Below are 56,767 nucleotides of genomic sequence, written 5' to 3' on the forward strand. Positions count from 1 at the left end.
CCGCCGAGCGCATTGATTATCCCTCCCGGCACACTCGGCTGACGCCACGTCAGCGCTCGTCCCACAAGGGCTCCCACGGCAAGGTGCTGCTGGTGGGGGGCAATGCGGGGATGCAGGGGGCCATCGTGCTGGCCGCTCGCGCCTGCCTGCGGGCCGGTGCCGGTCTGGTGCGGGTGTGCCAGCATCCTGACCAGCTGCCCGCCAGCCTCTACCAGGCCGAATTGATGGGCAGTCAGGGCGGGGATGAGGAAAGCTGGGCCTCGGTGCGGGTGGTGGGACCCGGCCTGGGTCAGGATGAGTGGGGTCGGCGCCATTTTGAGTCTTTTGTTAACGAGCAGGTGCCACTGGTATTGGATGCCGATGGATTGAATTGGCTGGCGCAATGTCCCCGTCATCAGGATAATTGGGTGCTCACGCCCCATCCGGGCGAGGCAGCCCGCCTGCTGGGCTGCACCATTGCCGAGATTGCCGCGGATCGTTTTGCCGCGGTGCAGCGTCTGCAGCAGCGTTTCGGCGGTGTGGTGCTGCTCAAGGGGGCGGGGACGCTGATCCACGATGGCAAGGGGATGGCGCTTTGCGACGAGGGCAATCCCGGCATGGCCAGTGGCGGCATGGGCGACCTGTTATCTGGTATAATCGCCGCCCTTTTGGCCCAGGGCTGGTCTGCCGCCGAGGCAACCCGACTGGGCGCCGTGATCCACGGGGAAGCGGCCGATCTGGCCGCTGCAGACGGAGAGCGGGGCATGCTGGCATCAGACCTGCTGCCCTTTATCCGTCGACTGGTAAATCCCGACACCATAACAAGCTAAAGAAGAACATGGCAAAACAGTTGATGATGACACTGCCGGACGAGGCAGCAACAGTGGCACTGGGTGGCCGACTGGCCCACGCCTGCCAGCAGGCAACCACGGTGTTCTTGCACGGCTCTCTCGGGGCCGGCAAAACCACCCTGACCCGGGGCTGGGTACAGGGGCTGGGGCATGAGGGCAAGGTCAAGAGCCCGACCTATACCCTGGTCGAGCCCTATGAACTGGCCGACTGGCAGCTCTACCACTTCGATCTCTATCGATTGGCCGACCCGGAGGAGCTGGAGTTCATGGGGATCCGTGACTACTTCGGCGCCAATACCCTCTGTCTGGTGGAGTGGCCGGAGAAAGGGGAAGGCTGGCTGCCCGCCCCCGATCTCGACATTACCCTGAGTTATGCAAACGAGCAGCGCGAGGTCCTGATAGAGGCTCGCACTGCTATTGGCGAAGCCATTCTGGAACGGTTGTCATCTACGTGCGCTTGATCCTTGTTATTGCCCTCTCCCTGCTGGCCTTACCCTCCTGGGCGAATCAGCTCAAGAGCGTGCGGGTGTGGCCGTCGCCGGACAACACCCGGGTGGTGCTCGACATGAGCAGCGCCCCCAATTATAACTATTTCACCCTGACCGGCCCCGACCGGCTGGTGATCGACCTGAAAGGGGCGAGCAACGTCACCAATCTGGCCCGCATCGAGAACAAGAGCGAGCTGGTGCGCAAGATCCGTGAGAGCTCGCCGCTGGAGAAGGGCGGTCTGCGGCTGGTGCTTGATCTTAGCTCCACCATCAAGCCGGTGGTGTTCCCGCTGGCGCCGGCGGGGCCCTACGGTCACCGCCTGGTGATCGACCTGCCGTACGAAGAGAAGGCCTCCGCCGCGGTGCAAGCCACGCCGGTGGGTGGCAAGGGCAAGGGGGTGGTGATCGCCATCGACCCGGGCCACGGCGGCGAAGACCCGGGTTCCATCGGCCCGCGTCGTACCTACGAAAAGCGGGTGACCCTGGCGGTCTCCCAGAAGCTGGCCGCCCTCATCGACCGCGAGCCCGGCATGCGTGCCGTGCTGACCCGGCGCGGCGACTATTTCGTCGATCTGAACAAGCGCTCCGAGATTGCCCGCAAGGCCAAGGCCGATCTGCTGGTGTCGGTGCACGCCGACAGCTTCCACAACTCGACCCCGCGCGGCGCCTCCGTCTGGGTGCTGTCGACCAACCGCGCCAACCGCGAGATGGGCAGCTGGCTGGAGAAACAGGAGAAGCAGGGCGAGCTGCTGGGGGGGTCGGCAAGGTGTTGGCCGAATCGGACCCGAACCCCTATCTGGCGCAGACCTTCCTCGACCTCTCCATGGACAAGTCCCGTGCCGAGGGTTATGACGTCAGCCGCCAGATCCTGCGTTCGCTGGGTCGGGTTGCTCGGTTGCACAAGAAGGCACCGGAGCACGCCAGCCTGGCGGTGCTGAAGGCGCCCGATATCCCCTCCGTGCTGGTGGAGACGGGCTTTATCTCCAACCACGCCGAAGAGCAGTTGCTGGCCACCGCCAGCTATCAGGATCAGTTGGCCCGCGCCATCTTCGAGGGGATCCGCAACTATTACCGGGCCCATCCGACCAAGGGAGCCATGCTCACCGGCAAGGGGCAGGGCAGCAACAAGCAGGCGGCGGTCAGCCGACCCGCCCCCGCCAGCAAGCCGGTCGCCGTCAGCAAGCCGGCGGCGCAACCGGTGCAGCAGGTGGTGACCAACCGGATGCCGGCCACCGAGCCGAACCGCAGCAGCGATGGCGGGGCGCCGGTCAGCAGCGTCGGCGGATCCTCGTCCGGCGCCGGCGTGATCAAGCCCTACGTGGTGGCGGCCAAGGAGCCGAGTGCCCCGGTCGCCAGCGTGCAGAGCAACGACAAGGCCAACATGCTCCGTCATGTGGTCACCCGAGGGCAGAGTCTCTCCCGGCTCGCCGAGAAATACGGGGTCAGCCAGGCGCGGCTGGTGGAGATCAACAAGCTCAAGTCGCGGGACATCCAGATAGGGCAGGTGCTCTATATTCCGCAAAAATAGCGCTGGATGAGGCGCCGGGCTCGCCCCTGCCAGTGGCAGGGGCGAGCCCGGCGAGCCGTCATCGACCCCCGCCAATTACTCGCGCCTTCAGCCATCAGGAGTAAGCGATGCCGATCCGTTCTTTGTCCCATGTTCTGGCCAGCCAGACGAGCGCGGGCTGTGATACGGCGGTGTGGCTCCCAGTCGGGGCGGTTGCCACAGCCATCCCGTTCAACCAGCAGGAGTAAGCGATGCCAATCCGTATATTGCCGCCGATTCTGGCCAACCAGATTGCTGCCGGTGAGGTGGTGGAGCGGCCCTCCTCCGTGGTCAAGGAGCTGGTGGAAAACAGCCTGGATGCGGGCGCCGATCGGGTCGAGATCGACATCGACAAGGGCGGTGCCAAGCTCATTCGTATTCGCGACAACGGCGGTGGTGTCGCCAAGGATGAGCTGGTGCTGGCACTGTCGCGCCACGCCACCTCCAAGGTGGCGACCCTCGACGATCTGGAAGGGATCAACAGCCTAGGCTTTCGCGGTGAGGCGCTCGCCTCCATCAGCTCGGTCTCCCGGCTCACCTTCACCTCCCGCACGGTGGAGCAGTCCGAAGCTTGGCAGGCGCAGGCCGAGGGGCGCGAGATGAGCGTCACCGTCAAGCCGGCAGCTCACCCGGTGGGCACCACGGTGGAGGTGGTGGATCTCTTCTTCAACACCCCGGCGCGGCGCAAGTTCATGCGCAGCGAAAAGACCGAATTCGCCCACATCGACGAGCTGGTGCGCCGCATCGCGCTCTCCCGCTTCGATGTCACCCTGATCCTGCGCCACAACGGCAAGGTGGTGCGCCAGTACAAGGCCGCCAACACGGTGGCGGAGCAGGAGCGCCGACTTGCTGCGGTGTGCGGCTCTCCCTTCATGCACCACGCGCTGGCGGTGGAGAGCGAGCACAGCGACGTGCGGCTGTGGGGCTGGCTGGCGACCCCGGAGGGCGCCAGGCCGCAGAACGATCTGCAATACACCTATGTCAATGGCCGCATGATGCGCGACAAGCTCATCAATCATGCCATTCGTCAGGCCTATGACGAGCTGCTACCGGCCGACCGGTTCGCGGCTTACGTGCTCTATATCGAGCTGGATCCCCGTCAGGTGGACGTCAACGTCCATCCGGCCAAGCACGAGGTGCGCTTTCATCAGGCACGCCTCATTCACGACTTCATCTTCCAGGCGCTGTTTACTGCCCTGCGCCAGCAAGAGGCGGCCAGCGATGAGCCCCTGGCCGAGACCCTGGTCGAGCTGCCGGTCAGTGCCCCCATCGAGTATCCGGGTCAGGCCCCCAGAGCCGAGTGGTATGGTGCCGAGCACAACTACCGGGCGCCGGCCCGGGAAGTGCGGGAAGGGGGCAGTGCCGGGCGAGCCAGCAACTACCAGCCGCCCGAGCCCCCCAGCCGGGAGGCGATGCGCGCCATGGGATCGCTGCTCACCACCCTGCCGGCGGTGCAGGGCACGCCGCTGGCAGAGGCTGAAACCGTGCCTGTTGCCGCTGCCGTGCCCGCCAAAGCGGGGACGTGGCGGGCATTGACCCTGGTGGAACAGGCCTATCTGCTGCTGGAGCGAGACAACCGGCTGGCCCTGCTGTCGCTGGTGCGGGCCGAGCGCCTGCTGCTGCGCCACTGGCTGTTGGAAACCTGGGGCCAGGGGCTGGCGGCCCAGCCATTGCTGCTGCCGGTCTCCTTCAAGCTGCCGAAAAACCTGGTCGCGCTGGTCGAGCAGCAGGATCGTTTGCTCAAACGGATGGGGCTGGAGTTGAAAAGCGGCGGGCGCGACACCATGATCCTGACTCGGGTGCCAGCGTTGCTGCGCCAGACCGATCTGGTGCGCTTATTACCCGAATTGCTGCAACTGATCGAGAGCGGATCTGACAGTGATGCCGGCCAGCAGGCTGAAGTACTATGCCAATGGCTGGTGGAGCAGGGGATAAGTCGCGAAAAAGTATACGATTTTGCCACGGCCAACCGCCTGCTGACGGAACTTGTTGCCGATTTCAGTGACCAACTGGCAGACGTTCGCATGGTGCGCCCGCTGGCGCTGGCGAGCGTGCTGGCCGAGTTCGCCGATGGCCATTGAGGGGGAATGCCCCTCTTGAACCCATAAACCAGTTTTTTGCAGGTGCGCCGCACGGGCGGCGACCATGCAAGGGGAGTTTTTCACGTGGCTGACTTGCCGACTGCAATTTTTCTGATGGGGCCGACGGCCTCCGGCAAGACGGATCTCGCCATCGAACTGTGTCAGGCGCTGCCCTGCGACATCATCAGCGTGGATTCTGCGCTCATCTATCGCGGCATGGATATCGGCACGGCCAAGCCGACAGCCGATGAACTGGCACGAGCCCCGCACCGGCTGATCGACATCCTGGACCCCGCCATGAGCTATTCGGCGGCCGACTTTTGCAAGGATGCGCTGCGGGAGATGAAAGAGATTGCCGATCGCGGCCGCATTCCGCTGCTGGTGGGCGGCACCATGCTCTATTTCAAGGCGCTGCTGGAGGGGCTCTCTCCGCTGCCTTCCGCCGACCCCGTCATTCGGGCCGGCATCGAGGAAGAGGCGGCCCGTCTTGGCTGGCAGGCACTGCACGATGAACTGGTGCGCATCGACCCGGTGGCCGGTGCCCGCATCCATCCCAATGATCCACAGCGGCTCAGCCGGGCGCTCGAGGTCTACCGTATCAGCGGCAAGACCCTCACCGAGCTGACCCAGGTGCAGGGGGAGGGGTTGCCCTATCGGGTGTTGCAGTTTGCCATCGCACCAAGCGATCGCGCCGTGCTGCACCAGCGCATCGAGCTGCGCTTTGACAAGATGCTGCAGGGGGGCTTTGAACAGGAAGTCAGGGCACTCTACCAACGGGGCGATCTCACCCCGGATCTTCCCTCCATCCGCTGCGTGGGATACCGCCAAATGTGGGACTACCTGGCGGGGGAAGTGGAGTATGATGAGATGCGCTATCGCGGAATTGTTGCCACCCGCCAGTTGGCCAAGCGTCAAATGACCTGGTTGCGCGGTTGGTCTGATGTGACCTGGTTGGAATCTGGTGAGTCTGGCAATCTGGCAAGGGTCGTCGCCCGTGCCGGAGTGGCTTGACACTCCTGTATAATCAGGTTGTTATATTGATATCCGGTGTTTAAAAACAACAAACTATAAGGAAAAGAAGATGGCTAAGGGGCAATCTCTCCAAGACCCGTTTTTGAATGCGCTGCGCCGTGAGCGGATTCCTGTTTCTATCTATTTGGTGAACGGCATCAAACTGCAGGGTCAGATCGAATCGTTTGACCAGTTTGTCATTTTGCTGAAGAACACCGTGAGCCAGATGGTCTACAAGCACGCCATCTCTACCGTGGTGCCGGCCCGTGCCGTCAACCACCACCAGCATGCGCCGGGCGCGGCTGGCGAAGAGCAGGGTGAAGCCGAGGCGTGATATCCCGGGACGAGGCGACTCGTCAACCCAGATTCATCATGATTCCTGTCAAGGAGCAAGCGCTTGTTTGACCGTTATGAAGCCGGCGAACAGGCCGTTCTGGTACATGTCAACTTCAGTGATGAGGGTGAGCGGGAGGATCTGGAAGAGCTCAAGATGCTGGTGAGCTCGGCCGGGGTCAATGCGCTGGGGGTGATCACCACCAGCCGCAGTGCGCCCAGCGCCAAATTTTTTGTCGGCAGCGGCAAGGCTGAAGAGATAGCGTCCCAGGTCCAGATGCTGGATGCCGACGTCGTCATCTTCAACCATGCCCTGACCCCTGCCCAGGAGCGCAACCTGGAGCGTCTGTTCCAGTGCCGGGTAGTGGACAGGACCGGCCTGATCCTCGATATCTTTGCCCAGCGCGCCCGTACCCACGAAGGCAAGTTGCAGGTCGAACTGGCCCAGTTACGCCATCTTTCTACTCGCCTGGTGCGAGGCTGGACCCACCTTGAACGTCAGAAGGGCGGGATCGGCCTGCGCGGCCCGGGTGAAACTCAGCTGGAAACCGACCGTCGCCTGTTGCGTGAGCGCATCAAGGCGATTTTGCGTCGGCTCGACAAGGTGGCCAAGCAGCGGGAGCAGGGGCGTCGTGCCCGCAACCGCAACGAGGTGCCGACCGTTTCTCTGGTGGGTTACACCAACGCCGGAAAGTCCACTTTGTTCAACCAACTTACAGCTGCCAGCGTGTATGCTGCCGACCAATTGTTCGCAACCTTGGATCCGACCCTGCGCAAATTAGTGATCCAGGATGTGGGTGATGTGATTCTGGCGGATACAGTTGGATTTATTCGACACTTGCCCCATGATCTGGTCGCGGCCTTCAAGGCGACGCTGCAGGAGACCCGCGAAGCGGACCTGCTGCTGCACGTGGTGGACTGTGCCGATGAGCAGATGCAGGAAAATATCGAGTCGGTGCAGCAGGTGCTGGCCGAGATCGAAGCCGATGACCGACCCCAGCTGATGATCTGCAACAAGATCGACAAGCTGGGTGAACATCCGGTCGGGCTGGAGCGTGACGAAGAGGGGCGCCCGGTGCGGGTCTGGCTGTCAGCCCAGACCGGGGAAGGATGTGCAGACCTGTTTACGGCCCTGACTGAATTGCTGGCCGGATCCATGGTGCACCACACCCTGCAGTTGCCGCCTTCGGCCGCCAGATTGCGCAGTGCGCTCTATCGCCTCAAGGGCATCGAGCAGGAAGGTTTCAGCGAGGAGGGGGATTTTGTGTTGGAAGTCCGCCTGCAACTGGCTGACTGGAACCGCCTCATGAAACAAGAAGGTGAGAGTTTACAACGCTTTATCAGGCATTGATTCGTCGATGAGATGAATGTTTGCTGGCTTCATCAACGGTTGATGGCCCGATAGAGATGATATCCATCCGCATGTATTAATGGAGACGCTGATGGCTTGGAATGAGCCTGGTAACAACGGCAAAGACCGTGACCCCTGGGGGAACAACGGCAAGAATCAGGGACCCCCTGATTTGGACGAGATGCTGCGCAAGGTGAGCCGCCGTTTTGGTGGTCTGCTCGGTGGCGGCAAGTCTGGTGGTGGCGATGTAGGCAAGTTTGGCCTCTCCATCGCCTTGGTGGTGGCGGTAGTGGTGTGGGTCGTCAGCGGCTTCTATACCATTCGTGAAGCCGAGCGGGGCGTGGTGCTGCGCTTTGGCGAATACTCCCACAACGTGGATCCCGGCCTGCGCTGGAAACCGACCTTCATCGACCGGGTGATCCCAGTGGACGTGGAATCGGTCCGCTCCCTGCCGGCTTCCGGTTTCATGCTGACCCAGGACGAGAACGTGGTGCGGGTCGAGATGGACGTGCAGTATCGCGTGGTCGACCCGGAGCAGTATCTGTTCAGCGTCACCAACGCCGACGAGAGTCTGAGCCAGGCCACCGACAGCGCCCTGCGTTACGTGGTGGGCCACACCCGGATGGATGACGTGCTGACCACTGGTCGTGAGAAGGTGCGCCAGGAGACTTGGCAGGTGATCGACAGCATCATCGAGCCGTATCACATGGGTCTGCAGATCGTCGACGTCAACTTCCTGCCGGCACGTCCGCCGGAAGAGGTGAAAGACGCCTTCGATGACGCCATCTCCGCCCAGGAAGATGAACAGCGCTTCATTCGTGAAGCCGAAGCCTATGCCCGTGAAGTGGAGCCGAAGGCCCGCGGCCAGGTCAAGCGTCTGGAGCAGGAGGCCGAAGCCTACAAGTCCCAGATCGTGCTGAAGGCCAAGGGTGAAGTCGCTCGCTTCAACGAGTTGTTGCCCCAGTATCAGGCTGCGCCCGAGCTGACCCGCGATCGTATCTACCTGGAGACCATGGAAGAGCTGTATCAGCAGGCCAACAAGGTGGTGGTCGACATGCCGGCTGGCAACAACAGCATGATCTATCTGCCGCTCGACAAGCTTTCCGGCAAGGCGAACGCAGTGCAACCGGCCCGTCCGGCGGGTGCGCCGGTGGTGGAACAGACCCCGCCGTCCAACGAAGGGGCCAACTCCACTCCGACTCCGCTGCGTAGCGGCGACCGTTTCAGCTCAGGGAGAAACTAATAGATGAAAAAGATAGCTATTGGTGTCATCGCTGTGGCCGCCATGGTCTGCTTCTCGTCGGTCTTCATCGTCGATGAAGGTCAGAAGGGCATCGTCGTGCAGTTCGGCAAGGTGAAGCGGGTCGACTCCGGTGAACCGCGCCTGTACGAACCGGGCCTGCACTTCAAAGTGCCGCTCATCGACCAGGTACGCAAGATGGATGCCCGCATCCAGACCCTGGAAGGCCAGGCGGATCGCTTCGTTACATCCGAGAAGAAGGACCTCATCATCGACTCCTACGTGAAGTGGAAGATCGAGGACTTCTCCAAGTACTACCTGGCGACCGGTGGTGGCAACAAGATCCAGGCCGAAGACCTGCTCAAGCGCAAGATCAACAACGGTCTGCGTTCCGAGATCGGTAACCGCACCATCAAGGACATCGTCTCCGGTGAGCGCAGTACCGTGATGGAAGATGCCCTGATGAAGATGGCGCGCTCCTCCGAGCTCGGCATCAAGGTGGTGGATGTGCGCATCAAGCAGATCAACCTGCCAGTGGAAGTCTCCAGCTCCATCTATCAGCGGATGCGTGCCGAGCGGACTGCGGTAGCCCGTGAGCATCGCTCCCAGGGCCGCGAGCAGGCCGAGATCCTGCGTGCCGACATCGACCGCAAGGTGACCGTGATGATCGCCGACGCCGAGAGTAACGCCCGTCAGCTGCGTGGTGAAGGGGATGCCGAGGCCGCCAAGATCTATGCCGACAGCTACAAGAAAGACCCCGAGTTTTTCAGCTTCGTGCGCAGCATGGAGGCCTATCGCAAGAGCTTCGCCGGTGGCAATGACCTGATGGTCCTCAAGCCGGACAGCGAGTTCTTCCGCTATCTCAAGTCGCCGCACGGCAGCAAGCAGTAAGCGAGTCGCAATGATACCCAAGGGCCTGATGATTCAGGCCCTTTTGTTTGGCTGTCATGGGCTTGCCGGTGTTCCGGCAGCTTGTGGACATGGTGGTTGAGAGGATAGGTGATGCTGACATCCATCTTGATGGGACTGGGCTTGCTGTTGCTGTTCGAGGGGTTGGGACCGCTGCTGATGCCGCGCGCCTGGCAACAGATGCTGCGGCTGCTGAGCGAGCAGCCCACCGAGCAGCTGCGCAGCATCGGCGGCTGTCTAGTGGTGGCCGGGGCCGTTATTCTGTGGGCGCTGGCGCGATAGAGGATGGTGATGAGTGAGCCAGACTGTGTTTCCCGGAAATAAAAAAGAGGCCAAAGGGCCTCTTTTTTATTGTGCACCGAGTGGTATCAGGCGCTACGCTGCACAGCCATGTGGGCCAGTGTTGCCAATGCCTGCTTGTGCTGGGAGTCCGGCAGGATGGCGAGGGCCGCGATAGCCTTGTCGGCCTCTTCCCGGGCCCGCATGCGGGAGTATTCCAGCGCGCCGGTACGGTCGAGGATGGCCAGGATCCGGTCGAGGTGCTCCATGCCGTTGCGGTGCTCGATGGCATCGCGCACCAGCTGGCGCTCTTCCGGGCTACCTACTTCCATGGCCCGCAGCAGCGGCAGGGTCGGTTTGCCTTCGGCCAGGTCATCGCCGACGTTCTTGCCCATCTCGTCGCTCTGGGAGCAGTAGTCCATCACGTCGTCGATGATCTGGAAGGCAGTGCCCAGATACTTGCCATAGTCGGTCATCGCCTGCTCGACGGGATCTGGCTGATGAGTCAGTACGGCGGCGAGGCGGGTGGCGGCTTCGAACAGCTTGGCGGTCTTGCAGTAGATGACCGTCATGTAGCTCTCTTCGGTGGTATCCGGATCGTTGCAGTTCATCAGCTGCAACACTTCCCCTTCGGCGATGGTGTTGGTGGCATCGGAGAGGATCTCCATCACCCGCAGGTTGGAGAGCTCGCTCATCATCTGGAAGGAGCGGCTGTAGAGATAGTCACCCACCAGCACGCTGGCGGCATTGCCGAACAGGGCATTGGCGGTTTCGCGGCGCGGCGCAGGTCGGATTCGTCGACCACGTCGTCGTGCAGCAGGGTGGAGGTATGAATGAATTCGATGATGGCTGCCAGTTTCAGGTGATCTTCACCTTCGTATCCCAGTGCGCGGGCGGCCATGACGGTCAGCATGGGGCGCATCCGTTTCCCGCCTGCACTGACAATATAGAAACCCAGCTGGTTGATCAGGCTGACATCGGACTGGAGTCTTGCCAGGATCAGTTCATTGACCGCCGTCATGTCGGCGGCACAGAGCGCACGGATAGTCTGTTGGTCCATAAGTCTCGTAACGTGACGGCAGTGATGACTGCGATTTTAGCAATGGCGGGGATTCTACACGATTTCACAATGGGTTACAGTTAAGCGTTTGTTCACGGCGGCAGATATGCGCACAAAATAAACTTTTTGCTAAATTGGCCTTGCCTGAGCAAATCGATTTGCGTAGAATGCCGGCCCATTGTTATAGGTTTTTGCGCGTGTCTGGCCTTGAGCAAAAGACACGCCTTTACGGAGTTAATCAAATGTACGCGGTATTCCAAAGCGGCGGAAAACAACACCGTGTGGCCGAAGGTCAAATCGTTCGTCTGGAAAAGCTGAACGTTGAGACTGGCGCTACCATCGACTTCAACGAAGTGCTGATGGTTGCTGCAGGCGACACTTTTAAAGTAGGTGCTCCTTTCGTTGAAGGTGGCAAGGTTGTAGCTGAAGTTGTGGCTCACGGCCGTGGCGAGAAAGTGACTATCGTCAAGTTCCGTCGTCGTAAGCACCACCGTAAGCAAGCGGGCCACCGTCAGTGGTTCACTGAAGTCAAAATCACTGGCATCAGCGCTTAATTAGAGGAGTACGATAGATGGCACACAAAAAAGCTGGCGGTTCATCCCGCAACGGCCGCGATTCAGAAGCTAAACGCCTGGGCGTGAAGCGTTTCGGCGGCGAAACAGTTCTGGCTGGCAGCATCATCGTTCGTCAGCGTGGCACCAAGTTCCACGCCGGTACCAACGTTGGTCTGGGCAAGGATCACACCCTGTTCGCTACTGCGACTGGTAAAATCCTGTTCGAAGTTAAAGGTCCGCTGAACCGTAAGTACGTTAGCATCGTTGCTGAGTAATTACGGACCGCAAGGATCCGAAGCCCCGCCAACAGGCGGGGCTTTTGTTTTTCTGCAGCAGTTTACGAAAAAACGGCACGCAGCTGACCCTGGCTCTGAAAGGGCATGCTTGGCAAGATGCGTATCGCCCGCAGGGGTCTGTACCACTATAATTGCGTATCGGTTTTTCGAATTAAGGTGACGGTTACCTATGAAGTTTGTTGATGAAGTCCAGATTCGAGTCGATGCCGGTGACGGTGGTAACGGTTGTGTGAGCTTTCGCCGTGAGAAGTACATTCCGAACGGCGGCCCGGACGGCGGTGACGGCGGTGACGGTGGCGACGTATATCTGGTTGCCGATGAAAACCTGAACACCCTGATCGACTACCGTTTCGAGCGTTTTCACGCCGCCGAACGTGGCGAGAATGGCCAGAGCGCCAACTGTACCGGCCGTCGTGGCAAGGACAGGATCCTGCGCGTACCGGTCGGCACCCGCGCCAGCGATGAAGACACCGGCGAACTGCTGGGTGACCTGACTCACCACGAGCAGAAGCTGCTGGTCGCCAAGGGCGGCTTCCACGGTCTTGGCAACACCCGTTTCAAGAGCTCCGTCAACCGGGCACCGCGCCAGAAGAGCAACGGTACCCCGGGTGAAGTGCGTACCCTGAAGCTGGAACTGTTGCTGCTGGCCGACGTCGGCATGCTGGGTCTGCCCAACGCCGGCAAGTCCACCTTCATCCGTGCCGTCTCCGCGGCCCGTCCGAAAGTGGCCGACTACCCCTTTACCACCCTGGTACCGAACCTGGGCGTGGTGCGTGGTGAGAACTCCCGCTCCTTCGTCATCGCCGACATTCCCGGTCTGATCGAAGGTGCCGCCGAAGGCGCTGGCCTCGGTATCCGCTTCCTCAAGCACCTCGAGCGCTGCCGCGTGCTGATCCATCTGGTGGACATCTGCCCGGTCGATGGTTCTGATCCGGCCGAAAATGCGGTGACCATTGTCCGGGAGCTGGAAAAGTACAGCCCGGAACTGGCGAGCAAGCCGCGCTGGCTGGTGTTCAACAAGATGGACCTGATCCTGGAAGAAGAGGCGCAGGAAGTGATGGATCGCGTCAAGACTGCCCTCAATCATGAAGGCCCTGTCTACGCCATCACTGCCATCAGCAAGGAAGGGACCAAGAAGGTCTGCTACGACATCCTGGACCTGCTGGATACCATGCCCCGTCAGCTGGCGGAAGATGCCAAAGACGCCATCGAGAAGGTGGAGTTCAAGTGGGACGACTACCACAAGAACCAGCTGGCCAAGGCTGAAGCCGATGCGCTGGCTGCCTCCAAGGCGTTTGATGAGTCGCTGGACGACGACGAGTGGGACGACGAAGACGATGATGGCGTAGAAGTCATCTACGTGCGTGACTGACCCACATCCCGTGCGCGGTCGTGATACCGCCACCCGGTGCTGAGAAACCGGAGCCTTCCCAGGCTCCGGTTTTTTTATGGGGATCGACCGGATCACCATATAGATATATTTCTTATGTCACTTATTGCCTGCCAACCGCAACTGATTATACTGCGCACCTGAATGTAACCTTGCTGAAACAATGTGCTAACCAATCGTAATGAATTGATATGCGTATCTGCTTGCGTGCATTCTTATGGAAGGTTTGCCTGTATAAATATTTATGCTTGAAATGATCCATTAAAAGCTTGTTTGTGCATTTTATTGGGGTATTCTTTCGCCCGTTTTGCCGGGTGAAAGCATGGATATGCAGGTTTGCCTGGCTAAGGAAAAGTAACATTAAGGCTGTAGACCATGCTGGAAAAGACTCTGCAAGCACCTGCGCTCAATACCCGCCGCAACGTGCTGATGTTCCTGGTCCCGTCACTTATCGGGATCCTGCTGTTCATGACCCCCGTCATCTATGACGGAAACGTCACCATCCCCGTGGCCGTGCTGGCGAAGCTGGTACAGACGGTGTTTGCCGATTATCTGGTGGCCATGGTCAGCGCCATCATCACCACCACCATGCTGATGACGCTGGTAGCCTGGCTGTTCAAGCCGGCGATCCTGGTCAGACGCCCCTTCCTCAACAGCCTTTTCAACGTTTCTCCCTTCTGGGCCTGCGTGCGGGTGCTGGGCGGGATCTTCGTGCTGTTGACCTTCTTTGAAGCCGGTCCTGAGGTGCTGCGCTCCGATGCGACCGGTGGCCTGGTGCTGCACGATCTGCTGCCGGTGCTGTTCTCCGTCTTCATCTTCGCCGGCCTGCTGCTGCCCTTGCTGCTCGATTTCGGTCTGCTGGAGTTTGTCGGCACCATGATGACTCGCATCATGCGCCCGGTGTTCCGTCTGCCCGGTCGCTCTGCGGTGGACTGTTTCGCCTCCTGGCTGGGGGATGGCAGCGTCGGCATCCTGCTGACCAGCAAACAGTACGAAGGCAAGTTCTACACCCAGCGGGAAGCGGCCGTCATCGGCACCACCTTCTCCGCCGTCTCCATCACCTTCTGCCTGGTGGTGATCTCTCAGGTTCGGCTGGAGCACATGTTCGTGCCCTTCTACCTGACCGTCTGTCTGGCCGGGGTGGTAGCCGCCATCGTGGTGCCGCGTTTGCCGCCGCTCTGCTGGAAGAAGGATGTCTACAGCGACGGTACTCCCCTGTGTCGCAAGCAGGAGTCGGTGCCGCATCAGCACAGCGTGCTGAGCTACGGCTATGAGCGGGCCCTGACCAAGGCCGAGGGCATGACCGACATGGGGGCAGTGGCACGGGAAGGTGTGAAGAATGCGCTGGACATGATCTTCGGCGTGCTGCCGGTGGTGATGGCCATCGGCACCTGCGCCCTGATGCTGGCCGAGCACACCTCCATCTTCAATTGGCTGGGGGCCCCCTTCGTACCCTTGCTGGAGCTGCTGCAACTGCCGGAGGCAGAAGCGGCCTCCAAGACCATCATGGTGGGCTTTGCCGACATGTTCATCCCGGCGGTGCTGGCTTCCACCATCGAGAGCGACATCACCCGCTTCGTGATCGCCGCCATGTCGGTCACCCAGCTCATCTACATGTCGGAAGTGGGCGCCCTGCTGCTGGGCAGCAAGATCCCGGTCAAGTTGTGGGAGCTGTTCGTGATCTTCCTGCTGCGTACCCTGATCACCCTGCCGGTCATCGCCGGGGTGGCGCACCTGCTGTTCTGATCCGGCTCGCCCCTTGTCACACGGTCAACCTCGGTTGGCCGTTTTTTTATGGCCGGCATTAGACCAAAGTGAGTCTTTTATAGGTCTTGTTTTTACATTAATGTAACAGGCTGCAAAAACACGCCAGCCGAGCAGTAGGCACGTCCAACCTATGTGGCCAGGAGTCACCCCATGACCTCACTGCTCAGCTACCGGGCCGGTCCCTGCGATCAGCCGCTGCTTCACCAGACCATAGGCGCCTACCTGCAACAGGTGGCGGAACGTTTCCCCGACCGGCCCGCAGTGGTGGTGCGCCACCAGCAGATCCGCTGGAACTACCGTGAATACCTGACCCAGATAGACAGATTGGCGCTGGGCCTGCTGGCGCTCGGGATCCGGCCGGGGGATCGGGTCGGCATCTGGTCGCCAAACAACATCGAGTGGTGCCTGGTGCAATTCGCCACGGCCCGCATCGGGGCCATCATGGTCTGCATCAATCCCGCCTACCGCAGCTACGAACTGGCCTTTGCCATCAACAACGTGGGCTGTCGTGCCCTCATCTGTGCCAGTGCGTTCAAGGGCTGCGACTATCTCGCCATGCTGGGGGAGCTGGCCCCCGAGCTGGCGCACTGCCCACCCGGCCGTCTCGCATCATCCCGGCTGCCGAGCCTGGAGATGGTGATCCGGCTCGGGGGGAACCAAGCGCCGGCATGCTCAACTTCCCCGATGTGCTCTCGTTGGGCGATCAGCAGGACCCAGCCTGGCTGGTACGGGTAGCGGCCATCCTCAACCCCGATGACGCCATCAACATCCAGTTCACCTCGGGCACCACGGGAAACCCCAAGGGGGCCACCCTCAGCCACAGCAACATCCTCAACAACGGCCGCCAGGTGGCGCAAGGCATGGCGTTCAGCGAGCAGGACAGGCTCTGCATCCCGGTGCCGCTCTACCACTGTTTTGGCATGGTGCTCGGCAACCTGGTCTGCATCAGCGTGGGGGCCTGCGCCCTGTTTCCGGCCGAAGCCTTCGATCCGGCGGCCACCTTGCGGATGGTGAGCGAGGAGCGCTGCACCGCCCTGCACGGCGTGCCGACCATGTTCATCGCCGAGCTGGAGCTGGCGGAGTTTGACCAGTTCGATCTCTCCTCCCTGCGCACCGGCATCATGGCCGGTGCCATCTGCCCCGAGCCCTTGATGCGCAAGGTACAGACCCTGATGCACATGACCGAGGTGACCATCGCCTACGGTCAGACCGAGTGCAGCCCCATCAATCACATGACCGCCATCGATGCGCCGCTGGACAAGCGGGTCACCACGGTCGGCCGCGCCATCGGCCACACTGAGATCAAGCTGGTCGACCCGAGTGGAGAGATAGTCACCATCGGCGAGCGGGGCGAGATCTGCTGTCGCAGCAACGGGGTGATGCAGGGTTACTGGCAAGACTCGGTCAAGACGGCGGAAACCATTGACCAGGAAGGGTGGCTGCACTCGGGGGACATCGGCATCATGGATGAAGAGGGCTATGTGCGGATCGTCGGGCGCAGCAAGGAGCTGATCATCCGTGGCGGCGAGAACATCTATCCGCGCGAGATCGAAGAGCGTCTTTACGATCATCCGGCGGTGCAGGATGCGGCGGTGTTCGGGGTCGACAGCGAGCGCTATGGCGAAGAGGTGTGCGCCTGGGTCAAGCTCAGACCCCGCCAGGAGGCCAGCGAGGAGGAGCTGAAACAGTTCCTGGCGGCCCGCATCGCCTATTTCAAGGTGCCCAGATACATCCGATTCGTGGAGGAGTACCCCATGACGGTGACCGGCAAGCTGCAAAAATTCAGGATGCGGGAGCTGATGAGCGACGAGTTGGCCCGCCAGCACGCCGAGGCGACGGGCTGAGTGATGGATATACCGGAAAAAGGGCCTGCAGGCCCTTTGTCGTCAGCGACCCAGCGGGTGGGGTTGTGCCGGTGTGCGGGGGCACTGCACCAGCAGAATGTGGGTAGTGAAGGTGCTGGACTGGGGGAAGCTAGGGCGAAATCCCGTCACCGGATCGGCGGCTCCCATGCTCATCTGGTGAGTGGTAACTGTGCGCTTGCTTCGGTCGACTTGCTGATAGCCGTGGGGGCAGCTCAGTGTCGCCTGCTGCTGGCACTCTTCCAGTCCAGCGCACTCGATCTGGAAGCGTTGCTGGGCGGGATTGACGGCGGGGAGTTCGGTGACGGTGGTGGGTGCCGGCAGCAGGGCGCAGCCGGACAGCAAGATGCTGCCCAGCAGGCATATTCTGGGTGACATAAGAGGCTCGTTCTCGGTGAGGCAAGAGAAGGGCCGGCCAGGATTTGGGTTTCCCGTGCCGGCCGCAAAGCGCAGATCAGCGCGGCGTGATGCCCATATCGACCGGACACTGGATGGTCAGAGAGTGAACCGTGTTGGCCATGCGATAGGGTTTGCCAGCCTTGTAGACCTTCTTCTCATCGTCATAACTGCCCGCCGTGTATTGGGTGCTGTAGAGGGTCTGCTGACGGCGGTCGGTCTCCTTGTAGCCCTGCGGGCAGGTCTGGTTGGCTTGCTTGAAGCAGGCCGTCATGCTGCTGCATTCGATGTAGAAGCCGCGCTGGCTGGCATCGGCCAGGTGCACCGGGGTGACGGTGGGAGCGGGGGGAGACAGCAAGGAGCAGCCGGACAGCGTCAGCGCGCCGAACAGAACGAGATGTTTTGACATAGATAACCTGAACAGTGTGGTGTGACAAAGAGTGAGGGGGGAGTCTATTGCTCCCCCTTCGCTATAGGGGCACCGTTATAACCAGCCGGGGGCGTTCAGGCCAGCCCGCAAATGTAAGAAAATATGACCCGGCCTAGGCCAGTGCGGCCAGCAGGGCGGTTTCATCCACGGGATCCAGCTGTTCGGGGGCGAGGAAGCGCACGGCATAGTCGCGCCAGATGCCGCTGCTGACAAACAGGGCGAACAGGGCGGGATCGATGTGCTGCTCGCGCACCATGCTCTGCATGATGGCCAGCGACTGGGAGACCGTCTTGCCCGATTTGTAGGGGCGATCGCTGGCGGTCAGCGCCTCGAAGATGTCGGCGATGGCCATGATGCGGGCGGGGATGCTCATCTGGCTGCCCAGCAGCTGGCGCGGATAGCCCTTGCCGTCCATTCGTTCGTGGTGGCCGCCGGCAATCTCGGGCACGCTGCGCAGATGGCGGGGGAAGGGGAGACGCTCGAGCATGCGGATGGTCTGGATGATGTGCTCGTTGATCTTGTAGCGCTCCTCCTCGGTGAGGGTGCCGCGACTGATGGCGAGGTTGTAGCGCTCGCCACGGTTGTAGAGGTGAGTGGGCACTCGCACCTTGAAGCCCCATGGGTTGCGCTCGTCCAGCTGATCGTGAGCGGGGCGGGGGATGAGGTGGGCTGCCTTGTCCGCCAGCAGGGGTTCGACGCAGGGCAGCGGCGCGGCCGGCTCGCCCTGGCGCAGCTTGAGCTCCTCCCGGCTGATGCCCAGCCGATCGTCCAGGGTGCGCAGCCAGGTACGGCTGGCGATGGCATCCAGCCTGGCCAGCTTCTCCGGCGCCATCCACTCACCACCCAGGTTGCACTCGGCGACGAAGGCGAACTCCTGATCCAGGGTGCTCCAGAGCGGAGCCACCTCGCTCCTGGCCGCTTCCCGCTCCGATGCCGGCAGGCGGGCCGCCAGCGCCTCTATGTAGCCGTCGCGTTTGAGCACCTCGAAGCGGGTGCGGATCTCGTGGATCCGGTCGTAGAGGGTCTCCAGCTTGGTGGCCTTGTCCACCACGAATTCGGGGGTAGTCACCTTGCCACAGTCGTGCAGCCAGCTGGCGATATGGATGGCCTCCCACTCCTCCTCGTTGAGCCGAAACTCGGCGAACGGCCCCTGCTGCTGGGCGCAGGCGGCTTCGGTCAGCATCCGGGTCAGCTCCGGCACCCGCTGGCAGTGGCCACCGGTGTAGGGGCTCTTGGCGTCGATGGCACCGGCCATCAGCTCTATGAAGGATTCCAGCAGCTGTTTCTGCTCCTCCAGCAGGCGCTGGTTCTCGATGGCGGAGGCCGAGGTGCCCGCCAGCGCCTCGATCAGGCTGATGCGCGAGGCCAACTCGCGGGCCGGGCAGTCAGGCAGGATCAGCAGCAGGCAGCCGCTCAGCTCCTGGCGATGGTTGCGCAGTGGCTCGGCCACCAGCTGGCAGGGGCCGGGGAAGGGGCCCCAGTCGGCCAGATACTGCTGCCAGCCACTCTGGTCGATGGCGAGGCTGAGCCGCTCGTCCCGGGCCAGCTCGCCAAACAGGGTCTGCTGCCAGCGGATCTGTCCGGCCGGCAGCGGCGCCTTGCGCCACAGCGCCTGTACCGCCACCATGCCCCGCTCCTGGGCCAGGTAGAGGCACCCCCTTCGGCCTGCACCGCGGCGATGGTCTCGTGCAGGATGCGGCTGAGCAGGGAGTCGAAGCGGTGTTCGGCCGCCAGCGCCCGCCCCATGTTCATGAAGTTGCCGAGGGTCAGCCGCATGCCGGACATGGTGCGGGCCAGATCGTCGATCTCGCGGATGGCCGACTCGGGGACCCGGCTCTCGCCGAAATCGAAGTGCTGGATCCGCTCAGCCTCCTGGGTGAGCGCCAGCAGCGGGGTGGCGGTGCGTCGCGAAACCAGCCAGATCACCGGCAGCAGCAACAGCAGGCCCGCCAGTGCCCAGCCCAGGTTGACCAGGGCCTCGTCCCGGACCTGTTGATAGAGCAGGTCGGCCGAGACCAGCAGGGCGATATGGAAGGGGGAGTCGGTCCCGAGGGGGGAGAGGTTGACCAGCCAGGAGCTGCCATCGGCGGCGGTCAGGTTGAGCTCCGCCGGCTCGCTCAGCAGGGTGGGCTGGCTGATGATCCGCTGCTGCAGATCCGGCAGGGCCGGATGGGGCAAAGTCGCCAGCATGGGCAGCTGGCTCAGCTGCTCGAAGCTGGGCAGGTGTCTGGGATCGGCGGCGAGCAGGGTGGCGTACTCATCGAACAGGATCACCTGGCTCTGGGCGGGCAGCTGCAGCTTGCCGATCAGGGCCGACAACCCCTCGACGCTGGTGTCGAGCCCGATCACGGCGCGCCGGTCGTCGCTCTCCACCGCCAGCGTCATGCCCGGCTCCTTGGTGGTGAAGAAGAGATAGGGACTGGTGGTAGCGATCCCCGCGCGCCAGCGGGCCTGCTTGTACCAGTCGCGGCTGCGGGGATCGTAGCGGTAGTTCGGCATGGGGCGGCGCTCGAGCAGGGTCAGCCGTTGATCGAAATAGAGAAATTCCCCCTTGCCCTGGCTGAGGCTCTGCACCAGCAGGGTACTGGCGGCCGGTACGCCGCCCAGCTGGGCTCTGGCCCGCTCGGTCAGCTTGCGCACCAGAAAGAAGTCGCTATCCTCGTAGCCGGCGTAGACGGCCCCATAGCTGGGGCTGTTGGCCAGCACCTCGGCCAGTTGCGGCAGATAGGCCAGGCGTTCGGTCAGCGTGGTCATGGCGGCCAGCTGGCCGCTGCGCAACAGGCTGAGCGACATGCGGGCCGGCCGCTCGTTCAGTTGCAGGGCGAGGGCCAGCTGCTGGCGATACTGTAGGAAGTTCTGTCGCTCATGTTCCAAACCCTGGCGCGCCCCTTGCTGGAACTGCAAGGCGATGAGAGCGCTGCCGAGCAGAGTAAATAGCAGGATGAAGAGGGTGGCGATATGCACGTAGAAGGGTTTACGACCTGGCCTGGCAGTTGTCATGGACACATCCTTGTCACACGGGCGGTTGCAGAGACGATCAGCTTGCAGTGTGCCAACAGGATGACAGAAAACACAATAACCCATTCATGGATATCGGGATGTGGCTGACGGAAACGGTGCCTGCCGGGGCTATCGGCGCTCGCTCTGGCCAATTTTGCCGGCTGATCACGTGATTCATTCAGGTATCCCGTGCTACATTGCCCCACTTGTTACTGGTCTGTGAATCAATGGAGTGACCCATGTCTGCCATCCCCTATTCCGTACTCGATCTGGTGCCCGTGGCCGAAGGCTCCCAGCCGGCCGAGTCGTTTCGCCGCTCGCTGGAACTGGCTCGTCATGCCGAACGCCTGGGCTATTGCCGCTACTGGCTGGCCGAGCACCACAACATGCCGGGCATCGCCAGCGCCGCCACCTCGGTGCTGATCGGTCATCTGGCCGGCGGCACCAATACCCTGCGCATCGGGGCGGGCGGCATCATGCTGCCGAACCACTCGCCGTTGGTCATCGCCGAGCAGTTCGGCACTTTGGCTTCGCTCTATCCGGACCGCATCGATCTCGGGCTTGGCCGTGCACCGGGTACCGATCAGCGCACCATGCGGGCGCTCAGACGCCAGCGCAGCGGTGAGGTGGATGACTTCCCTGCCGATGTGCGCGAGCTGATGGATTACTTTGGCGACGAGGTGGGGGCGGTGCAGGCGGTACCGGGGCAGGGGCTGCATCTGCCCATCTGGCTACTGGGTTCCAGCCTCTACAGCGCCCAGCTGGCGGCGGCCATGGGGCTGCCGTTCGGCTTTGCCTCCCACTTCGCCCCCGCCATGCTGTTGCAGGCTCTGGAGATCTACCGCGCCCAGTATCGCCCTTCCGCCCGCTGGCCCAAGCCCCATGCGGTGGTCTGCATCAACATGATCGCCGCCGACAGCGAACGGGAGGCGCGCTTCCAGTTCACCACCCTGCAGCAGCAGTTCCTGCGCCTGCATCGGGGTAACGCAGGCAAGTTGCCGGCCCCCGTCATCGAGCTGGGAGAGGAGTGGTCGGAGCGCGAGCTGCTGGCCATGGAGCAGACCCTGGCCCGTTCGCTGGTGGGCAACCCGGACCAGGTGCGTCACGGCCTCAAGGCGCTGCTGGCGGAAACCCGGGCCGACGAGCTGATGTTCAACGGTCCCATCGTCGATCATCAGGCTCGTCTGCGCTCTTTCGAGATTGCCGCCGAGTTGATGCAGGAGTTATAAGCTCGCCTGCTCGATACCAAGGCGCTATCTTGCACAAAGCACCTCTGTCGTCCTGCTGTCAGGTGGGGCGTCGTGGGGAGGGAAGGCTGGTTTTTTGAGCACTCTCTTTTATCTAATGCACTGAATCCAAAGGAAAGTCAGGTTGGTGTCAGGGCACTGTCGTGGTGCATGGCACCCGCCGGCCCCTATGCTGGCCCCGTCAATCAACCACAAGGAGTTCGAGATGATCGTCAGGAAGTTGAGATTGCAGCGGGGCTGGTCACAGGAGCAGTTGGCCGCCTTTACCGGCCTGAGCGTTCGCACCATTCAGCGGATCGAGCAGGGTCAGCAGCCCGGACTGGAATCCCTCAAGGCCCTGGCTGCCGTCTTTGAGCTTGAAGTGGCGCAACTTGACGGTACAAGCCAACAGGAGCACGAGATGAGAGGGAGTGACACGATGGAACGGGATGAGATACGAGTATCGGTAGAGGAGCGGGCCGCCATGCGTTATGTGGAGGGGCTCAAGGGCTTCTATTACCACATCGCCAGCTACCTGCTGGTGATTTGCGGGCTGTTTGTCATCAACTACCTGAGCAACCCGGGCTATATCTGGGCTTGGTGGCCGGCGCTCGGTTGGGGGCTCGGACTGATCTCCCATGCCATCAATCTGTTCCAGCCGTTCAAGCTGTTCGGCCCCGAGTGGGAGCGGCAGCAGATCGAGAAGCGGTTGGGGCGCAAGCTCTAGGGTGAGTGATGCACCATAATAAAACGGGCCCGGCAATGCCGGGCCCGTTTTGTTTTGCAGTCTACCTGGCGTTGGCAGGACTGTGAGTGACGAGCCGCGCGTCATCTTCATAGTGCCACCGGGTGAGGCCCTGATTGCTCAGATGCAGTCCTCTTATCGTCACTTTGCGTAAGTGGGACAGGGGGTGGCGATCAGGGCATCATCTTCATAGCGCCACAGGGTGAGGCTGTTGCCCCAGACACAGCCGGTGTCGAGCGCCTTGATATCCTGCTTGCCGGTGTTGCCCATCAGGGCTGCCCAGTGGCCGAACACCAGGATGGGGTCATCCACATGGTGCTCGCGCTGCTCGAACCAGGGGCGCAGGCCCGGGGTCGACTCTTTGGGGCCCTTCTTGCATTTGAAGTCGAGCCGGCCGTCGAAATAGCAGAAGCGCATCCGGGTGAAGGTGTTGATGATGTAGCGGTAGCGCTCGATCCCGACCAGATCGTCCTGCCAGCCATCCGGCTGATCGCCATACATGTTGTGCAGCAGCCACTGGTACTGATCGCCGCGCAGCAGGCTCTCCACCTCGCGGGCGCAGTTGCGGGCGGTGCGGGCGTCCCACGCCGGGGAGATGCCGGCATGCACCATCATGATGGGCAGGTCCGGGTGCTCCGCCAGCAGTGGACGGTGGCGCAGCCACTCCAGCAGCTCGTCCCGGTCCGGTGCTTCCATCAGCTCCTGCAGCTTGTCCTTCTTCTTGAGCGGGGCGACGCCATCGGCGACCGCCAGCAGGTGCAGATCGTGGTTGCCGAGCACGGTGACAGCCCGGTTGCCCAGCCCCTTGACGAAGCGCAGGGTATTGAGAGAGTCCGGGCCGCGGGCGACCAGATCGCCGCACAGCCAGAGTACGTCGTTAGCGGGATCGAACTCGGCCAGATCCAGCAGACGGCGCAAGTCGTCGTAACAGCCCTGGATATCGCCAACAAAACAGTTCGCCATGAAACCTCAGTTGATAATGTGGGGGACGGCCAGCGTAAAGGGCGCGATGGGCGCCTCGAATTGCTGCCCCGACTCGTCTTGCAGGGTATAACTCCCTTCCATCACCCCAAGCGGGGTGGCCAGCGGCACGCCGCTTTGATAGCTGAAGGTCTCTCCCTCTGCGATCACCGGCTGCTCGCCGACCACGCCGGGGCCTTCGACTTCCAGCATCTTGCCATTGGCATCGGTGATGAGCCAGCGCCGGTGCAGCAGCTGCGCCGGGCCCGGCCCCAGGTTCTCGATCTCGATGAGATAGTGGAACTGGTAAGGGTCTTTGGAATTCGCCACATAACGGGGGTATGGGCGGATCACGATGTGCGGAGTGGCCACGGGATCAGGCCTGTTGCTGATCTGCCAGCCAGTTGGCGATCATGACGAACTGCTCGAGGGAGAGATTCTCCGGGCGCAGGTTGCCATCGATACCAAGCTCGGTCAGCTGGGCGTCCGTGATGAAGTTGGAGAAGCTGTTGCGAATGGTCTTGCGACGCTGGCCGAAGCCCTCGGTGCAGACCCGGTTCAGGCAACGAATGTCTTTCGCGACGATGGTCGGGTTCTTGTGCGGGATCAGACGCACCACGGCGGAATCCACCTTCGGTGCTGGCTTGAAGGCGCCCGGGCCCACTTCCAGCACAGGCACTACCTGACAGTAGTACTGGGTCATCACGCTCAGCCGGCCGTAAGCCTTGCTGCCGGGGCCGGCGGCCAGACGCAGGACCACTTCCTTTTGCAGCATGAAGTGCATGTCCTCTACCCGGTCGGCGAACTCGCACAGGTGGAAGATGAGCGGGGTGGAGATGTTGTAGGGCAGGTTGCCGAAGATGCGCAGCGGTCCCTTGCCTTCCCCCATCAGGGTACCGAAGTCGAAGCGCATGGCATCTGCCTCGATGACGGTCAGCTTGTCCTTTAGGGTCGGGTGCTCGCGCAGACGCGCCGCCAGATCCCGGTCCAGCTCGACCACGGTCATCTTGTCCATCTGGGAGGCGACCGGCTCGGTCAGCGCGGCCAGACCCGGGCCGATCTCCACCAGGTTCTGACCCGGCTGCGGATTGATGGCGGCGACGATCTGATCGATCACGTAGCGATCGTGCAAGAAGTTCTGACCGAAACGCTTACGGGCGGTGTGGCCCATGTGCACCTTGTTGCTCTGCACCTTACTGCTCATATCTTTTTTCTCTACCATCTTGATGGCGTGGTTGATCGCGGTGATCAGGCTGCCCGAGTCGGCGAGGCCCTTGCCTGCCAGATCCAGTGCGGTGCCGTGATCCACCGAAGTGCGGATGAAAGGAAGTCCAAGGGTGATATTGACCGAACTGCCGAAGCCCTTGTATTTGAGCACGGGCAGCCCCTGGTCGTGGTACATGGCGAGTACCGCATCCGCATCCTTGAGGTATTTGTCCTGGAACAGGGTATCGGCCGGCAACGGGCCGACCAGATCAATTCCCTCCTGGCGAAGGCCTGCCAGGGCGGGTTCGATCACGTCAATCTCTTCACGGCCGAGATGGCCGCCTTCCCCGGCGTGGGGATTGAGGCCGCAGACGTAAATGCGGGGGGTGGCGATGCCGAATTTGCTCTTGAGATCCGCATCCAGGATGCGGATCACCTTGCCGAGCCGATCCTCGGTGATGGCCATCGCCACATAGGCCAGCGGAATGTGGGTGGTCGCCAGCGCGACCCGTAGTCCCTCGGTCGCCAGCAGCATCACCACGTCGGCGGTGCCCGACTGCTGGGCGAAGAACTCGGTGTGACCGCTGAACGAGACGCCAGCCTGGTTGATGATCCCCTTGTGCACCGGCCCGGTCACCACGGCGGCAAATTCGCCGCTCATGTTGCCGTCGCAGGCGCGCTGCAGGGTGGCCAGCACGTAGGCGCCGTTGCCCTCGTCGAGCATGCCCGGCACCACGGCGGCGCCGAGGGGAACCGGACAGACGGTGAGGGTGCCCGCCCGCTGCGGGCGGGCTGGCTGGTCGGCATCATAGGGCTGCAGCTCGACGGGCAGCCCCAGCAGGGCGGCCCGCTCGCGCAGCAGCGCCGGATCGGCGATCACCACCAGCTGGTGCGGCCAATCCTGCTGGGCAATCTGCAGCACCAGATCCGGACCGATCCCGGCCGGTTCACCCGGGGTGATGGCGAGACGACGACAACTCATCAGCTGCCGGCGCCTTCGATCTGGATGTAGGCCTCGTCACGCAGCTCGTCCAGCCAGGCCTGGGACTCTTCGGTGAAGCGACGGTTGTAGATCAGCTGATAGGCGCGCTGCTCCTGGGCCTTGTTGGTGGCATCCTGGCTGCGGCGCTCTTCCAGCTGGACGATGTGCCAGCCGTGTGTGGTGCGGAAGGGTTCGCTGATCTGGCCCGGTTGCAGGCGGTTGACCATGTCGCGGAACTCCGGCACATAGACGTTGGGATCGGACCAGCCCAGCTCGCCACCCTGCACCGCAGAACCCGGATCTTCGGAGTACTTCTCCGCCAGGCTGGCAAAGCTGGCCTTGCCGCTCTTAATGTTGTGCAGGATGCCGTCCAGCATGCCCTTGGCTTTTTCTTCGCTCAGGATGATGGAGGGCTTGATCAGGATGTGGCGGGCGCGCACTTCGGTCTGCACGACCTGCTGCTGGCCCTTGGTGTCGAACACCTTGATGATGTGCAGGCCGGCACCAGAACGCAGCGGTCCGATGATGTCGCCCTTCTTGGTGCCTTGCACCGCCTCGGCCATCAGGGTCGGCATCTCCTGCGGGCTCATCCAGCCCCAGTCACCCCCTTCCAGCGCCTTGGGTCCGCTGCTCTCGGCAATGGCCATCTTGCGGAAGTCGGCGCCCTGCTTGAGGGCTGTCAGGATGCGTTCAATCTTGCTCTTGGCGGCGTTAAGCTGCTCGGCACTCGGGTTGTCCGGCAGGGCAACCTGGATGTGACCGACATGGTATTGCTGCTGTTGCTGACCCTGCTTGGCGAGGATGTCGACCACCTGCTTCACCTCCTGCTCGGAGATGTTGATGCGGCGGCGCACCTGATTGCGGCGCACCTCGTTCATCAGGATCTCGCGGCGCACCTCTTCCCGATACTGGGCATAGGTCAACCCTTCACGGGCCAGCTGGGCCCGCAGCTGATCCAGGGTCATCTTGTTGTCGGCGGCGATGCTCTGGATAGCCTGCTCCAGCTGGGTATCGCTGATCTTGAGGCCCTGACGATCCGCCAGTTGCAGCTGCAGGCTCTCCTGGATCAGCCGATCCAGCGCCTGTTTGCGCAGGGTGGCGTCATCGGGCAGGGACTGGCCGCTCTCCTGGGCAGAGGCTTTCACCTTCTGCACCAGGGCTTCCTGCTGGCTGGCCAGCACCACGTCCTTGTTGACCACGGCAAGCACCTTGTCCATCAGTTCGGGGGCGGCGAAGGCACCCTGGCTCATGGCTCCGAACAGGCCTGCAGTCAGCAGGGAAATCAACGTCTTCTTCATATCCATCTCTCAAGGCGTTTGCCAGACCGCTTATTGGTCTCGCAGGTTAAACGGACGAATGTAAGGCAGTGCTTCGGTGTCCAGGGAGGTGCCCTTGGAGCCGGTACCCACGCTACCCAATCCTTTCATTTCAAACTGAATACCGAAACTGCGCTCGGCTGTGGATGTATTGTTCACGTTGTTGGGCGTATTGACCCACTCCAGGTTGAAGTTGATGCTCCAACAGCAGGAGTCGTACTTCAGGCCTACCTTGCGATCAGACTTCACGCTCTGATTCAGCTCCTGATAGTAACCCCCGTACAGGTGCCACTGATCGTTGAGCGGGGTGGTCAACAGCAGGCCGATCTGGTTGAGATCGGTGACCTCGTTATTGGTGTTCGGCACAAGGTTGGCATCGCGCACGAAACGATGATTCAGTTGGCTGATCAGCTTCTCGCGGCGATACTCGACGGCGCTGTTGGCAGAGCTGAAGCGGCTCTGGTCCACATCATATTGCGCGCCGGCATGGGCAAACCACTGCTCGTTGATCTTGGCATCCCCCTCGAAGGAGAGCGGGGAGCGAGTGTTGGTGGTCAGAGCATCGCTGGGGTAGAGCTTGACCCTGGGCGCAACAAAATCGAAAGCTTGGGCAATGGCCAGCCGAATTCGTTCATCACCAGCGTCATCATATACCCGGCTGGTGACACCGACTGACAGGCGGTTGGAGTCGCTGATGCGATCCAGACCGGCGTAGCGGCGGTCGCTGAACAGGCTGTAGTAATCCTGACGCATGCTGGTGGAGTCATAGACGCCTATGTTGTCCTGATCCTTGTAGGGCACATAGAGGTACTGGAACTCCGGCTCCAGGGTCTGGTTGGCATCGCCGCCAAACCAGTTCTGGTTGCGCTCGAAGGTCATGCCGCCCTTGAGACGGAAGGAGGGTAGGGTGCGGGTGATGATCCCTTCGTCCAGAGTGACGTTTTCTTGTTTGCCTGTTCCTGTGTTAACACCTTTGGAGCTGGGATCAAATTTGTCACGGAAGGCTTGGCTCATGTTGTCCGGCACTTCCTGATCGTAACGGGTGTACATCAGCTTGTACTGGCTGTCGAGGTAGTAACCGGCCTCGTCAATGAGCGGCATGGTCAGGGTCGGGGCCGTGTAGACCCGGGTGCCGGTGTAGGCGCCGCCCTTGTTCTGCTCGATTGCCTGGGCATTGTTGTAACCGAACTTGGTGATTTCGGTGTTCCAGGCGAGATCGTACCAGCTGCCTTGCTGGTAATAGTTGTGGTCGATGCGCGGCATCAGCTCGTGGGGCTGCTGGGCGCTGGCCAGCAGGATCTGGTAGGTGCGCACCTCGGTGTTGATGTTCCAGTTGGGCTGGAAGTAACCGGCCATCAGAGATTGCTGCAACTGGTTGTCGACCTGGGTGCCCACCTTGGGGGAGAAGTCGTTGAAGTAGTTGTAATCCCGATCCCGCACCTTGGTGTAGTCCACCGAGACCCGCATCGCATTGTCCATGAACATGGAGGTATGACGGGCGTTCAACAGGTAGCGATGACCATCGGAGAGGTAATCGTTGAGACTCGGCGTCTCGTCGTACTGCTTGTCGTTGGCCAGGTTCTCGAAATAGAGGCTGCCGACATGGGCCGGATCCGGCATGTAGCGGAACTCGACCTGCTCCATCAGGCCCCGTCTGTCCATGAAGCGGGAGGTGATGGTGGCATCGTAGTTGGGGGCTATGTTCCAGTAGAACGGCTGGGTGATGTCCATGCCGTTCTTGGAGCTCTGGGTATAACCCGGGTAGAGCAGGCCCGTCTTGCGTTCATCCTTGATGGGGAAGTTGATGTACGGGAAGTAGAACACCGGGTAGTCGTAGAGCCAGAGACTGGCGTTCCAGGCCTCCCCGAACACCTCGGTCTGATCGATGTCGATGCTGCCCGCCTTCAGGGTCCACACTTCCTGACCCGGTGGGCAGGTGGTGTACTGGGCTCCTTCCAGGGTGATGTTCTGGTTGTTGTTGGTCATGGTGACCCGGTCGGCTGAGCCGCGCACCGGCGAGCCATGCACCTGATATTTGCCCTCTTCCAGCTCGGAGTTCTTGGTATCCAGGTTGGATTTCAGGGTCTTGTCGCTGGTGACCGTGATCTGGCCATCGTTGTAGTAGATGTTGCCGATGGCGATGACGTCCCGGCTCTTCTGATCGAGCTCGGCGTAGTCGGAATCGAACTTGCGCACGCCCTGGCGCACCTTGACGTCGCCCTGGTAGACGGCGGTGCCGCCCTGCTTGGCTTCGAGCCGATCGGCATCCACTTCCACGGGTTGGGCGTTGGCGTCCTTGCCGGGCGCCAGCTTCTCAATCTTGGGGACATAGTCATAGCAGAGCCCGTCCAGGATCCCGGTGGCGGGCGGCGGCGTCAGCGGCGCCGCCTGCACGATGGCCGGGGTCAGGGCTGGAACAAGGCTGATGGTCAGGGCGATGGGATAGGAGTATCCCAGTGTCCGTTTTGTCATGTGAAAGACTCGCGCAATCCGTGGTAGCTACGGCTGATTCAAGACATGCATTTTACGACAGGATTCATCGAGTTGACATTGCATGTCATTGCTTTATGTTAGCCGGCAATGATAAAGCATTATTGCGGCCAGGGCTAACAGCCAAGTGCTGCTTTCCAATTTGGTCCCCGACTTATGCACGATCGCGATTCCCTCTTGTTGCACTGGGCGCGCCGGATTTCCGGTGATGCCAGCCTGCAGTTGACCCTCATTTCCGGTGACGCCAGTTTTCGCCGCTACCACCGTGGCGGTGGTCTGATCTGGGTGGATGCCAATCCTAAAACCGAAAAGAATCATGAGTTTGTCCGTAATGCCTCGGCTCTGCACGCCGGTGGTCTGCTGGCCCCCGAGGTACGGGCGGTGGACTATGAGCAGGGGCTGCTGGCGGTGACGGATCTGGGGGACACCCAGCTTATCGGCTGCCTGAACGCAGACAACGTGCTGACCTGGTACGGCAAGGCCATCGCGCTGCTGCCCCGTCTCGGCGCTGTTGAACTGGACCTTGAGCCTTTTGATTCCGCCTTTATGGCGCGGGAGAACAGCATTTTCCCCGAGTGGCTGCTGGGTCACCATCTGCAACTGACCCTGAGCGATGAAGAGCAGCAGTTGCTGGCCGAGACCTTTTCTTGCCTCACCGAAAACAACCTGGCCCAGCCACAGGGGGTGATGCACCGGGATTTTCACAGCCGCAACCTGATGGTGTGCGGTGGCGAGACCCCGGCCGACAGCCGGCTGGCGGTCATCGACTTCCAGGACATGGTCATAGGCCCGCTCAGTTATGACCTGGTCTCGCTGCTGAAAGACTGCTACGTGCGCTGGCCGGACACGGTGATCGAGCAGGGCATGCGGCTCGGGTTTGAGACCCTGCAGCAGGCCAATCTGCTGGGCGAGCTCGATTACGCCGCGTTTCGTCGCGCCGCTGATCTCACCGGCATGCAGCGTCACCTCAAGGCGGCGGGCATCTTCACCCGCCTCTACCATCGCGACGGCAAGTCCGGTTACCTCAAGGACATTCCCCGCACCCTCGGCTACGTGGTGGATGTCTGCCACAGCCATGGCGCGAGCTACCCGGTGCTGGCCCGCTTCGGCCAGTGGCTGGCGCAGGTGGTGCTGCCCGGGCTGGCCCGCAGCGGAGTAACGTCATGAAGGCGATGATCCTGGCCGCCGGTCGCGGCGAGCGGATGCGCCCGCTCACCGACAGCCTGCCCAAGCCGCTGCTGGCGGTGGGGGGCAAGCCGCTCATCGTGCACCATATCGAAAAGCTCAAGGCTGCCGGTGTGACCGACCTGGTCATCAACCACGCCTGGCTCGGCCACAAGCTGGTGGAAGCGCTCGGTGACGGCAGTGCGTTCGGGGTCCAGATTTACTGGTCGGCGGAGGAGAGCGCGTTGGAAACCGCCGGCGGCATCATTCAGGCGCTGCCACTGCTGGGGGCTGAACCGTTTCTGGTGATCAACGGCGATACCTGGCTCGATCTGGACTATCGCACCCTGGTGAGCCAGCCACTGGGCACGGATCTGGCCCACCTCTGGCTGGTACCCAACCCGCCGCAGCATCCGGCAGGGGACTTTGCGCTGCAGGCGGGCAGGGTGGTCGATACCCCGGCGCTGACCTTCAGCGGAGTCGGGCTCTATGATCCTGCCGCCTTTGCCGGACTCACGCCGGGGGCGCGCAAGCTGGCGCCCCTGCTGCGCGACTGGATGGCACAAGGCCGGGTGGGCGGCAGCCTGTTGGCCGGCGAGTGGCGCGACATCGGCACGGTGGCGCGGCTGCAGGCGCTGGACGATCAGTTGCAAGGACGCACTCATTAATTTCACGAGGTCTTGAACCATGCGTATTTGGGGTAAGGTGCTTGGCGCCTTCTTCGGTTTTCTGCTCGGCAACATCTTCGGTGCCCTGCTGGGCCTCTGGATCGGCCACCGTTTCGACCGTGGCATGGGCTTGAATTTTCGCCGCGCGCCTACTCAGCAGCAACAGGCAGTCTTCTTCCACGCCACTTTCGCCGTCATGGGCCACATCGCCAAGGCGAGCGGCCAGGTGACCGAGCAGGAGATCCGGGTCGCCTCCAACCTGATGGACCGGATGCGGCTGGCAGGCGAGCAGCGGGCTCGCGCCCAGGAGTCGTTCCGCCAGGGCAAGGAGGCGGACTTCCCGCTGCGGGAGACCTTGGCCGAGTTTCGCCGTGCCAGCCAGGGCCAGCGCGATATCCTGCGCTTCTTCCTCGAGGTGCAGCTGCAGGCCGCCTTCGCCGATGGCAAGGTCGAGGCCAACGAGCGTGCCATCTTGCACACCATCGCCGAGGAGCTGGGCTTCAGCCGCATCGAGCTGGCCCGCATTCTGGCGATGGCCGAGGCGCAGATGAACTTCTTCAACCGGGCGCACGGTGGCCAGTATCAGGATGGCGGGCACGGCGGACAGCAGTACCGACAGGAGGCACCCTCCCGTGACCGGCTCAAGGATGCCTACCAGCTGCTGGGGGTGAGCGAGAGCGACAGCGATCAGGAGATCAAGCGCGCCTACCGCAAGGAGATGAGCAAGCATCACCCAGACAAGCTGGCCGCCAAGGGCTTGCCGCCGGAGATGATGGAGATGGCCAAGGAGAAGACCCAGGAGATCCAGCAGGCCTGGGAGTGGATCCGCGAAGCGCGCGGCATTCGCTGAGCGCCCCTTCGTCAGCCATAAAAAAGGCTCTGTCCCAGTTATGTGTTGAAAGGCTAATCTTGAAGTAGGTCATCACCTTGAGGGCCTCCACCATGGATACCCAAGCCTTTCAACACCTACTGTCCCTCTTCCCATTACTCACTTTGCGTCAGCGTCGTCTCGCGCAACATGAACTCACCACCCCTCACCCCATCACCTCGTTGGCCACTCAACTGCCCGCATGCCAATGCTGCCCTCACTGTCAGGCCGAGGCCACACAGTTGGCTCCCTGGGGCTGGTCTCGCGGGCTGCGCCGTTATCGCTGCAAGCAGTGTTTGCGCACCAGTTCCGTTCTCACCAACACGCCTCTCGCCCGACTTCGCAAGCCACAATGCTGGGAAGACTATGCTCAGGCCCTCATCGAAGGTCTGACCGTCCGGCAGGCGGCGCTCCGCTGTGGGGTCGGTAAAAACACCGCCTTTTTATGGCGCCACCGCTTCCTGAAGGCCATGGCTAGCCACCAGGCGGTACGGGAAGAGGGTATCGTCGAGGTCGATGAGACCTTCTTCTTAGCGTCGTTCAAAGGACAGCGCGGATTGCCCCGCCCGGCCCGCCATCGTGGAGGCAAAGGCTGTACCCGAGGCACAGGGCCGGATTACATCCCGGTGATGGTGGTGCAAGACAGAGCAGGTCACCTGGCTGACTTCCAGTTGGAGCAGCTGAATGCCAGGGCAGTTAAGGCGGTGCTTGAGCCGCTTATCGCCCCGGATGCCGTCCTGTGCAGCGATGGCGCTGGGGTGTATGCCAGTTTCAGCAAGTCGCAGGGCATGACCCACCAAGTGGTGCACAACCGTGCGGGAGAGCGAGTGGTAGGTGCATATCACATCCAACATGTGAACGGGTACCACAGGCGATTGAAGGAGTGGATGGAACGGTTCCATGGGGTCGCGACCCACTATCTGAGGAATTATCTGGGTTGGCGAAGGATGTTGGAGCGCTATGGGCGGGAAGTGAATATCTCATGTTGCTTGCATGAGGCGCTGGGGCGCCCCATGCAACACGTAATTGGGACACAGCGCAAACAAAAATGCCCGTCGTTGACGGGCATTTTTGTTTGCGCTGTGTTTGTGCGTCGCGGCTTAGTGGCTGTCGACCCAGACGAACTTGAGCACGAACAGCAGGGCCACCACCAGCACGCAGGGGTTGATCTCGCGCCAGCGGCCGGTGCCCGCCTTCATCACGCAGTAGGAGATGAAGCCCACGGCGATCCCCTCGGTGATGGAGAAGCTGAACGGCATCATGACCGCGGTCATGAAGGCCGGCACCGCTTCGGTCAGATCTTCCCACTTCACCCGGGTCAGCTCGGAGCACATCAGCACGCCCACGTAGATGAGGGCGCCGGCTGCAGCGTAGGCCGGCACCATGGCGGCCACCGGAGAGAAGAATATGGCCAGCAGGAACAGCAGGCCGACCACGATGGCGGTGAGGCCGGTACGGCCGCCGACGGCGACGCCGGAGCTGCTCTCGATGAAGGCGGTGACCGAGGAGGTGCCCATGAAGGCGCCGCCGACCGAGCTGGCGCTATCCACCAGCAAGGCCTGCTTCATGCGCGGGAAGTGCCCCTTGTCATCGGCCAGCTTGGCACGGTTGGTGACGCCGATCAGGGTGCCGGAGGAGTCGAACAGGTTGACCAGCATGAAGGAGAAAATGATCCCGGCCAGGCTGATGTCGAGCGAGCCCATCAGGTCCAGCTGGCCAAACACCGGCTCAATGCTGGGGGGCATGGAGACGAAGCCCTTGAAAGTGACGTCGCCAAACAGCCAGCCCAGGGTGGTGGTTACCACGATGGCGATCAGCACGGCAGAGTGGACGCCGCGGGCGGAGAAGATGCAGATCAGGAAGAAGCCGAGCAGACCCAGCAGGCAGGGCAGGGAGGTGAGGTTGCCCACCGTTACCATGGTAGCGGGGCTGGCGACCACGATGCCGGCGTTGTGCAGGCCGAGCAGGGCGATCAGCAGGCCGATGCCGGCGGTGATGCCGACCCGCAGGGTGAGCGGAATGTTGGCGATGAGCCAGTAGCGCACCCGCAGCAGGGTGAGGATCAGCAGGCCCATGGCACCCCAGAAGATGGTGCCCATGCCCACTTGCCAGGAGTAGCCCATGCCGGCCACCACCACGAAGGCGAAGAAGGCGTTGAGGCCCATGGCCGGTGCCAGCGCGATGGGCAGGTTGGCGAGCAGACCCATCAGGATGCTGCCGATACCGGCGATGAGGCAGGTGGTGACGAACACGGCCTGGGTGTCCATGCCGGCCGCAGAGAGGATCTGCGGGTTGACGAAGACGATGTAGACCATGGTCAGGAAGGTGGTGATGCCGGCGATCACTTCGGTGCGGGCGTTGGTGCCATGGCCCTTCAGGGCAAACAGACGCTCAAGCAATCCTTGCCCGGCGGCCTGTGTGGGGGCCTGGTGTGGTTGATTCATGTTGGATTCCAATAGGTGACGTGAAATAAGCAGCAGGCGTGGAGCCGGTCCCATCCATGCGGGCGTGACGCCCTGTTTCTGGTGGTTAAACAACCAGACTCGTCCTGATACCGTGACAGCGCGCACATTTTTACACAGGCGGCGCCGTTTACAAACCCCGGATCTGCGAGGCGGATCAATGAATAGAGTAAAAATTCAAACGTTTGCTTTTTCGCCAACAAAAAAGGTTCTCGTCGGAGAACCTTTTTGGCGCAGAGAGGGCAAATCTCAGAGGGTCTTGAAGTAGCGCTCCACCAGCTGGGCCAGCACGGAGTCGAGAGTATCCTGCACTTCCCCCAGCTCCCGCCCCAGGCGGCGCAGAAACAGGCTGGCCTGCTCCTCGGTCAGCTTGCGGCCGTCGATGAAAAACTCCTGCTCCGGCAACTGCTTGTCATAGCGGGGCAGCAGGGTCCAGTTCACCAGCTCCGGCTCCACGGCGGCGAAGATCTTGGCGGCGGCAGCGCAGAAGGTCTCGATGTGCGCCTTGCCGTCCGGCCCGAGGCAACCGGGCTCGACCCGGATCTGGATGGTCAGTTTCTTCTCTGTGGTGGGCTGGGTCGTCATCTTGCTACATCCATGCATAAGGTATCCGTCTTGGATTGTAAGCGATCGGGCACAAGAAAGGGGAGCCTGGGCTCCCCTTGTCGCATGTACCGGTTTACTTGGCGATTCGCTTGTCGTGGTGGGAACTATGCGGCTGATGTAGAAGCCGCACTTGTTTGCCCTGTTACTTGGCGATGCGCTTGTACTTGGCGCGATGCGGCTGGACGGCCTCGGCGCCGTAGGTCTTCTTCTTCCACTCTTCGTATTCGGTGAAGTTGCCCTCGAAGAAGGCGATCTTGCCCTCGTCCTGGTAGTCCAGGATGTGGGTGGCGATGCGGTCGAGGAACCAGCGGTCGTGGGAGATGACCATGGCGCAACCCGGGAACTCCAGCAGGGCGTTCTCGAGGGCGCGCAGGGTTTCGATGTCCAGATCGTTGGTCGGTTCATCCAAGAGCAGCACGTTGCCGCCGGTCTGCAGCAGCTTGGCCAGGTGCAGACGGCCGCGTTCACCACCGGACAGCTCGCCAACCCGCTTCTGCTGATCGGCGCCCTTGAAGTTGAAGCGGCCTATGTAGGCGCGGCTCGGGAACTCGTAGTTGCCGATGCGCAGGATGTCCTGGCCGTCGGCGACTTCCTCGAACACTGTCTTCTTGTCGTTCATGCTGTCGCGGAACTGATCCACCGAGGCCAGCACCACGGTCTCACCCAGAGTGATGGAACCTGAGTCCGGCTGCTCTTGACCCGACATCATGCGGAACAGGGTCGATTTACCGGCACCGTTCGGACCGATGATGCCGACGATGGCCCCCTTCGGAATGGAGAAGGAGAGATCGTCGATCAGCTGGCGGTCACCGTAGGACTTGCAGAGGTTTGCCACCTCCACCACCTTGTCGCCGAGGCGCGGTCCGGGCGGAATGAACAGCTCGTTGGTCTCGTTGCGCTTCTGGTAGTCGTTAGTGTTGAGCTCCTCGAAGCGAGCCATACGGGCCTTGGATTTGGCCTGACGGCCTTTCGGGTTCTGGCGAACCCACTCCAGCTCTTTCTCGATAGACTTGCGACGAGCCGCTTCCGTGCTGGCTTCTTGCGCCAGACGGGCATCTTTTTGCTCCAGCCAGGAGGAGTAGTTGCCCTCCCACGGGATCCCTTCGCCGCGGTCCAGCTCCAGGATCCAGCCGGCCACGTTGTCGAGGAAGTAACGGTCGTGGGTGATGGCCACGACTGTGCCCTCGTAGTCGTGCAGGAAGCGCTCCAGCCAGGCCACGGATTCTGCATCCAGGTGGTTGGTCGGTTCATCCAGCAGCAGCATGTCCGGTTTTTCCAGCAGCAGGCGGCACAGCGCCACCCGGCGGCGCTCACCACCGGAGAGGTGCTTGATCTGGGCATCCCAGGCCGGCAGGCGCAGTGCGTCGGCCGCGCGCTCCAGCTGGTTTTCCATGTTGTGGCCACCCTGGGCCTGGATGATGGCTTCCAGCTCGCCCTGTTCGCGGGCCAGCTTGTCGAAATCCGCATCCGGGTCGGCGTAGGCCGCATAGACCTCGTCCAGTCGGGCCATGGCGCGTTTCACTTCGCCGACCGCCTCTTCGACCGCTTCGCGTACGGTCTGCTCCGGATCCAGCTTCGGCTCCTGCGGCAGGTAGCCGATCTTGATGCCGGGCTGCGGACGGGCTTCCCCTTCGATCTCGGTATCAATGCCTGCCATGATGCGCAGCAGGGTCGATTTACCGGCGCCGTTCAGACCCAATACGCCGATCTTGGCGCCCGGGAAGAAGGAGAGGGAGATGTTCTTGAGAATATGACGCTTGGGCGGCACTACCTTGCCGACCCTGTTCATGGTGTAAATAAATTGAGCCATTGGCTAATTCTCTTCCTTTTCAGCAGGTTAATGTCTTGGCACTAACAGACTGATGTCGTGGTGGGGCCAGGTCGACGCGGGTCAACCGGGTTCCAAAAAACCCGTCGATTGTAAACCAATGGGCGAGGGGGGGGCAAAGGTGGCACCCGGTCAGCCATCCCCTTTACCGGGGCCATCACAGCCTGCTGCAACGGGCCGCCAAACTTGGCATGATGAAGGCCCTGTTTACCCCGGAGTTTGCATGACCAGCCTGCCTTCAGCCCCGCCTCTGGCGGCCACCCTCGCCGCCATGGGGCTGTCACCCGTCATCGGTGAGCCGCTTGCCGGCCGCCTGCCCCGTTTGACCTTGCAGCCGGGTCAGCCGCTGCTGGCCCAGGGGGCGATACAGGAGTCGGCTTTCTACCTCGAGCGAGGCATCGCCCGCGCCTGTCACTACGCCCGGGACGGGCAGGAGCGCTGCAAGGAGTTCTACTTCGAAGGGGAGCTCTGTCTGCTCTACGACAGCTGGCTCACCGGGTCGCCTGCCCGCTACCAGCTGGAGGCCGTTACGGCGCTGCAACTGGTGCGGGTACCGCTCGCCCTGCTGGACCAGCCCGCCTGGCAACCAGTCTGCATGGCCCTGCTGCGCCAGCAGCTGTGCTACAAGGAGCGCAAGGAGGCCTTCTTGCTGCTCCACTCCCCCGAAGAGCGCTACCGGGAGCTCTGCCGCACCTTCCCCCACTGGCCGGCGCGGCTCACTCAGGTGCAGCTCGCCAACTATATCGGTATCAGCCCGGTCACCTTGTCGCGGATCCGCCGGCGCATTAACACGGGTTAATGCCGCGCTTCGTCCATCCCCGCCATGCTGGGCCCCTCGCACAGGCCTGGAGTGGGGATGATGTCGCTGTTTTTGTGGTCACAACTGGTGGTGAGCCTGGCGCTGCTGCTGGATCTGCTGTCGTTTCAGCTGCGGACGCGCCGGGCCATTCTGGCCTGCCTGGCGCTCTCCTGCGCCCTCAATGGCGCCCATTTCGCGCTGCTGGGACAAGCGTCGGCCGCCCTGCTGCTCTGGCTGGCGAGCCTGCGCTTCGTGGTCAGCATGCTGGCCACGCGTCGCCTCTTGATGTGGCTTTTTATGGGGTTGTCCTGCCTCGCGGTGCTCGCCACCTATCAGGGACCGCTCGCCTTGCTGGGGTTGCTGGCCAGCCTGCTGCAAACCCGGGCTGCGTTTTGCCCGGATGATCGCCTGCTGCGGCGCTGGATGCTGCTGGGTACCCTCTGTTGGCTGGCCAACAACCTGCTGGTGGGGTCGCCCGTGGCGGCGCTGATGGAGGGGCTGTTTCTGGTCAGCAATCTGGTGGGCTACTACCGCCACTATGGGCGCAGGGCATGTCCGGGGAGTTGATATCGGCTGCGGGAGAAATCGTGGGGCAAGTCCTGCCTGATAGGGATTACAAAGTAGGGAGGCCGCCATAGTGGCGGCCTCCCTGGCTTATCAGGCTTTGTTGAAGCCGTTGATGAGCGCCTTTGCGTAATCGATGACGAACTGCTGGCAGTGGATGGCGGTCTGCGGATCGAACTCCTCGTCGTGCAGATCGGTGTTGGAGAGTACCCGGATACCCACGAAGGGCACCTTGTAGGCCTCGGCTACCAGGGCGGCGGAGGAGGTCTCCATCTCTTCTGCTGCCGTGTTGTAGGTCTGATGCAGCCAGTTGATGCGGGCGACCTGGCGGTTCCACTCGTCGGCGGTGCCTATGATGCCGGGGACCACCCGACCGTGACGATAACGGTCGGCCATGCCGAGGGCGCGGCCGACCAGCTCGGGATCGCCGGCAAAGGCGGTGTGTTCCACCAGCTTGCCGTTGTCGCGCAGGCGCATGGTGACATCGAAGTTGTGCCATCTGCTCGGGTCGACGCCTTGCTCGGCGGGCGTCAGATCACTGCGGTAGGCCCCCATGTTGAAGCTCTTGGTGCCGATGACGATGTCACCCCGGTGCAGTGCCGGATCGTGGCCGCCCGCCGTGCCCTGATTGATGACGAGGCGCGGCTGGAAGCGCTCCATGGCGAGGGTGGTTGCCGCGGCGGCATTGGCCAGCCCCACCTCGGTGCGGGAGACGACCACCGGATAGCCCGAGAGGGTGCCCTGCCAGTAGGTCCAGGCGCCCACGGCCAGCTCTTGCTTGTCCTTGAGGGCGGCCACCAGGGTCTCGACTTCGACATCCATCGCCCCCTGGATCAGGATGGGGGCGGGAGCCGAGTTGGCCGCCACGACGGCGGAGGAGAAGAGGGTAAACAGGGTGAGCAGGCGCGAGCAGCGTTTGATGAAATTCATGGATTACCTGTAGAACGTGCGAGAAAGCGCCGGATCCTACCGAAAGGCAAACGATTGCGCAAATGTGGGTATGGTTTTTGTCAATAGCGGGCCGCCAGTGAGCCTGGCTCAGGGCTGCTTGTGGCCGGCGAAGTAGAGCACCCGCCGCACATATTGCTGGGTCTCCTGATAGGGGGGGATGCCGCCATACTGCTCCACCGATTTTTCGCCAGCGTTGTAGGCCGCCGACATCAGGGTCCAGTTGCCGTCGAAGTGGGTGTGCAGCCACTTGAGATAGGCCACGCCGCCCTTGATGTTCTGCTCCGGATCGAAGGGGCGGGTCACCCCAAAGCGCTGCTGGGTCTCGGGGATGAGCTGCATCAGCCCCTGGGCATTCTTGGGGGAGACGGCGCGGCTGTCGAGGTTGGATTCGGCGATGGCGATGGCCAGCACCAGCCGTTCGTCGATGCGGTGGCGCTTGGCGGCGTGGCGCAGCATGGTGGCCAGCTTCTGCTTGGCGGGCGACTGGCGGGCCAGATAGGCCTCCAGATTGAAGGGGGTGGTGGGAATGGCGGCGAAGTAGCCGCCGGATCCACCGACGCCGCTGCCGCACTGATCCCCCATCACGGCATTGCCGACCCGGCTGTTGTAGTAGCGGGCGGCCTGCTGGTTGCCAAGGCGGATCGCCATGGCCAGGTAGGCGTTGGCCATGCGGGGGTTGCGAACCGAGCCCGGGCCGGTGGCGAGCAGGCGGCCGATGCGAAAGTAACCTTCCGGGTTACCCGTGGTGGCTGCGGCGCAGTAGAAGTGGATGGCCTGGGTCAGGTTGCCCTGACTCTGTGCCTGCTGACCTTTCTTCAGTGCGCTGAGCGCCTTGGGCGCCTGTCTGAAATCCCTGCTTTGCGCCGCTGCCTGCCCGGTGCCGGCCAGCAACAGCGATAAAAAAAGCAGCAAAAACAGCCTGTTTTCGCTGGAACTCGACATGGATTCTCTCCTGTTGGGGTACAGAAGATATAGGGGAACATGGCCTGCTCCGCCATTAATCCAGTGGATCCTGTTGTTATGGATCCGGGTATCCAGAGATCAAAACGGTATGGAACCAATGAAGGAGGCTGATGCGGCAGGGGTTGGCGACGGCTCATAAGGGTCGCCGCCAACAAAGGGGTTGCTAGATAAGTTGCCCCTGGCCACCATCGGCACCATCGGCACCATCGGCACCATCGGCACCATCGGCACCATCGGCACCATCGGCACCATCGGCACCATCGGCACCATCGGCACCATCGGCACCATCGGCACCATCGGCACCATCGGCACCATCGGCACCATCGGCACCATCGGCACCATCGGCACCATCGGCACCATCGGCACCATCGGCACCATCGGCACCATCGGCACCATCGGCACCATCGGCACCATCGGCACCATCGGCACCATCAGCGCCATCAATACCATCAGCATCGTCCATGCCGTCGGCACTGGCATCACTGCCCGGTTCCGGGAGCCACTGGCCATTGTCCGCCGGCGGACAGTCATCACCGGCCGGGCAGGGCGTGCGGGCCTGCAGCGGGGCGCCGTGCAGGCAGCCAAGCAGCAACAGCAGAGAGTAGAGGGTACGAGTCGGTTTCATGGAATTGACCAGGCATAAACAAGGAGAGAAGAGAGGGGCCTTGCTGACCCCTTTAGACGTCGAGGTGATAGGGCTGCTCGTCCGTCTCGGCGGCGGGCAGCTGACGATACATCAAGCGGATTTCGCTCACTACCCAGAGCGAGAGCAGGCCGAGCAGGCTCAGCAGCGGCACCAGGGTGTGGCTCTGTTGCAGTCCGTAGGCAGACAAGGCGGCGCCCAGCAACAGCAGAATACGGATCATGAGATGACTCCTTCTCATCATGGTGAGGGCGCGGATGCATGCCCGTGTGGCACCAAGTGTGGCCAGTATACCCCAGCCGGTGCCCGGCAAACCGCCATCCGCTTCACATCCCCATCCTAAGGGCGGAAGTGGAGGCAGTGAAGCGCCATCCGCTCCAGATTCTCATCCTAAGTGGGGAGGCGGCGAAGCGCCATCCGATTAACTCATCAATCCGCAGTCGGCCGGTTCATCTGCGCGCTCATGGTGTCGATGAAGTGGCGGATCGCCACCGCGGCCGGCTGGCCGTCGCCGGGCGGGGCGTAAAGCACGCAAAGATCGGCGGGGATCGCCTGCTCGAGCCGGATGAAGCGCACGTGGGGCCACTTCTGGCGGGCGTAGCTGGCCGGCACCAGCGCCACTTGCAGGCTGGTGGCCACCACCGCCATCAGGGTGTTGGGTTCGACCACCTCCTGGTTGAGGTGGGGGTAGAAGCCCTCCACCAGACAGGCGTTGATGATGAGGTCGGTAGAGGAGGAGTTGGCGCGGCTCATCAGCACGAACGGCTCCCCCGCCAGCTCGGGCAGGGAGACCAGCTTGCGATCCCGCAGCGGATGCTCGTCCGACACCACCAGCACCATGGACTCGCGATAGATGGTTTCGGCCAGCAGCGGATGGATGTTGACGGTGTCGGCGAAGCGGGCGAGGCCGAGGTCTATCTCCTTGCGCGAAAGCGCCTGTTTCTGCCGCTCGGGGGAGAGCTCGGTGAAGGTGATCTCGAACTCGGGGTGGCGCTGGTGACACTGGCGGATCACCTCGCCAAAGCCGGCCCAGAAGATGGAGCTGACCAGCCCGATGCGGATCTGGTTGCGCTCCATGCGCCCCGCCTGCACCACCCGGTTGAGGCCGCTTTCCAGCACGTCGAACAGCAGGGCGCACTCGGCCTGCAGCAGCCGGCCGGTGGCGGTGAGGCTCACCTGGCGGGTGTGGCGCTCGAACAGCGCCAGCCCCAGCAGGGACTCGAGTTCCTTGATCTGGGCGCTGAGCGGTGACTTGGAGACATTGAGCTGCAGGGCGGCCCGGCTGAAGTGTCCCTGGCTGGCCACCGCATGGAAGTAGCGCAGCATCTTGAGGGTGACGCGATCGCGCCAGTGACTGTCGAGGGGCAAGCGACCTCCTTCGGTGGCTGATTGAGGGCCGGGTGCGATCCCCGTCAAAGTTTGCGCGGCCGGTGCGGGCGGCAGCAGGGCCGCTGCGCGGCGGATGGTCGATCCGGCTCACACCTTTGCCGGCCTGTTTTGACCGTGCCGGATCAGGTTGGCGGCAAAGCGGTGCCAATCAGCGCCATTCATGCCGCTTCCTTTGGTTTTCAGCCATTTCCCGGCGGGAAATTGTGCTGAAAATTGGGATAGTCAGGCCGATTTTAACGATTTTTATCGCCCAATACCTCCCCTAGAGTGAGCGCCATGTCCCATTTACAGCCTCAAGAGGTGCAGCTCATGCAACAAGATCCGGTACTCAACGCCGTCGCCACCATTCTCGCCCGCAAGCCGGGTTTCGCCCCCCGTGCCGCCATGATCCTGGGCTCCGGCCTCGGCGTGCTGGCCGATGCGCTGGAGGAGAAGGTCACCATTCCCTACGAGGAGCTGGATGGCTTCCCGGTCAGCACGGTGGCCGGCCACAGCGGCGAGCTGGTGCTCGGCAAGCTGCACGGGGTGGACGTGGTCTGCATGAAGGGGCGCGGCCACTACTACGAACACGAAACCATGAAGGTGATGACCACCCCGGTGCGCACCTTCAAGCGGCTGGGTTGCGAGCTGCTGCTGGTGACCAACGCGGCCGGCTCGCTGCGCCCGGAGCGGATCGGGGTCGGCTCCCTGGTCATCTTCAACGATCACATCAACACCATGCCGGGCACCCCCATGACGGGCGCCAATGACGAGGTCTACGGCCCGCGCTTCTTCAGCCTGGCCAATGCCTATGACAAGGCATTGCGCAGCGAGGCGCTGGCGCTGGCTGAGCGGGAGGGGATCGCCGTCAATCAGGGGGTGTTCGTCTCCTACAGCGGACCCTGCTTCGAGACCGCGGCCGAGATCCGCATGATGCAGATCATCGGTGGCGACGTGGTGGGGATGTCGGTGGTGCCAGAAGTGGTCAGTGCCGCCCACTGCGCACTGCCGGTGCTGGCCATCTGCGCCATCACCAACATGGCGGAGGGGCTTGGCGACGTGCAGCTCTCCCACGAGCAGACCCTCAAGTGCGCCAAGCTGGCGGAAACGGACTTCATCCGCCTCATCAACGCCTTTATCAAGCACCACTTCCAGTAAGCAGGGAACGACCAGGAGGTCAGTTATGTTTGCAGCAGGATTTCTCGGTATGGCGGCGCTGATCCTCATCGCCGTGCTCGCATCGACCAACCGCAGGGCCATTCGCCTGCGCACCGTGGGGCTGGCGCTGGCCTTGCAGGTCGCCATCGGTGCCCTGGTGCTCTATGTACCGCTGGGGCGCCGGGCGCTGGAGGGGATGGCCCACGGGGTCGACGCCGTGCTGGCAAGCGGCAAGGCGGGCATCCACTTCCTGTTTGGCAACCTGGTCAACTTCTCGGTGGACGGCATCGGCTTCGTGTTTGCCCTCAACGTATTGCCGCTGGTGGTGTTCTTCTCGGCGCTGATCGCCGTGCTCTACTACCTCGGCATCATGCAGCTGGTGATCCGCTTCATCGGCGGCGCCATGGCGCGCCTGCTCGGTACTTCCCAGACCGAATCCATGTCGGCGGTGGCCAACGTCTTCGTCGGCCAGAGCGAGGCGCCGCTGGTGGTCAAGCCCTACATGCCCAAGATGAGCGATTCGGAGTTCTTCGCCGTCATGTGCGGCGGCATGGCCTCGGTCTCCGGCACCGTGCTGGCGGGCTACGCCATGATGGGTGTGGACATGCAGTACCTGCTGGCCGCCTCCTTCATGGCGGCGCCGGGCGGGATCCTGTTTGCCAAGCTGATCATTCCCGAAACCAGCCAGCCGGACTATGTGTTCGACAACAGCATCCAGTTTGACGGCAAGAAGCCGGAGAACGTGCTGGCGGCGGCAGGCGAGGGGGCCAGCAGCGGCCTCAAGCTGGCGGCGGCCATCGGCGCCATGCTGATCGCCATGATCGGGCTGGTGACCCTGGTCAACACCCTGCTGGGCGGGGTGGGAGAGATGGTGGGCATGCCGCTCTCCCTCGAGCTCATCCTGGGCTGGATCTTCTCGCCGCTCGCCTTCCTGCTCGGGGTGCCGCTGGCGGACATCGGCATCGCCGGGGCCATGATCGGCAAGAAGCTGGTGGTGAACGAGTTCGTGGCCTACAGCGACCTCTCCCCCTACCTGAAAGACGCCAGCACTGTGACTGCCGCCGGCCTGCAGGTGCTGGAGGAGAAGTCCAAGGTGATCATCAGCTTCGCCCTGTGCGGCTTTGCCAACCTGGCCTCCATGGGGATCCTGATCGGTGGCCTCGGCACCCTCTGTCCCTCCCGCACCGACTTCATCGCCCGCTACGGCCTGCGTACCGTGCTGGCTGCCACTTGTTCCAACCTGATGAGCGCCGCCATCGCCGGGATCTTCTTCTCCCTGGCCTGAGCGTCCCATCCCTTGTTCCGGGGCGCTGCGGCGCCCCTTCTTATCCCGACAGGAGCCTTCCATGATTTCAGCTACTGCTTTTGCACCTGCCTGCGCTGCTACCGAGGCCGCCAGCCGGGCCATCCGCTTGATGGACCTCACCAGCCTCAATGACGATGACCACGACGCGCGCATCATCGCCCTCTGCCACCAGGCGCAGACCCCCGTCGGCAACACCGCCGCGGTCTGCATCTATCCGCGCTTCGTGGGGCTGGCCAGGCTCACTCTGGCAGCCCAGGGCACCCCCGAAATCAAGGTCGCCACCGTGGTCAACTTCCCCCACGGCGACGATCAGTTGGATGTCGTGCTGGCCGAGACCCGCGCAGCCCTGCTCGATGGCGCCGACGAAATCGATCTGGTGATCCCCTGGCGTACGCTCAAGGCGGGGGACGAGACGCCCGCCCGGGCGCTGGTGCGCGGCTGCAAGGCGTTGTGCGGGCCGCGGCTGCTCAAGGTGATCATCGAGTCCGGCGAGCTGCAGGAGCCCGCGCTTATCCGCGCCGCTTCTCTGCTCGCCATCGAGGAGGGGGCCGATTTCATCAAGACCTCCACCGGCAAGGTGCCGGTCAATGCCACCCCCGAGGCGTGCCGCACCATGCTGGCAGCTATCGCCGAGTGCGATGCGCAGCACCGGGTGGGCTTCAAGGCGGCAGGCGGGGTGAAAAGCGCGCAGGAGGCGGGGGAGTATCTGGCCATGGCGGCCGCACACTTTGGCGATGAGTGGCTGGTTGCCGAGCATTTTCGCTTCGGTGCTTCCAGCCTGCTCGGCCAGTTGCTGGCCACTATCGAGGGCAAGAAGCCGGTTGCTGCCGACGGCAGTTATTGAATCATTCCAATCCAGTGCGGCGCCCCGCGGGGCGCCCCTTTGCACAGGTGCATGCCATGTCCCATCCCCGTTTTCATTTTGTGCAGGCCCACGGCAAGGTGCTGCTGTTCACCCTGCTCATCAGCCTCTCCTTCCCCATCGGCAGCGTCCTCACCGCGGTGCTGGACCCGCTGGTGGTCACCTGGGCGCGCTACCTGCTGGCGGCGCTCACCTTCGTGATTCTGCTGGCGTGTCAGCGCCGTCTGGTGCTGCCTGCGCTGCGGGATCTGGGGCGTTATACCCTCATCTCGCTGCCGGCCCTCTGCTACTTCGTCGCCATGTTCGTGGCGCTGCAGGAGACCAGCGCCCTCGATGCCAGCGCGCTCTACACCACGGTTCCCCTCATCAGCGCGTTGGCCAGCATGCTTGTGCTGCAGCGCCGCATCGGCTGGTCGATGGCGTTCGCCCTGCTGGGGGGCATGGTGGCGGCCGCTCTCATCATCTTTCGCGGCGAACTGAGCCAGCTGGCGAGCCTGAGCCTCACCCCCAGCAACCGCATCTATCTGCTCGGCTGCGTGGGGATGGCGCTCAACCCCATAACGGTGAAGCGCTACTACCGGGGCGAGTCCTTTGCACACCTCACCTGCTGGACCCTGATCTGCGCCACCCTGCTGCTCACCCTGGTGGCTGCGCCGCGGCTACTGACAACCGACTGGCAGCAGGTGTCGCTGCCGCTCTGGATCGGCCTTGCCTATCTGGCGCTCTTTGCCACGGCACTCAGCTTCTTTTTGTTCCAGCAGGGGAGCGTGGTGCTGCAGCCGGAGCAGGTCTCGGCCTACACCTACCTGATCCCGGTACTGGTGCTGTTGATTGGCATGCTGAGCGGGGAGGAGGTGATCTGGCGGCAGGTGGGCTGGGGAGTGCTCGGCGTGCTGCTGACCATGGCGGTCATGGTGCTGGTGCCCGCTCGGCAGGCACGCCGTGCCTGAATGGGTCAGCGGGCGGGCTGGTAGTAGTCGAGATACCAGCGCACGAACGCGGCGACCCCTTCCTTGATGGAGGTGGCGGGGCGCAGGCCAGTGAGGGTGTGGAGGGGCTCGCTGTCGGCCCAGGTGGCGTGCATGTCGCCCGCCTGCATCGGCAGCATCCGCTTGATGGCGGGCTTGTCCAGCGCCTGTTCCAGCGCCTCAATGAAGTCGAGCAGCCGCACCGGCTGGCCATGACCGATGTTGAGGATACGGTAGGGGGCTGCGCTCTCGGCCGGGCTCTGCTCGCCGGCGTGCCAGTGAGGGTTGGGGTGGGGCGGCAGCTCGGCGACGGCGAGGATCCCCGCGACGATGTCGTCGATGAAGGTGAAGTCGCGGCTGAGATCGCCCTGGTTGTAGACGTCGATGGGCTCGCCCGCCAGGATGGCGCGGGTGAACTTGGCGATGGCCATGTCGGGCCGGCCCCAGGGGCCGTAGACGGTGAAAAAGCGCAGCCCCGTGGTGGGCAGGCCGTAGAGCGCCGAGTAGGCGTGGGCCATCAGCTCGCCGCTCTTCTTGGTGGCGGCATAGAGGGAGACCGGGTGGTCCACCTGCTGATCGGCACTGAACGGCAGCTGCTCGCCCATGCCGTAGACCGAGCTGGAGGAGGCGTAGATCAGATGCCGGATGCCGTGCTGGCGGCACCCCTCCAGCACTGTCAGCATGCCGGTGAGGTTGCTCTCGCTGTAGGCAAACGGGTTTTCCAGGGAGTGGCGCACCCCCGCCTGGGCACCCAGGTGGATCACCCGCTCGAACCGCCCCTCGGCAAACAGGGCGGCCATGCCGGCCTGGTCCGCCAGCTCGCCCTGCACGAAGCGAAAATGGGGGAAGGGGGTCAGCATCGCCAGGCGAGCCTCCTTGAGGCTCACTTCGTAGTAGTCGTTGAGGTTGTCGAGCCCCACCACCTGATGACCCGCCTCACACAGCCGTCTGGCCACGTGAAAACCGATAAAGCCGGCGGCGCCGGTGACCAGATACTTCATGGTTGGGGTCCTGTGCAGATCATGGTGCTCCTGACGGTGATGGGAAAAGGGGGGGCGCGCTTTGTAGCAGAGCCGGCGCGTCTGTGCCATGGCAAACCGCCCGTGTCGGCGCGACGGGGACGGTTCAGGCGCGGCATGCTGCATCTTGGTGCAGCGGCTGTCAATGGAGAATGACAGGCACCAAAACGGGGCGTGGGCGGCAACTATTGTGATCATGGTCGCAAAAAATAGACTGAACCCCATAACGAAGCCCTGCGGACAGGGCTCGCGCCCGCCATACGGGCAACAGACACTCTTTCACTTCGCTATTGGATACCGGTTATGGACAACACCCCTGGCTCGGCGCACTCCGTTCGGACTGCGCACCCCCTCTATGAAGACGTCATCGCCCTGCTGACTGCGGCCGGCTTCGTCTCCCTCGGCATCTTTCTGTTTCATCAGGTCGGTCTGCTCACCGGCGGCACCGCCGGGCTGGCGCTGCTGCTGCAGCAGGTGACGGGGCTGAGCTTCGGCCTGCTGTTCTTCGGCATGAACCTGCCCTTCTATGCCCTGGCCTGGCTGAGGATGGGGCCGCGCTTCACCCTCAACACCTTCGTCTCGGTGGCGGCGGTCTCCTTCATGACGGATCACCTCAACGCCGTGCTGCAAATCGGCAAGATTGAGCCGGTCTACGCGGCGCTGATAGGCGGTACCCTGATCGGCATGGGGTTGCTCATCATGTTTCGCCACAAATCGAGCCTGGGCGGCTTCAACATCCTGGCGCTGTTTATCCAGGATCGATTCGGCATCCGCGCCGGCAAGCTGCAGATGGGGCTGGATTGCACCATCGTCATCGCCTCTTTCTTCGTGGTGCAACCCTGGATCCTGGCGCTCTCCGTGGTGGCGGCCATCATCTGTAACTTGGTGTTGACACTCAACCACAAGCCGGGCCGCTATCAGATCGCTTGACGAATAAAGAATCATATGAGGCTGTTTGGTAGGCGATTAGCCTGCCACGCCTTGCAAACAAACAGAGCGCCTGATGGCGCTCTGTTGCTATCTGCCCTACGGCCATCACCGCATCACACCACCATGGGAAGTCCGCTTTCGGGGTGGAGGATCACCTGGGCCGGGTAGTCGTAGAGCCGGTCGATGAGATCAGGTGTCAGCACCTCGCGCGGGGTGCCGTCTGCCATCACTCTGCCCTGTTCCAGCATCACCAGCCGGTCGGCGTAACGGGCCGCCAGATTGAGGTCATGCAGCACCACCAGCACGGCGGTATGGCGGGCGGCGAGGGCGCGCGCCATGGTGAGCAGTTGGTGCTGGTATTTGAGATCGAGCGCCGAGGTGGGCTCGTCGAGCAGCAGCAGCCGGGCTTGCTGCGGTTCGTCCGGTGCCTGCCAGATCTGGGCCAGCACCCGGGCGAACTGCACCCGCTGGCGCTCCCCGCCGGAGAGGCCGGGATAGAGGCGGCCGGCCAGGTGATCGACCCCGGCATGGGTCATGGCGGCCCGGACTATCTCGTCGCGCCGGCTGGCCGGTTCGCTGTGGGGCAGCCGGCCCATGGCCACCACCTCCTCGCACAGGAAGGGGAAGTTCAGGGACGAGCTCTGCGGCAGCACCCCGACCCGATGGGCCAGCTCGGTGCCGGCCCACTCCTGCCGCTCCCGACCAAACAGGCGGATCTCCCCCTGATGTTCCAGCTCGCCGGTGAGGCACTTGAGCAGCGAGCTCTTGCCGGCGCCGTTGGGGCCGAGCAGGGCGGTGAGGCTGCCCGCCTGCAGGCTGAGGTCGAGCCTGTCCAGGATGGGGCGGCCGCCCCGGCTGAGGCTGAGCTGGCGGCAGTGCAGCAGGGTCGATGAAGCAGACAAGAGGAGTCCTCCGGTTAAAGCGTCCGGCGGCCCTTGACCAGCAGCCAGATGAAGAAGGGGGCGCCCAGGAGGGCGGTGATGATGCCGACCGGCATCTCGGCCGGCGCCAGCAGGGTGCGGGCCAGCATGTCGGCGCCCAGCAGCAGGGCGGCCCCGAGCAGGGCGGAGAGCGGCAGCAGCCGGACGTGGTTGGGGCCGGCCAGCAGCCGCACCAGGTGGGGCACCACCAGGCCGACGAAACCGATCATGCCGGCCACTGCCACCGCTACGCCGACCCCGGCGGCGGTGAGCAGGATCAGCCGCCGCTTGAGGGACTGCACCTGGATGCCGAGGTGGCGGGCCTCCCCTTCACCCAGCAGCAGGGCGTTGAGGGGGTTGGCATCGCGCAAGAACAGAATGAGCAGGGCAACCAGGGTCAGCAGTGCCAGCGCCACGTCCACCGGCTTGCCCGCCGCCAGTGATCCCATCTGCCACAGGCTCAGGTTGCGCAGCATCTGATCGTCGGCGAGATAGGTGAGCAGGCCGATCACGGCGCCGGACAGCGCGGTGACGGCCACCCCGGCCAGCAGCATGACGGTGACCGAGGTGCCCCCCTCCCGGGTGCCGAGCAGATAGACCAGGGTGGTGGTCAGCGCTCCGCCGAGAAAGGCGAGCAGGGGCAGCAGGCCGATGCCGAGCAGGCTCTGCCACTGCTGGCCGAGGGGGGCCAGCAGCACGATGGCCAGCGCCGCGCCGAGCGCCGCCCCGCCGGAGACCCCGATGATGCCGGGATCGGCCAGGGGGTTGCGAAACAGCCCCTGCATCACGGCGCCGCAGAGGCCGAGAATCCCCCCCACCGCGATGCAAAGCAGGGTACGCGGCAGGCGGATCTCCTGCACGATCAGCAGCTTGTGGGCCTCAATCCCGCTTCCTTGGCCGGCGAACAGGGCACGCAGGCTCTCGCCAAAGGAGAGGGCCATGGGGCCGGTCGCCAAGGATCCGACCAGCAGCAGCGCCAGTGCGCCGCCGGTGAGGCACAGCAGCCAGGGCAGTGGCAGACGCATCATGAACCCAGCTTGATCCACTTGGCGATCTGGCTGGCCTGCTGCAGCGAGGTGAGGCTGAGCCCCCTTGCAGGGCGTGACCGTCGATGGCGTGGATAGCTCTGTTCTTGCCGGCCGGGGTGGCGGAGAGGGCGGGCACCTGGCTCAGCACGGTTTCAGGATCCTGATACTGCTGCCAGTCGCGGCCGCTCACCAGCACCAGATCGGGCTGCAGCTCGATCAGGGATTCGGTGGAGACGGGCTTGTAGTCTTGCAGCTGGGCCACCGGGTTGACGCCGCCGGCCAGGGTGAGCAGGGCGCTGGCGGTGGTGTTGCCGCCGGCGATGCTGGTGGGCTGGCCCTTGTGCAGCAGCAGGAAGACCACCTTGAGCGGTTTGTTCTGCTTCGTCTGGGCGGCCAGCTGCTCGCTCTGGGCCTGGATCTCGGCCTTCAGGCGGGTGCCGGCGGCCGGATCCTTGAGCAGGGCGGCCAGGGTATCGATGCGCTGGTTGAGGTTGGCGAGGGTGGGGGCGGTGGGCAGCACGTCCACCTCGACCCCGGCCCGGCGCAGCTGCTCCAGGGCGGGCGGTGGTCCCATCTCGTCGCTGCCGACCAGCCGGGTCGGCGCTAGGCTCAGGATCCCTTCGGCGGCGAGGGCGCGGTGATAGCCGACCCGCGGCAGGTTTTTCGGCTCTGGGCTGCTGATGTCGGTGGCGATGAGGCTCTGCTCACCGCCCAGCGCCAGAATGAGTTCCGTGGTGGCCGGGCCTATGCTGACGATACGTTCCTGCGCCAGAACGGGCAGGGACAGGGCTGAGCAGCCGAGCAGGCTGAGTGCGAGGGCAAAACGACGGCCCATGCTAACCTCCGAAGGGTGAATGAAGTTGGGTTGCCGCCGAGAATATCAAGCCGTCGAAAAAAATGCACTGAGAATGAAAGCGATTATCAATTGCATTGGTTTGGGGCCTTCATTACAGTATCCGCCATGACAGAACAGGGATGCCACAGGCACCCCAAGGGAGAACCGATGAGCATTGCACAACGCATTCATGGGCTGCTGGAACAAGATCCCAGCGCTCACCCATCCACCATCGCCGCCGAGCTGGCCGTCAGCGAATGGGAGGTGGTACGCCACCTGCCGGCCGAGCTGGTCACCCTGGTGCCCGCCGAGCAGGCCGAAGCCCTGCTGGCGGATCTGGCCGACTGGGGCCAGGTGACCACCATCGTCGAATCCGACGGCTCCATCTTCGAGGTGAAGGCCCCCTTCCCCCGTGGCAAGAGCGCCCGCGGCTACTACAACCTGATGGGGCGCGACGGCGAGATGCACGGCCACCTCAAGCTCGACAACGTGGTCGGCATCGCCCTGGTTAGCAAGCTGTTCATGGGCAAGGAGGGGCACTCCTTCCAGTTCTTCGGCCACAGTGGTCGCTGCATTTTCAAGGTCTATCTGGGGCGTGACGAGCAGCGTCAGCTGCTGCCGGCCCAGGTGGAACGCTTCATGGCCCTGCGCCACCAGTATCAAGAGGAAGTCAAAGCATGAGTGAACGTCAGGAGCGTCTGCAGAACCGCCTGCAACCGGAGATCCGCGAGTTTCGCGACGGTTGCCGCACCCTGCAGCTGGCGACGGTGGACAGTGAAGGCAACCCCAATGCCAGCTATGCCCCCTTCGTGCTGCAGGAAGATGGCTACTATGTGCTCATCTCCGAGATCGCCCGCCACGCCCGCAACCTGCAACAGGTGCCCAAGGTGTCGCTGATGCTGATCGAGGACGAGAACGGGGCCCGCGAACTGTTTGCCCGCAAGCGCCTTACCTTCGATGCGGTGGCCGAAGTGGTGGCCCGCGACGACGTGCGCTGGGAGCAGGCCATTGCGGCGCTGGAAGGGCGCCTCGGCGAGATAGTCAAAGGGCTCTCCAACCTCAAGGACTTCGTGCTGTTTCGCCTCAAGCCCGAGCAGGGACTGTTCGTCAAGGGCTTCGGCCAGGCGTTCCGGGTCTCCGGCGACGAGCTGGTGGACTTCGTTCACCTGGTGGAAGGGCACAAGCGCGTCGACAACGGTGCCGAGCTGACCAGCCCGGCCGATGCGCCGGTCTGATCTACGCGATCAACAACATGACAAAACGGGCAGCCCTGGGGCTGCCCGTTTTTTTATGTCCGGCGCTGCTCAGTCCTGCCAGGAGGTCTTGTTGGGGAAGGTGTCGCGGTCGGCCCGGGTGGCGGTCTCGTTGCACTCGCCCCGGATCTTCCAGGAGGTCTGGCTGAGCACTATGTAGCCTTCACGGCAGTATTTGCGTTCGGCCAGCGCCTGGGTGAGCTGGGCATCCTGCAGCGCTTCACGCCGCTCCAGCAGGCTCTTGCTGCGACTCAGGCGGCTGCCGTCATCGTCCTGCAGGCGGGTGGGCAGGGTATCGAGCGGGGCGGCTTCGAAGGTGAAGCGCTTGCTCCCCTCATCGTTGATGTGGGTCCTGAACAGGGGGGCCGGGCCATCCGGCTGGCGCCCCGGCAGGCCTGAGCAGGCGGTGATTGCCGGTAACAGCAGCGTGAAGGCAACGGCAGAGAGTAGACGCACACAAGACTCCAATCGGGTGATCGCTTCCAGAGCGGGCAGATTAACATGCCGGCTCGGGTTGGGTGGCGCCGAGCAGCGCATCCGTCGTGAGCAGGGTCACGCTTCTGCCTTTTGGCAGGCTGAGGTGACGCCACATCCAGTGGTGGTGCTCGATGATCTGATCAGCGCTCAGGTGGGGCCTGTCCGCCGTGGTGTGGGCGTCGGTCACCGCCACCACCTCGAAGCCGCGGGCGGCGGCACTGCGCAAGGTGGTGTCGACGCAAAAGTCGGTGGCACAGCCGCAGATGAGCAGCCTGTCCACCGCCTGTTCCGCCAGCAGGAAACCGAGCTCGGTGTCGAGGAAGCTGTCGCAGGCAGTCTTGCGTACCCGGCTGTCATGCTCCCGCGGGGCGAGATCGGCGTGCAACTGCCAGCCCGGGCTGGCGGGATCCAGCTCGGTGCCAGGTTCGTCGTGCTGCACATAGATGACACGACCCTGTTCTGCCCGCACGCGTTCGGCCAATCGATTGATATTGGCGATGACCTGAGTGTCCTGATGGCGAGGCTGGGTGAACAGCCCCTGTTGCATGTCGATGACCAGTAACACATCCATATGAAATCCTTGGGCAAATGTTTGTCAGGGTGGCAGCCACTGGGCTCCTCAGACGCAAGGTCAGGGTTGCAGCCACTGGCTGCAGTCACGACTGCGGGATTGATGCAGTGCGCCCATATCTTGCTTCATTTCATCGGCATTTAGCCAGCGTTCCGGCAGGGGGGCTATGCCGACCCGCACGTCGGCGACCCGGCCAGCCGCAGCTTGTCCGTCACCCGCTTGCGGCGCCGTCAGCTCCGGCACGACCAGCGCTACCTTGAGATCCGGGTTGCGGCTGGCGATGCGGCTGGCCAGCCCCAGCCCGCCCTCTACGTGGAAGTTGCCGGCAATGTGCATGATGCGTTGGCCCGGGTGGCTGCGCAGGTAATCCACCATGCTCTCGGCCATGGTGTCGTCCCAGCTGGTCTGGGCGGCAAAGCGGCGGGCGTTGCTGTCGGCATCGCCATGATGGAGCGAGGCCATGAACTTCTGGCGATAGGGATCATCGCCTAGGGTGAGAGTGCGGGCCAGCTGGCTGCGACGGCTGGTGGGCAGCTGCTCCAGCCAGGCCGGCCCCTCCTGGCCGACACAGCTCACCAGCGGTTTGGGCGCATTGGCGGCGATGACCGGCAGGTGGTGCGCCTTGGCGAACTCCACCAGCGGGCGATAGTCGCTCTGGTAGTTGGGCCAGGCGTTGCCGTCGCGAATGAGCGCCGCCTCGCCGATGCGACCGGCCAGGTAGGCATCCAGCACCGGCTGTTCGGCGCGGCTGAACTGCTCCATGGAGAGCACCAGAGGGCGACCGTCTGCGGCCAGGCCCGCCAGCATTCTGGCCTGCAGCAGGTGCACTGCCGGATGGGTGTGCAGCTCGCCCACCAGCACTATGTCGGCATCCGCCACCCGGGCCAGGGCCTGTTCGAGAGTCAGCGCCTCCCCCTGGGGGGCCTTGAGCTGATAGTGATAGAGGGTGCCGGCATCGTTGACAGGGACCGTCGTGGCACAGGCGGCCAGCAGCAGGGGCAGGGTGAACAGGGGCAGTAGTCGGGTCATGGATATCTCGCAGCGATGAGGTGCCTGCACCATACAATGGCAGCATGGCGGGCGGGAAAACAGAGGGGCGTAGTGTAGAACCGAATTATGACAAAAGAAAATGAGAATGATTTCGTTTATTATTGATCTTTGTTGAGAGGTGGGTAAGATGCCAGCTGTTTGATAACAGTTCTCAATAAGGATTTTGCAGTGGCCCATAACAACACCCTATCGCTGGTCGCCCTTGCCGTGGCGGCCGGCCTCGCTTCCCCGGTTTTTGCGGCGGACAAGAAAGCAGATGAAGTCATGGTGGTCAGTGGCTCTCGGATGGAGCAGAAACTGGAGGATGTCTCCGGCCCCATCTCGGTCATCACCGCCGAACAGATTGAAGAGCAGGTGGTGAGCAACGTCGCCGACCTGTTCCGTTACGAGCCGGGCGTCACCGCCCTCGGCGGCGCCGGCGATGCCCAGACCTTCATCATTCGCGGCATGGGCGAGAACCGGGTCAAGATAGTGCGCGACGGCGTGCGCCAGAACGATGCCTACAAGAACGGCGGCGTGGGCCAGAGCTATTTCGACACCGACATGATCAAGCAGGTCGAGGTGGTCAAGGGGCCGGCCTCGGCGGCTTACGGCTCCGATGCACTGGGCGGCGTCATCGCCATCACCACCAAGGATGCGGCCGATTTCCTCAAGGGTCGCGACAGCTACCTGGATGCCACCACCGGCTATGCCTCCAGCAGCCACCAGAAGATGGCCGGCGTTACCGGGGCTCTGCGCGCCGGCGCGTTCGAAAACCTGCTGCGCTACACCTGGCGTGACGGCGGGGTGACCCAGAACTACGATGACGACAAGAACGAGTTCGACATCGTCAGCCAGGCCGTGCTGTTCAAGAGCCAGTGGAACCTGAGCGATGCCCAGTTCCTCAAGCTGACCGTCGACTACTTCAACGAGGGGCAGGACCCCGATGCCGTCGACCTCACCAAGGCGGGCTCTGTCTTCAACCAGCCGATCACCGACAAGGAGACCGACAACCTGTCGCTGGTGCTGGATCACGGCATCGCCCTGAACGCGCCCTGGGTTGATCGCATTGACAGCAAGCTCTACTACGCCCGCACCAAGCAGACTATGGATCAGTACGCCTCTTCCAAATACCCGGTGCGGCCGACCAACCCCTATGTGACCAAGAACTCGCTGGACAACAACGGTTTCGAGCAGAAGAGCCTGGGCGCCCAGCTGAAGTTCAGCAAGGCGCTGGCGAGCCAGCGGCTGGCCTGGGGCCTGGAGTATGAGCACACCGACAACGAGCGGACCCGCTTCAAGGCGCCGACCGTGCCGGGGGATTTCGTCGGCTACAACGAGCTGAGCTTCCCTTCCACCACCACCGAGCACGGCGCCCTGTGGGCGTTCGACGAGCTGAAATTCGGCGAGCGCTGGGTGCTGACGCCGGGAGCCCGCTACGACTACTACCGGATGAACCCGGATCAGGATCCCGCCTACACCGGCGAGAACCTCAAGCGCTTCTCCGAAGGGGAGTTCTCGCCCAAGCTGGGGCTGGTGTTCAAGGCGCACGAGGCGGCCAACCTGTTCGCCCAGTACAGCCACGGCTACAAGACCCCCATGTATGACAACGCCTTCTCCACCCTGAACCACCAGGCATACGGCTATCGCATCGAGCCCAACCCGAACCTCAAGCCCGAGAGCAGCGATGGCATCGATCTGGGTGTGCGCGGCAGCGCCGGCGGCTTCAGCTATGAAGTGGCCACCTTCTACAACGAGTTCGAAGACTTCATCGAGCTG

At 62.9% G+C, this 56,767-nt stretch carries 48 protein-coding genes and 8 pseudogenes (2 of these 56 running past the window's edge); 32 read left to right on the top strand and 24 right to left on the bottom strand.

The genetic code is table 11. The features are described 5' to 3' along the window. The 10 genes and pseudogenes from ACPDZI_RS04275 to ACPDZI_RS04320 all read left to right on the top strand — a co-directional run. Nucleotides 1-809 (top strand): annotated as a pseudogene (locus tag ACPDZI_RS04275) (NAD(P)H-hydrate dehydratase) (it extends 704 nt beyond the left edge of the window). Nucleotides 810-817: 8 nt separating this feature from the next. Further along, on the top strand, nt 818-1,291 hold the full coding sequence (gene tsaE / locus ACPDZI_RS04280) for a tRNA (adenosine(37)-N6)-threonylcarbamoyltransferase complex ATPase subunit type 1 TsaE (protein WP_011704860.1): 474 nt from the start codon (nt 818-820) through the stop codon (nt 1,289-1,291). Further along, nucleotides 1,282-2,846 (top strand): annotated as a pseudogene (locus ACPDZI_RS04285) (N-acetylmuramoyl-L-alanine amidase). Before tsaE ends, ACPDZI_RS04285 begins: the two are co-directional and overlap by 10 nt. Nucleotides 2,847-3,076: 230 nt before the next feature. Continuing rightward, a complete protein-coding gene (mutL, locus tag ACPDZI_RS04290; protein ID WP_438834076.1) occupies nt 3,077-4,945 on the top strand; it encodes a DNA mismatch repair endonuclease MutL in 1,869 nt (622 codons plus the stop codon). A 93-nt stretch (nt 4,946-5,038) separates the two neighbouring features. Beyond that, on the top strand, nt 5,039-5,956 hold the full coding sequence (miaA, locus tag ACPDZI_RS04295; protein WP_207137098.1) for a tRNA (adenosine(37)-N6)-dimethylallyltransferase MiaA: 918 nt from the start codon (nt 5,039-5,041) through the stop codon (nt 5,954-5,956). A gap of 70 nt (nt 5,957-6,026) precedes the next feature. Beyond that, entirely contained in the window at nt 6,027-6,290 is a 264-nt protein-coding gene (gene hfq, locus ACPDZI_RS04300; RefSeq protein WP_011704864.1) for an RNA chaperone Hfq, read from the top strand. Between the two features lie 63 nt (nt 6,291-6,353). Continuing rightward, nucleotides 6,354-7,640: a ribosome rescue GTPase HflX gene (gene hflX / locus ACPDZI_RS04305; protein WP_011704865.1), complete on the top strand. Its 1,287-nt coding sequence runs from the start codon at nt 6,354-6,356 to the stop codon at nt 7,638-7,640. A gap of 91 nt (nt 7,641-7,731) precedes the next feature. Continuing rightward, on the top strand, nt 7,732-8,883 hold the full coding sequence (hflK, locus tag ACPDZI_RS04310) for an FtsH protease activity modulator HflK (RefSeq protein WP_005304223.1): 1,152 nt from the start codon (nt 7,732-7,734) through the stop codon (nt 8,881-8,883). 3 nt (nt 8,884-8,886) lie between these two features. Further along, the gene (gene hflC / locus ACPDZI_RS04315; protein WP_011704867.1) at nt 8,887-9,771 is read left to right on the top strand and encodes a protease modulator HflC; all 885 of its coding nucleotides are present in this window, start codon (nt 8,887-8,889) and stop codon (nt 9,769-9,771) included. Between the two features lie 111 nt (nt 9,772-9,882). Further along, nucleotides 9,883-10,071, top strand: a complete 189-nt coding sequence (locus ACPDZI_RS04320) for a DUF2065 domain-containing protein (protein ID WP_438834077.1) — start codon at nt 9,883-9,885, stop codon at nt 10,069-10,071. 86 nt (nt 10,072-10,157) lie between these two features. Here ACPDZI_RS04320 and ispB read toward each other — a convergent pair. Beyond that, nucleotides 10,158-11,128, bottom strand: a pseudogene (gene ispB, locus ACPDZI_RS04325) (octaprenyl diphosphate synthase). A 242-nt stretch (nt 11,129-11,370) separates the two neighbouring features. On the opposite strand from ispB, the gene rplU reads away from it, so the two are divergent. The 5 genes and pseudogenes from rplU (at nt 11,371) to ACPDZI_RS04350 (ending at nt 16,979) form a co-directional block, all read left to right on the top strand. Then, nucleotides 11,371-11,682 carry a 50S ribosomal protein L21 gene (rplU, locus tag ACPDZI_RS04330; protein WP_005304210.1) on the top strand — a complete coding sequence of 104 codons (312 nt, stop codon included), beginning with the start codon at nt 11,371-11,373 and terminating at the stop codon, nt 11,680-11,682. A 17-nt stretch (nt 11,683-11,699) separates the two neighbouring features. Beyond that, nucleotides 11,700-11,957, top strand: coding sequence for a 50S ribosomal protein L27 (gene rpmA / locus ACPDZI_RS04335; protein WP_005339028.1), 258 nt, complete (start codon nt 11,700-11,702; stop codon nt 11,955-11,957). A 190-nt stretch (nt 11,958-12,147) separates the two neighbouring features. Then, nucleotides 12,148-13,350, top strand: coding sequence for an Obg family GTPase CgtA (gene cgtA / locus ACPDZI_RS04340; protein ID WP_011704870.1), 1,203 nt, complete (start codon nt 12,148-12,150; stop codon nt 13,348-13,350). Between the two features lie 393 nt (nt 13,351-13,743). Continuing rightward, complete coding sequence (locus ACPDZI_RS04345; protein WP_146062045.1) at nt 13,744-15,114, top strand: YjiH family protein; 1,371 nt, start codon at nt 13,744-13,746, stop codon at nt 15,112-15,114. A gap of 171 nt (nt 15,115-15,285) precedes the next feature. Continuing rightward, nucleotides 15,286-16,979, top strand: a pseudogene (locus ACPDZI_RS04350) (AMP-binding protein). Nucleotides 16,980-17,021: 42 nt separating this feature from the next. Here the strand turns inward: ACPDZI_RS04350 and ACPDZI_RS04355 are convergent. From ACPDZI_RS04355 to ACPDZI_RS04365, 3 genes and pseudogenes are all read right to left on the bottom strand, one after another. Beyond that, entirely contained in the window at nt 17,022-17,375 is a 354-nt protein-coding gene (locus ACPDZI_RS04355) for a hypothetical protein (RefSeq protein WP_276842080.1), read from the bottom strand. Nucleotides 17,376-17,451: 76 nt separating this feature from the next. Beyond that, nucleotides 17,452-17,802, bottom strand: a complete 351-nt coding sequence (locus ACPDZI_RS04360) for a hypothetical protein (RefSeq protein WP_076362456.1) — start codon at nt 17,800-17,802, stop codon at nt 17,452-17,454. 133 nt (nt 17,803-17,935) lie between these two features. After that, nucleotides 17,936-20,907: pseudogene (locus ACPDZI_RS04365) on the bottom strand (HD domain-containing phosphohydrolase). Nucleotides 20,908-21,062: 155 nt separating this feature from the next. Here ACPDZI_RS04365 and ACPDZI_RS04370 point away from each other — a divergent pair. Beyond that, nucleotides 21,063-22,052, top strand: coding sequence for a luciferase-like monooxygenase (locus ACPDZI_RS04370; RefSeq protein WP_187268034.1), 990 nt, complete (start codon nt 21,063-21,065; stop codon nt 22,050-22,052). 223 nt (nt 22,053-22,275) lie between these two features. Beyond that, nucleotides 22,276-22,776: a 2TM domain-containing protein gene (locus ACPDZI_RS04375; RefSeq protein ID WP_017410311.1), complete on the top strand. Its 501-nt coding sequence runs from the start codon at nt 22,276-22,278 to the stop codon at nt 22,774-22,776. Nucleotides 22,777-22,935: 159 nt separating this feature from the next. Here the strand turns inward: ACPDZI_RS04375 and ACPDZI_RS04380 are convergent, their stop codons facing one another. The 6 genes and pseudogenes from ACPDZI_RS04380 to lptD all read right to left on the bottom strand — a co-directional run bounded on the left by ACPDZI_RS04380 (nt 22,936) and on the right by lptD (nt 29,730). Continuing rightward, complete coding sequence (locus ACPDZI_RS04380; protein ID WP_011704877.1) at nt 22,936-23,757, bottom strand: symmetrical bis(5'-nucleosyl)-tetraphosphatase; 822 nt, start codon at nt 23,755-23,757, stop codon at nt 22,936-22,938. Nucleotides 23,758-23,763: 6 nt separating this feature from the next. Next, the gene (gene apaG / locus ACPDZI_RS04385; protein WP_331413711.1) at nt 23,764-24,126 is read right to left on the bottom strand and encodes a Co2+/Mg2+ efflux protein ApaG; all 363 of its coding nucleotides are present in this window, start codon (nt 24,124-24,126) and stop codon (nt 23,764-23,766) included. A gap of 4 nt (nt 24,127-24,130) precedes the next feature. Then, entirely contained in the window at nt 24,131-24,958 is an 828-nt protein-coding gene (gene rsmA, locus ACPDZI_RS04390) for a 16S rRNA (adenine(1518)-N(6)/adenine(1519)-N(6))-dimethyltransferase RsmA (RefSeq protein ID WP_044799293.1), read from the bottom strand. A 3-nt stretch (nt 24,959-24,961) separates the two neighbouring features. After that, nucleotides 24,962-25,942 (bottom strand): annotated as a pseudogene (gene pdxA / locus ACPDZI_RS04395) (4-hydroxythreonine-4-phosphate dehydrogenase PdxA); the annotation flags it as partial. Then, a complete protein-coding gene (gene surA / locus ACPDZI_RS04400) occupies nt 25,942-27,240 on the bottom strand; it encodes a peptidylprolyl isomerase SurA (RefSeq protein ID WP_438834078.1) in 1,299 nt (432 codons plus the stop codon). The gene surA and the pseudogene pdxA, both read right to left, overlap by 1 nt. 30 nt (nt 27,241-27,270) lie before the next feature. Next, nucleotides 27,271-29,730 carry an LPS assembly protein LptD gene (gene lptD, locus ACPDZI_RS04405; RefSeq protein WP_438834079.1) on the bottom strand — a complete coding sequence of 820 codons (2,460 nt, stop codon included), beginning with the start codon at nt 29,728-29,730 and terminating at the stop codon, nt 27,271-27,273. Nucleotides 29,731-29,904: 174 nt separating this feature from the next. On the opposite strand from lptD, the gene ACPDZI_RS04410 reads away from it, so the two are divergent. The 4 genes and pseudogenes from ACPDZI_RS04410 to ACPDZI_RS04425 all read left to right on the top strand — a co-directional run. Then, a complete protein-coding gene (locus ACPDZI_RS04410) occupies nt 29,905-30,915 on the top strand; it encodes an aminoglycoside phosphotransferase family protein (RefSeq protein ID WP_438834080.1) in 1,011 nt (336 codons plus the stop codon). After that, nucleotides 30,912-31,580, top strand: coding sequence for an N-acetylmuramate alpha-1-phosphate uridylyltransferase MurU (gene murU / locus ACPDZI_RS04415; RefSeq protein WP_438834081.1), 669 nt, complete (start codon nt 30,912-30,914; stop codon nt 31,578-31,580). Before ACPDZI_RS04410 ends, murU begins: the two co-directional genes overlap by 4 nt. A gap of 19 nt (nt 31,581-31,599) precedes the next feature. Further along, nucleotides 31,600-32,430, top strand: coding sequence for a co-chaperone DjlA (gene djlA, locus ACPDZI_RS04420; RefSeq protein ID WP_168966386.1), 831 nt, complete (start codon nt 31,600-31,602; stop codon nt 32,428-32,430). Between the two features lie 92 nt (nt 32,431-32,522). Next, a pseudogene (locus ACPDZI_RS04425) lies at nt 32,523-33,482 on the top strand (IS1595 family transposase); the annotation flags it as partial. Nucleotides 33,483-33,548: 66 nt separating this feature from the next. Here the strand turns inward: ACPDZI_RS04425 and ACPDZI_RS04430 are convergent. The 3 genes from ACPDZI_RS04430 to ettA form a co-directional block, all read right to left on the bottom strand. After that, the gene (locus ACPDZI_RS04430; RefSeq protein WP_202010752.1) at nt 33,549-34,892 is read right to left on the bottom strand and encodes an NCS2 family permease; all 1,344 of its coding nucleotides are present in this window, start codon (nt 34,890-34,892) and stop codon (nt 33,549-33,551) included. A gap of 267 nt (nt 34,893-35,159) precedes the next feature. After that, nucleotides 35,160-35,495: a hypothetical protein gene (locus tag ACPDZI_RS04435; protein ID WP_207137052.1), complete on the bottom strand. Its 336-nt coding sequence runs from the start codon at nt 35,493-35,495 to the stop codon at nt 35,160-35,162. Nucleotides 35,496-35,658: 163 nt separating this feature from the next. Further along, a complete protein-coding gene (ettA, locus tag ACPDZI_RS04440) occupies nt 35,659-37,326 on the bottom strand; it encodes an energy-dependent translational throttle protein EttA (RefSeq protein ID WP_207137051.1) in 1,668 nt (555 codons plus the stop codon). 241 nt (nt 37,327-37,567) lie between these two features. Here ettA and ACPDZI_RS04445 point away from each other — a divergent pair, with 241 nt between their 5' ends. Both ACPDZI_RS04445 and ACPDZI_RS04450 read left to right on the top strand, forming a co-directional pair. Beyond that, nucleotides 37,568-38,143 (top strand): Crp/Fnr family transcriptional regulator, encoded by a 576-nt coding sequence (locus tag ACPDZI_RS04445; protein ID WP_438834082.1) that lies wholly within the window; start codon nt 37,568-37,570, stop codon nt 38,141-38,143. 57 nt (nt 38,144-38,200) lie between these two features. After that, nucleotides 38,201-38,710: a YgjV family protein gene (locus ACPDZI_RS04450; protein ID WP_045528090.1), complete on the top strand. Its 510-nt coding sequence runs from the start codon at nt 38,201-38,203 to the stop codon at nt 38,708-38,710. Nucleotides 38,711-38,800: 90 nt separating this feature from the next. Here ACPDZI_RS04450 and mtnN read toward each other — a convergent pair whose 3' ends face one another. Both mtnN and ACPDZI_RS04460 read right to left on the bottom strand, forming a co-directional pair. Then, nucleotides 38,801-39,637, bottom strand: a complete 837-nt coding sequence (gene mtnN, locus ACPDZI_RS04455; protein ID WP_438834083.1) for a 5'-methylthioadenosine/S-adenosylhomocysteine nucleosidase — start codon at nt 39,635-39,637, stop codon at nt 38,801-38,803. 108 nt (nt 39,638-39,745) lie between these two features. Beyond that, the gene (locus ACPDZI_RS04460) at nt 39,746-40,600 is read right to left on the bottom strand and encodes a lytic transglycosylase domain-containing protein (RefSeq protein WP_029303826.1); all 855 of its coding nucleotides are present in this window, start codon (nt 40,598-40,600) and stop codon (nt 39,746-39,748) included. A 181-nt stretch (nt 40,601-40,781) separates the two neighbouring features. On the opposite strand from ACPDZI_RS04460, the gene ACPDZI_RS04465 reads away from it, so the two are divergent. Next, entirely contained in the window at nt 40,782-41,264 is a 483-nt protein-coding gene (locus ACPDZI_RS04465; RefSeq protein ID WP_438834084.1) for a hypothetical protein, read from the top strand. Nucleotides 41,265-41,298: 34 nt separating this feature from the next. Here ACPDZI_RS04465 and ACPDZI_RS04470 read toward each other — a convergent pair whose 3' ends face one another. Then, the gene (locus ACPDZI_RS04470) at nt 41,299-41,487 is read right to left on the bottom strand and encodes a hypothetical protein (RefSeq protein WP_438834085.1); all 189 of its coding nucleotides are present in this window, start codon (nt 41,485-41,487) and stop codon (nt 41,299-41,301) included. A 206-nt stretch (nt 41,488-41,693) separates the two neighbouring features. Next, on the bottom strand, nt 41,694-42,632 hold the full coding sequence (locus ACPDZI_RS04475) for a LysR family transcriptional regulator (RefSeq protein ID WP_276842024.1): 939 nt from the start codon (nt 42,630-42,632) through the stop codon (nt 41,694-41,696). A 330-nt stretch (nt 42,633-42,962) separates the two neighbouring features. On the opposite strand from ACPDZI_RS04475, the gene xapA reads away from it, so the two are divergent. The 4 genes from xapA (at nt 42,963) to ACPDZI_RS04495 (ending at nt 46,908) form a co-directional block, all read left to right on the top strand. Further along, nucleotides 42,963-43,790, top strand: a complete 828-nt coding sequence (xapA, locus tag ACPDZI_RS04480; protein WP_146062062.1) for a xanthosine phosphorylase — start codon at nt 42,963-42,965, stop codon at nt 43,788-43,790. A 25-nt stretch (nt 43,791-43,815) separates the two neighbouring features. Beyond that, nucleotides 43,816-45,075: a NupC/NupG family nucleoside CNT transporter gene (locus ACPDZI_RS04485; RefSeq protein WP_029301694.1), complete on the top strand. Its 1,260-nt coding sequence runs from the start codon at nt 43,816-43,818 to the stop codon at nt 45,073-45,075. A gap of 61 nt (nt 45,076-45,136) precedes the next feature. Next, nucleotides 45,137-45,940, top strand: coding sequence for a deoxyribose-phosphate aldolase (gene deoC, locus ACPDZI_RS04490; RefSeq protein WP_438834086.1), 804 nt, complete (start codon nt 45,137-45,139; stop codon nt 45,938-45,940). Between the two features lie 56 nt (nt 45,941-45,996). After that, nucleotides 45,997-46,908 carry a DMT family transporter gene (locus ACPDZI_RS04495; RefSeq protein WP_438834087.1) on the top strand — a complete coding sequence of 304 codons (912 nt, stop codon included), beginning with the start codon at nt 45,997-45,999 and terminating at the stop codon, nt 46,906-46,908. Nucleotides 46,909-46,913: 5 nt separating this feature from the next. Here the strand turns inward: ACPDZI_RS04495 and ACPDZI_RS04500 are convergent, their stop codons facing one another. Beyond that, nucleotides 46,914-47,927 carry an NAD-dependent epimerase gene (locus ACPDZI_RS04500; protein ID WP_438834088.1) on the bottom strand — a complete coding sequence of 338 codons (1,014 nt, stop codon included), beginning with the start codon at nt 47,925-47,927 and terminating at the stop codon, nt 46,914-46,916. 321 nt (nt 47,928-48,248) lie between these two features. Here ACPDZI_RS04500 and ACPDZI_RS04505 point away from each other — a divergent pair, with 321 nt between their 5' ends. Continuing rightward, nucleotides 48,249-48,875, top strand: a complete 627-nt coding sequence (locus ACPDZI_RS04505) for a YitT family protein (RefSeq protein ID WP_011704899.1) — start codon at nt 48,249-48,251, stop codon at nt 48,873-48,875. Nucleotides 48,876-48,988: 113 nt separating this feature from the next. Here ACPDZI_RS04505 and ACPDZI_RS04510 read toward each other — a convergent pair whose 3' ends face one another. From ACPDZI_RS04510 to ACPDZI_RS04520, 3 genes and pseudogenes are all read right to left on the bottom strand, one after another. Further along, entirely contained in the window at nt 48,989-49,777 is a 789-nt protein-coding gene (locus ACPDZI_RS04510) for a heme ABC transporter ATP-binding protein (protein ID WP_102989353.1), read from the bottom strand. A gap of 14 nt (nt 49,778-49,791) precedes the next feature. Further along, nucleotides 49,792-50,823, bottom strand: coding sequence for a FecCD family ABC transporter permease (locus ACPDZI_RS04515; protein ID WP_010634923.1), 1,032 nt, complete (start codon nt 50,821-50,823; stop codon nt 49,792-49,794). After that, nucleotides 50,820-51,658, bottom strand: a pseudogene (locus ACPDZI_RS04520) (heme/hemin ABC transporter substrate-binding protein). The gene ACPDZI_RS04515 and the pseudogene ACPDZI_RS04520 overlap by 4 nt, the downstream one beginning before the upstream one ends. A 168-nt stretch (nt 51,659-51,826) precedes the next feature. Between ACPDZI_RS04520 and hutX the strand changes: the two are divergent. Together hutX and hutZ are read left to right on the top strand one after the other, a co-directional pair. Then, nucleotides 51,827-52,339, top strand: coding sequence for a heme utilization cystosolic carrier protein HutX (gene hutX, locus ACPDZI_RS04525; protein WP_011704903.1), 513 nt, complete (start codon nt 51,827-51,829; stop codon nt 52,337-52,339). Then, a complete protein-coding gene (gene hutZ / locus ACPDZI_RS04530; protein ID WP_438834089.1) occupies nt 52,336-52,893 on the top strand; it encodes a heme utilization protein HutZ in 558 nt (185 codons plus the stop codon). The genes hutX and hutZ overlap by 4 nt, the downstream gene beginning before the upstream one ends. 69 nt (nt 52,894-52,962) lie before the next feature. On the opposite strand, the gene ACPDZI_RS04535 is transcribed toward hutZ, so the two are convergent. From ACPDZI_RS04535 to ACPDZI_RS04545, 3 genes are read right to left on the bottom strand one after another with little or no spacing between them, the layout of a single operon-like run. Then, complete coding sequence (locus ACPDZI_RS04535; protein ID WP_438834090.1) at nt 52,963-53,367, bottom strand: hypothetical protein; 405 nt, start codon at nt 53,365-53,367, stop codon at nt 52,963-52,965. Between the two features lie 40 nt (nt 53,368-53,407). Further along, nucleotides 53,408-53,959: a cysteine hydrolase family protein gene (locus ACPDZI_RS04540; RefSeq protein ID WP_263675403.1), complete on the bottom strand. Its 552-nt coding sequence runs from the start codon at nt 53,957-53,959 to the stop codon at nt 53,408-53,410. Nucleotides 53,960-54,019: 60 nt separating this feature from the next. After that, nucleotides 54,020-54,988, bottom strand: a complete 969-nt coding sequence (locus ACPDZI_RS04545) for a ChaN family lipoprotein (protein WP_438834091.1) — start codon at nt 54,986-54,988, stop codon at nt 54,020-54,022. 189 nt (nt 54,989-55,177) lie between these two features. Here ACPDZI_RS04545 and ACPDZI_RS04550 point away from each other — a divergent pair, with 189 nt between their 5' ends. Next, nucleotides 55,178-56,767, top strand: the 5' portion of a protein-coding gene (locus ACPDZI_RS04550) for a TonB-dependent hemoglobin/transferrin/lactoferrin family receptor (RefSeq protein WP_438834092.1). 504 nt of this gene lie beyond the right edge of the window; only the first 1,590 of its 2,094 coding nucleotides appear in the window; it begins with the start codon at nt 55,178-55,180; its stop codon lies off the right edge, out of view.

It is taken from the genome of Aeromonas oralensis, from assembly GCF_049665575.1.
GTDB classification, from domain to species: Bacteria; Pseudomonadota; Gammaproteobacteria; order Enterobacterales; family Aeromonadaceae; genus Aeromonas; species Aeromonas hydrophila.

Coding starts and splice junctions, on each gene's coding strand:
- tsaE (WP_011704860.1), top strand. CDS start 818: ATGGCAAAACAGTTGATGATGACACTGCCGGACGAGGCAGCAACAGTG.
- mutL (WP_438834076.1), top strand. CDS start 3,077: ATGCCAATCCGTATATTGCCGCCGATTCTGGCCAACCAGATTGCTGCC.
- hfq (WP_011704864.1), top strand. CDS start 6,027: ATGGCTAAGGGGCAATCTCTCCAAGACCCGTTTTTGAATGCGCTGCGC.
- hflK (WP_005304223.1), top strand. CDS start 7,732: ATGGCTTGGAATGAGCCTGGTAACAACGGCAAAGACCGTGACCCCTGG.
- hflC (WP_011704867.1), top strand. CDS start 8,887: ATGAAAAAGATAGCTATTGGTGTCATCGCTGTGGCCGCCATGGTCTGC.
- ACPDZI_RS04320 (WP_438834077.1), top strand. CDS start 9,883: ATGCTGACATCCATCTTGATGGGACTGGGCTTGCTGTTGCTGTTCGAG.
- rplU (WP_005304210.1), top strand. CDS start 11,371: ATGTACGCGGTATTCCAAAGCGGCGGAAAACAACACCGTGTGGCCGAA.
- rpmA (WP_005339028.1), top strand. CDS start 11,700: ATGGCACACAAAAAAGCTGGCGGTTCATCCCGCAACGGCCGCGATTCA.
- cgtA (WP_011704870.1), top strand. CDS start 12,148: ATGAAGTTTGTTGATGAAGTCCAGATTCGAGTCGATGCCGGTGACGGT.
- ACPDZI_RS04345 (WP_146062045.1), top strand. CDS start 13,744: ATGCTGGAAAAGACTCTGCAAGCACCTGCGCTCAATACCCGCCGCAAC.
- ACPDZI_RS04355 (WP_276842080.1), bottom strand. CDS start 17,375: ATGTCACCCAGAATATGCCTGCTGGGCAGCATCTTGCTGTCCGGCTGC.
- ACPDZI_RS04360 (WP_076362456.1), bottom strand. CDS start 17,802: ATGTCAAAACATCTCGTTCTGTTCGGCGCGCTGACGCTGTCCGGCTGC.
- ACPDZI_RS04370 (WP_187268034.1), top strand. CDS start 21,063: ATGTCTGCCATCCCCTATTCCGTACTCGATCTGGTGCCCGTGGCCGAA.
- ACPDZI_RS04375 (WP_017410311.1), top strand. CDS start 22,276: ATGATCGTCAGGAAGTTGAGATTGCAGCGGGGCTGGTCACAGGAGCAG.
- ACPDZI_RS04380 (WP_011704877.1), bottom strand. CDS start 23,757: ATGGCGAACTGTTTTGTTGGCGATATCCAGGGCTGTTACGACGACTTG.
- rsmA (WP_044799293.1), bottom strand. CDS start 24,958: ATGAGCAGTAAGGTGCAGAGCAACAAGGTGCACATGGGCCACACCGCC.
- surA (WP_438834078.1), bottom strand. CDS start 27,240: ATGAAGAAGACGTTGATTTCCCTGCTGACTGCAGGCCTGTTCGGAGCC.
- lptD (WP_438834079.1), bottom strand. CDS start 29,730: ATGACAAAACGGACACTGGGATACTCCTATCCCATCGCCCTGACCATC.
- ACPDZI_RS04410 (WP_438834080.1), top strand. CDS start 29,905: ATGCACGATCGCGATTCCCTCTTGTTGCACTGGGCGCGCCGGATTTCC.
- murU (WP_438834081.1), top strand. CDS start 30,912: ATGAAGGCGATGATCCTGGCCGCCGGTCGCGGCGAGCGGATGCGCCCG.
- djlA (WP_168966386.1), top strand. CDS start 31,600: ATGCGTATTTGGGGTAAGGTGCTTGGCGCCTTCTTCGGTTTTCTGCTC.
- ACPDZI_RS04430 (WP_202010752.1), bottom strand. CDS start 34,892: ATGAATCAACCACACCAGGCCCCCACACAGGCCGCCGGGCAAGGATTG.
- ACPDZI_RS04435 (WP_207137052.1), bottom strand. CDS start 35,495: ATGACGACCCAGCCCACCACAGAGAAGAAACTGACCATCCAGATCCGG.
- ettA (WP_207137051.1), bottom strand. CDS start 37,326: ATGGCTCAATTTATTTACACCATGAACAGGGTCGGCAAGGTAGTGCCG.
- ACPDZI_RS04445 (WP_438834082.1), top strand. CDS start 37,568: ATGACCAGCCTGCCTTCAGCCCCGCCTCTGGCGGCCACCCTCGCCGCC.
- ACPDZI_RS04450 (WP_045528090.1), top strand. CDS start 38,201: ATGATGTCGCTGTTTTTGTGGTCACAACTGGTGGTGAGCCTGGCGCTG.
- mtnN (WP_438834083.1), bottom strand. CDS start 39,637: ATGAATTTCATCAAACGCTGCTCGCGCCTGCTCACCCTGTTTACCCTC.
- ACPDZI_RS04460 (WP_029303826.1), bottom strand. CDS start 40,600: ATGTCGAGTTCCAGCGAAAACAGGCTGTTTTTGCTGCTTTTTTTATCG.
- ACPDZI_RS04470 (WP_438834085.1), bottom strand. CDS start 41,487: ATGATCCGTATTCTGCTGTTGCTGGGCGCCGCCTTGTCTGCCTACGGA.
- xapA (WP_146062062.1), top strand. CDS start 42,963: ATGCAACAAGATCCGGTACTCAACGCCGTCGCCACCATTCTCGCCCGC.
- ACPDZI_RS04485 (WP_029301694.1), top strand. CDS start 43,816: ATGTTTGCAGCAGGATTTCTCGGTATGGCGGCGCTGATCCTCATCGCC.
- deoC (WP_438834086.1), top strand. CDS start 45,137: ATGATTTCAGCTACTGCTTTTGCACCTGCCTGCGCTGCTACCGAGGCC.
- ACPDZI_RS04495 (WP_438834087.1), top strand. CDS start 45,997: ATGTCCCATCCCCGTTTTCATTTTGTGCAGGCCCACGGCAAGGTGCTG.
- ACPDZI_RS04500 (WP_438834088.1), bottom strand. CDS start 47,927: ATGAAGTATCTGGTCACCGGCGCCGCCGGCTTTATCGGTTTTCACGTG.
- ACPDZI_RS04505 (WP_011704899.1), top strand. CDS start 48,249: ATGGACAACACCCCTGGCTCGGCGCACTCCGTTCGGACTGCGCACCCC.
- ACPDZI_RS04515 (WP_010634923.1), bottom strand. CDS start 50,823: ATGATGCGTCTGCCACTGCCCTGGCTGCTGTGCCTCACCGGCGGCGCA.
- hutX (WP_011704903.1), top strand. CDS start 51,827: ATGAGCATTGCACAACGCATTCATGGGCTGCTGGAACAAGATCCCAGC.
- hutZ (WP_438834089.1), top strand. CDS start 52,336: ATGAGTGAACGTCAGGAGCGTCTGCAGAACCGCCTGCAACCGGAGATC.
- ACPDZI_RS04540 (WP_263675403.1), bottom strand. CDS start 53,959: ATGGATGTGTTACTGGTCATCGACATGCAACAGGGGCTGTTCACCCAG.
- ACPDZI_RS04545 (WP_438834091.1), bottom strand. CDS start 54,988: ATGACCCGACTACTGCCCCTGTTCACCCTGCCCCTGCTGCTGGCCGCC.